General features: G+C 71.1%; 51 protein-coding genes (1 of these 51 only partly in view). 26 read left to right on the top strand and 25 right to left on the bottom strand.

From position 1 onward, the window contains the following. The 5 genes from FLX07_RS31255 to FLX07_RS31240 all read right to left on the bottom strand — a co-directional run. On the bottom strand, positions 1–64 hold the start of the coding sequence (locus tag FLX07_RS31255; RefSeq protein ID WP_142575289.1) for a DUF2306 domain-containing protein. Its footprint begins 584 nt before the window's first position; the window shows 64 of its 648 coding nt (coding positions 1–64); its start codon is at positions 62–64; its stop codon lies beyond the left edge, outside the window. Between the two features lie 206 nt (positions 65–270). Further along, complete coding sequence (locus FLX07_RS36740; RefSeq protein WP_167748461.1) at positions 271–408, bottom strand: hypothetical protein; 138 nt, start codon at positions 406–408, stop codon at positions 271–273. Positions 409–584: 176 nt separating this feature from the next. Beyond that, positions 585–1064 carry a GntR family transcriptional regulator gene (locus tag FLX07_RS31250; RefSeq protein ID WP_142575288.1) on the bottom strand — a complete coding sequence of 160 codons (480 nt, stop codon included), beginning with the start codon at positions 1062–1064 and terminating at the stop codon, positions 585–587. 94 nt (positions 1065–1158) lie between these two features. Next, positions 1159–1836: a JAB domain-containing protein gene (locus FLX07_RS31245; protein ID WP_142575287.1), complete on the bottom strand. Its 678-nt coding sequence runs from the start codon at positions 1834–1836 to the stop codon at positions 1159–1161. A gap of 52 nt (positions 1837–1888) precedes the next feature. Further along, positions 1889–2626, bottom strand: a complete 738-nt coding sequence (locus FLX07_RS31240; RefSeq protein WP_142575286.1) for a GntR family transcriptional regulator — start codon at positions 2624–2626, stop codon at positions 1889–1891. 221 nt (positions 2627–2847) lie between these two features. On the opposite strand from FLX07_RS31240, the gene FLX07_RS31235 reads away from it, so the two are divergent. The 4 genes from FLX07_RS31235 (at position 2848) to FLX07_RS31220 (ending at position 6565) form a co-directional block, all read left to right on the top strand. Then, entirely contained in the window at positions 2848–3060 is a 213-nt protein-coding gene (locus tag FLX07_RS31235) for a hypothetical protein (protein WP_223854196.1), read from the top strand. Between the two features lie 256 nt (positions 3061–3316). Further along, positions 3317–4231, top strand: a complete 915-nt coding sequence (gene dapA / locus FLX07_RS31230) for a 4-hydroxy-tetrahydrodipicolinate synthase (protein WP_142575285.1) — start codon at positions 3317–3319, stop codon at positions 4229–4231. Between the two features lie 101 nt (positions 4232–4332). Next, complete coding sequence (locus FLX07_RS31225) at positions 4333–6018, top strand: ribonuclease J (protein ID WP_142575284.1); 1686 nt, start codon at positions 4333–4335, stop codon at positions 6016–6018. 49 nt (positions 6019–6067) lie between these two features. Further along, on the top strand, positions 6068–6565 hold the full coding sequence (locus tag FLX07_RS31220; protein ID WP_189105089.1) for a DUF402 domain-containing protein: 498 nt from the start codon (positions 6068–6070) through the stop codon (positions 6563–6565). A 66-nt stretch (positions 6566–6631) separates the two neighbouring features. Here the strand turns inward: FLX07_RS31220 and FLX07_RS31215 are convergent, their stop codons facing one another. Genes FLX07_RS31215 through FLX07_RS31195 form a run of 5 tightly spaced genes read right to left on the bottom strand, consistent with a single transcriptional unit; the run spans position 6632 to position 14911 of the window. Beyond that, a complete protein-coding gene (locus FLX07_RS31215) occupies positions 6632–8194 on the bottom strand; it encodes a DHA2 family efflux MFS transporter permease subunit (RefSeq protein ID WP_142575283.1) in 1563 nt (520 codons plus the stop codon). Positions 8195–8225: 31 nt separating this feature from the next. After that, on the bottom strand, positions 8226–11555 hold the full coding sequence (locus FLX07_RS31210; RefSeq protein WP_142575282.1) for an ATP-binding protein: 3330 nt from the start codon (positions 11553–11555) through the stop codon (positions 8226–8228). Between the two features lie 52 nt (positions 11556–11607). After that, a complete protein-coding gene (locus FLX07_RS31205) occupies positions 11608–12729 on the bottom strand; it encodes a hypothetical protein (RefSeq protein WP_142575281.1) in 1122 nt (373 codons plus the stop codon). Next, entirely contained in the window at positions 12726–14000 is a 1275-nt protein-coding gene (locus FLX07_RS31200; protein WP_142575280.1) for a glucarate dehydratase family protein, read from the bottom strand. Before FLX07_RS31200 ends, FLX07_RS31205 begins: the two co-directional genes overlap by 4 nt. Positions 14001–14008: 8 nt before the next feature. Continuing rightward, complete coding sequence (locus FLX07_RS31195; protein ID WP_142575279.1) at positions 14009–14911, bottom strand: 5-dehydro-4-deoxyglucarate dehydratase; 903 nt, start codon at positions 14909–14911, stop codon at positions 14009–14011. Between the two features lie 309 nt (positions 14912–15220). On the opposite strand from FLX07_RS31195, the gene FLX07_RS31190 reads away from it, so the two are divergent. The 3 genes from FLX07_RS31190 (at position 15221) to FLX07_RS31180 (ending at position 18002) form a co-directional block, all read left to right on the top strand. Beyond that, a complete protein-coding gene (locus FLX07_RS31190) occupies positions 15221–16024 on the top strand; it encodes an NAD-dependent epimerase/dehydratase family protein (RefSeq protein ID WP_142575278.1) in 804 nt (267 codons plus the stop codon). A 13-nt stretch (positions 16025–16037) separates the two neighbouring features. After that, positions 16038–17441 carry an aldehyde dehydrogenase (NADP(+)) gene (locus tag FLX07_RS31185; RefSeq protein WP_229689952.1) on the top strand — a complete coding sequence of 468 codons (1404 nt, stop codon included), beginning with the start codon at positions 16038–16040 and terminating at the stop codon, positions 17439–17441. Positions 17442–17573: 132 nt separating this feature from the next. Further along, complete coding sequence (locus FLX07_RS31180; RefSeq protein WP_167748459.1) at positions 17574–18002, top strand: ester cyclase; 429 nt, start codon at positions 17574–17576, stop codon at positions 18000–18002. 49 nt (positions 18003–18051) lie between these two features. Here FLX07_RS31180 and FLX07_RS31175 read toward each other — a convergent pair whose 3' ends face one another. Together FLX07_RS31175 and FLX07_RS31170 are read right to left on the bottom strand one after the other, a co-directional pair. After that, positions 18052–19338 (bottom strand): pectate lyase family protein, encoded by a 1287-nt coding sequence (locus FLX07_RS31175; protein ID WP_142575275.1) that lies wholly within the window; start codon positions 19336–19338, stop codon positions 18052–18054. Between the two features lie 57 nt (positions 19339–19395). Further along, a complete protein-coding gene (locus FLX07_RS31170) occupies positions 19396–20313 on the bottom strand; it encodes a 5-dehydro-4-deoxyglucarate dehydratase (protein ID WP_142575274.1) in 918 nt (305 codons plus the stop codon). A 272-nt stretch (positions 20314–20585) separates the two neighbouring features. On the opposite strand from FLX07_RS31170, the gene FLX07_RS31165 reads away from it, so the two are divergent. The 8 genes from FLX07_RS31165 (at position 20586) to FLX07_RS31130 (ending at position 29197) form a co-directional block, all read left to right on the top strand. Then, on the top strand, positions 20586–21443 hold the full coding sequence (locus tag FLX07_RS31165; protein ID WP_142575340.1) for a carbohydrate ABC transporter permease: 858 nt from the start codon (positions 20586–20588) through the stop codon (positions 21441–21443). 19 nt (positions 21444–21462) lie between these two features. Beyond that, positions 21463–22341 carry a carbohydrate ABC transporter permease gene (locus tag FLX07_RS31160; protein WP_142575273.1) on the top strand — a complete coding sequence of 293 codons (879 nt, stop codon included), beginning with the start codon at positions 21463–21465 and terminating at the stop codon, positions 22339–22341. Positions 22342–22389: 48 nt separating this feature from the next. Continuing rightward, complete coding sequence (locus FLX07_RS31155; RefSeq protein ID WP_142575272.1) at positions 22390–23679, top strand: ABC transporter substrate-binding protein; 1290 nt, start codon at positions 22390–22392, stop codon at positions 23677–23679. 91 nt (positions 23680–23770) lie between these two features. Beyond that, entirely contained in the window at positions 23771–24934 is a 1164-nt protein-coding gene (locus FLX07_RS31150) for an enolase C-terminal domain-like protein (RefSeq protein WP_142575271.1), read from the top strand. 34 nt (positions 24935–24968) lie between these two features. Continuing rightward, positions 24969–25742, top strand: a complete 774-nt coding sequence (locus FLX07_RS31145; RefSeq protein ID WP_142575270.1) for an IclR family transcriptional regulator — start codon at positions 24969–24971, stop codon at positions 25740–25742. Positions 25743–25998: 256 nt separating this feature from the next. Then, a complete protein-coding gene (locus FLX07_RS31140; RefSeq protein WP_142575269.1) occupies positions 25999–27111 on the top strand; it encodes a HesA/MoeB/ThiF family protein in 1113 nt (370 codons plus the stop codon). A gap of 251 nt (positions 27112–27362) precedes the next feature. Next, on the top strand, positions 27363–27974 hold the full coding sequence (locus FLX07_RS31135; protein WP_142575268.1) for a DUF6879 family protein: 612 nt from the start codon (positions 27363–27365) through the stop codon (positions 27972–27974). Continuing rightward, complete coding sequence (locus FLX07_RS31130; protein WP_142575267.1) at positions 27971–29197, top strand: hypothetical protein; 1227 nt, start codon at positions 27971–27973, stop codon at positions 29195–29197. The genes FLX07_RS31135 and FLX07_RS31130 overlap by 4 nt, the downstream gene beginning before the upstream one ends. A gap of 107 nt (positions 29198–29304) precedes the next feature. Here the strand turns inward: FLX07_RS31130 and FLX07_RS31125 are convergent, their stop codons facing one another. Together FLX07_RS31125 and FLX07_RS31120 are read right to left on the bottom strand one after the other, a co-directional pair. Further along, positions 29305–29805 (bottom strand): cupin domain-containing protein, encoded by a 501-nt coding sequence (locus tag FLX07_RS31125; RefSeq protein WP_142575266.1) that lies wholly within the window; start codon positions 29803–29805, stop codon positions 29305–29307. A gap of 11 nt (positions 29806–29816) precedes the next feature. After that, entirely contained in the window at positions 29817–30692 is an 876-nt protein-coding gene (locus FLX07_RS31120; protein WP_142575265.1) for an NmrA/HSCARG family protein, read from the bottom strand. Positions 30693–30724: 32 nt separating this feature from the next. Here FLX07_RS31120 and FLX07_RS31115 point away from each other — a divergent pair, with 32 nt between their 5' ends. The 7 genes from FLX07_RS31115 (at position 30725) to FLX07_RS31085 (ending at position 38442) form a co-directional block, all read left to right on the top strand. After that, on the top strand, positions 30725–31747 hold the full coding sequence (locus FLX07_RS31115; protein ID WP_142575264.1) for a helix-turn-helix transcriptional regulator: 1023 nt from the start codon (positions 30725–30727) through the stop codon (positions 31745–31747). A gap of 10 nt (positions 31748–31757) precedes the next feature. Further along, positions 31758–34295 carry a DNA translocase FtsK gene (locus FLX07_RS31110; RefSeq protein ID WP_142575263.1) on the top strand — a complete coding sequence of 846 codons (2538 nt, stop codon included), beginning with the start codon at positions 31758–31760 and terminating at the stop codon, positions 34293–34295. A 218-nt stretch (positions 34296–34513) separates the two neighbouring features. After that, the gene (locus tag FLX07_RS31105) at positions 34514–35227 is read left to right on the top strand and encodes a helix-turn-helix domain-containing protein (RefSeq protein ID WP_167748458.1); all 714 of its coding nucleotides are present in this window, start codon (positions 34514–34516) and stop codon (positions 35225–35227) included. 30 nt (positions 35228–35257) lie between these two features. After that, positions 35258–36670 (top strand): 30S ribosomal protein S12 methylthiotransferase RimO, encoded by a 1413-nt coding sequence (rimO, locus tag FLX07_RS31100; RefSeq protein WP_142575261.1) that lies wholly within the window; start codon positions 35258–35260, stop codon positions 36668–36670. Beyond that, on the top strand, positions 36667–37341 hold the full coding sequence (pgsA, locus tag FLX07_RS31095) for a CDP-diacylglycerol--glycerol-3-phosphate 3-phosphatidyltransferase (protein WP_142575260.1): 675 nt from the start codon (positions 36667–36669) through the stop codon (positions 37339–37341). The genes rimO and pgsA overlap by 4 nt, the downstream gene beginning before the upstream one ends. Continuing rightward, positions 37338–37832, top strand: a complete 495-nt coding sequence (locus FLX07_RS31090; protein WP_142575259.1) for a CinA family protein — start codon at positions 37338–37340, stop codon at positions 37830–37832. Before pgsA ends, FLX07_RS31090 begins: the two co-directional genes overlap by 4 nt. Positions 37833–38085: 253 nt before the next feature. After that, on the top strand, positions 38086–38442 hold the full coding sequence (locus tag FLX07_RS31085) for a helix-turn-helix domain-containing protein (RefSeq protein WP_142575258.1): 357 nt from the start codon (positions 38086–38088) through the stop codon (positions 38440–38442). 361 nt (positions 38443–38803) lie between these two features. On the opposite strand, the gene FLX07_RS31080 is transcribed toward FLX07_RS31085, so the two are convergent. The 4 genes from FLX07_RS31080 to FLX07_RS31065 form a co-directional block, all read right to left on the bottom strand. Then, positions 38804–39091 (bottom strand): VOC family protein, encoded by a 288-nt coding sequence (locus FLX07_RS31080; RefSeq protein ID WP_189105091.1) that lies wholly within the window; start codon positions 39089–39091, stop codon positions 38804–38806. 65 nt (positions 39092–39156) lie between these two features. Beyond that, positions 39157–39942 (bottom strand): Fpg/Nei family DNA glycosylase, encoded by a 786-nt coding sequence (locus FLX07_RS31075; protein ID WP_142575257.1) that lies wholly within the window; start codon positions 39940–39942, stop codon positions 39157–39159. Positions 39943–39976: 34 nt separating this feature from the next. After that, positions 39977–40441, bottom strand: coding sequence for an RrF2 family transcriptional regulator (locus FLX07_RS31070; protein ID WP_142575256.1), 465 nt, complete (start codon positions 40439–40441; stop codon positions 39977–39979). 66 nt (positions 40442–40507) lie between these two features. After that, a complete protein-coding gene (locus FLX07_RS31065) occupies positions 40508–42586 on the bottom strand; it encodes an endonuclease/exonuclease/phosphatase family protein (protein WP_142575255.1) in 2079 nt (692 codons plus the stop codon). A gap of 232 nt (positions 42587–42818) precedes the next feature. On the opposite strand from FLX07_RS31065, the gene FLX07_RS31060 reads away from it, so the two are divergent. Continuing rightward, positions 42819–43997, top strand: coding sequence for an ROK family transcriptional regulator (locus FLX07_RS31060; RefSeq protein WP_142575254.1), 1179 nt, complete (start codon positions 42819–42821; stop codon positions 43995–43997). Positions 43998–44045: 48 nt separating this feature from the next. On the opposite strand, the gene FLX07_RS31055 is transcribed toward FLX07_RS31060, so the two are convergent. Both FLX07_RS31055 and FLX07_RS31050 read right to left on the bottom strand, forming a co-directional pair. Then, positions 44046–45083 (bottom strand): multicopper oxidase domain-containing protein, encoded by a 1038-nt coding sequence (locus tag FLX07_RS31055; protein WP_142575253.1) that lies wholly within the window; start codon positions 45081–45083, stop codon positions 44046–44048. Positions 45084–45243: 160 nt separating this feature from the next. Beyond that, positions 45244–46458, bottom strand: coding sequence for a multicopper oxidase domain-containing protein (locus FLX07_RS31050; RefSeq protein ID WP_208762477.1), 1215 nt, complete (start codon positions 46456–46458; stop codon positions 45244–45246). A 784-nt stretch (positions 46459–47242) separates the two neighbouring features. On the opposite strand from FLX07_RS31050, the gene FLX07_RS31045 reads away from it, so the two are divergent. Further along, positions 47243–48523 (top strand): OmpL47-type beta-barrel domain-containing protein, encoded by a 1281-nt coding sequence (locus tag FLX07_RS31045; RefSeq protein ID WP_142575251.1) that lies wholly within the window; start codon positions 47243–47245, stop codon positions 48521–48523. Between the two features lie 92 nt (positions 48524–48615). Here the strand turns inward: FLX07_RS31045 and FLX07_RS31040 are convergent, their stop codons facing one another. The 4 genes from FLX07_RS31040 to FLX07_RS31025 all read right to left on the bottom strand — a co-directional run bounded on the left by FLX07_RS31040 (position 48616) and on the right by FLX07_RS31025 (position 53482). After that, positions 48616–50145, bottom strand: coding sequence for a glycoside hydrolase family 3 protein (locus tag FLX07_RS31040; RefSeq protein ID WP_142575250.1), 1530 nt, complete (start codon positions 50143–50145; stop codon positions 48616–48618). A 134-nt stretch (positions 50146–50279) separates the two neighbouring features. Further along, positions 50280–51131, bottom strand: coding sequence for a carbohydrate ABC transporter permease (locus tag FLX07_RS31035; protein WP_142575249.1), 852 nt, complete (start codon positions 51129–51131; stop codon positions 50280–50282). Beyond that, the gene (locus FLX07_RS31030) at positions 51128–52147 is read right to left on the bottom strand and encodes a carbohydrate ABC transporter permease (RefSeq protein ID WP_142575248.1); all 1020 of its coding nucleotides are present in this window, start codon (positions 52145–52147) and stop codon (positions 51128–51130) included. The genes FLX07_RS31035 and FLX07_RS31030 overlap by 4 nt, the downstream gene beginning before the upstream one ends. Positions 52148–52150: 3 nt before the next feature. Then, positions 52151–53482: a sugar ABC transporter substrate-binding protein gene (locus FLX07_RS31025; protein WP_142575247.1), complete on the bottom strand. Its 1332-nt coding sequence runs from the start codon at positions 53480–53482 to the stop codon at positions 52151–52153. Between the two features lie 216 nt (positions 53483–53698). On the opposite strand from FLX07_RS31025, the gene FLX07_RS31020 reads away from it, so the two are divergent. Together FLX07_RS31020 and FLX07_RS31015 are read left to right on the top strand one after the other, a co-directional pair. Then, positions 53699–54874 carry an ROK family transcriptional regulator gene (locus FLX07_RS31020; protein WP_142575246.1) on the top strand — a complete coding sequence of 392 codons (1176 nt, stop codon included), beginning with the start codon at positions 53699–53701 and terminating at the stop codon, positions 54872–54874. Positions 54875–54890: 16 nt separating this feature from the next. Next, entirely contained in the window at positions 54891–55574 is a 684-nt protein-coding gene (locus tag FLX07_RS31015; protein ID WP_229689953.1) for a M15 family metallopeptidase, read from the top strand. A gap of 57 nt (positions 55575–55631) precedes the next feature. On the opposite strand, the gene FLX07_RS31010 is transcribed toward FLX07_RS31015, so the two are convergent. Further along, a partial coding sequence (locus FLX07_RS31010; protein WP_280116560.1) for a CBM35 domain-containing protein occupies positions 55632–56415 on the bottom strand: 784 nt, incomplete at its 5' end.

Raw genomic sequence — 56415 nt, 5'->3', positions numbered from 1 at the left:
AGACGAGCACCGAAGTCGCGATGACCGCGACGATGAAGATCACCCATGCCGTTCGCCTGCGCATAGCCCGGAGCCTCGCAGGCTCAGGTCGCTCCGGCATCCGCCCCAGGACGGCCGTGCGCATACGAAAATCGGCGTACGGACCCCGTCGCCTGAGCGTCCCGACGGCCCTCCGGCGGCGGCAGCCGAGAAGCGCGGCCTCGTCAGGCGACTCCCCTCATGCCCGAGGAAGCGCGGAGGAGGGATTGGGGAGTCGCCTGACGTCGGCGGCTACGCGTCGAGGCCCGCGCTCTTGGCGATCACGCAAGCGACCTTGTCGGACAACTCCTCCCACCAGGCCTTCTGCTGCCGGACCTCGTCCAGCACGACGGCGAAAGCGCTGCGGAACTCCTCCAACGTCTGGCGCATCTCCTCCTGTCCCTTCCGTAGCTCATCCTGGCCGGTTCGGAGGTCGTCCACGGTGGCACAAGTCACGCTCTAGCGCGTCAATGCGCTCCTCGGTTGCCGGCATGCCCGGCAGGATAGGGACGTCGGGCCAATCACGCACGGTGAAACCACGATCTCTGTGCGTCCAGATCCTGCGGTCAGCTCTTGGGCCAGTCCTCTGGCGGGGACACATAGGTTCCGCGATGCGGGACGGTGAACACCCATCCCTGCTTGCGAAGGAAATCCACGGCGTTGCGGGCGGTGGCCTTGGCCACACCGTACTGCTTCATCAGCGCCTTCGCCGGCGGGATGCGCCGATTGGGAACAAGGTCTCCGCTGCGGATCTGTTCCAGGATCTCGGCCGCTATGCGCTGGTAGACCGGCGTCCGTTCGGCTGACCGCGGAGTGCCCGGCCGTCCGACGAACGTTCCTTCGCCTTGAACGGTGTAGACGAGCCCCTGCTCGCGAAGCTCTCGGGTGACGCGTCGTGCCGTGAGGCGAGCAATGCCGTATTCGGCTTCCAGTTCCGTCTCGCTTGGAACGGCGTCACCCGGCTCCAGGTCGCCGTGATCGATCTGCTCACGGATGATCTCGGCGATCTGCTTGTAGATCGGCACCGGACCGTCGCGATCAATCATGGAGGAATGATAGACGAAACCGGACGTCTACCTACAAAGCAGACAACTACTGGAGAGATGTATAGGAGCAGTAGACCGCTATAGCTAATATGGTCTACGAATTGTCAAGCTGATCGTCACCCGCGATCCGGCGCCAGGCGGTGTCGGTGACGATCACGTGGTCGAGGAAGCGGAGGCCGACGGTGTCGGCGGCCTCGTGGAGGCGGGCCGTGACCTCGACGTCGGCGGGGCTGGGGTCGAGCGATCCGCTCGGGTGGTTGTGGGCGAGGCCGAAGGCGGCCCCGCCGGAGAGGAGGACGGTCGTGACGATGTCGCGGACGGGAGCGGGGGTGTGGTCGCTGCCGCCCTCGGTGACCACGGTCCGGCGCAGCACGGCGCCGCGGCCGTCGCACACGACCACGACCAGCCGCTCGCGCGGCTGTCCGTGCAGCAGGGGAGCGGCAGCCGAAGCGATGTCGGCCGAGCAGGTGATCCGGCTTCGCTCCGGCTCCGCCTGGGCCCGCCGTACGAGTTGGAACGCGGCCGCCACGCGGGCGGCCTTGGCGGGGCCCACACCAGGGACGGCGAGCAGCCGATGGGCCTCGGAGCGGGCCAGCTCGCCGAGGTCGCCGCAGTGGGCGATGAGCTGGGAGGCGAGTTCGACGGCACTCACGCCCCTGCCGCCCGATCCGAGCAGCAGGGCGAGCAGCTCCCTGTCGGCGAGCGCGGCGGCTCCCGAGGCCAGCAGCCGCTCACGCGGCTGGTCGGTCGGGGGCATGTCCTTGACGCGCATCGGCACCTCCGGATGGGGGATCCGGATTGGTTGTACCAGTGGGCACCGACAGTCAGAGGGGGCTGGGAATGCCGTAGACCAGGCGGAATCTGTCGCCGGGCACCACGGCGTCGCTGGTCTCCACCGGATGCTCCCCGGCCCAGTAGGTGCGCTCGATCTGGAGCACCTGGACGCCGGCGGGCAGTTCGAGCAGGTCGCTCTCGGTGGGCTGGGGGACGCGGATGAGCACGGTCTCGCTGATCTCGGTGAGGGGCCGCCCGCTCGCCGCGAGCCGGAAGGCCGCGCTCCTGCGTTCGTACGTGCCCTCCTCGGGCGCCTGGCTCTGGCCCGGCTCGACCGGCTCGTACGAGGTGAGCAACTGCGCCGGGCGGCCGTCGCCGCGGAAGACGTAGCGGGTCCTGATCACCGGGCTGCACTCCCCGACGCGCAGCCGGTGGGCGATGTCGGGAGGGGCGTCGGCGAGCTCGCTGCGCCAGTTCCAGCTGGGTTGTCGTCCGCCCGCCTGCATGTCGTTGGCGAAGGCGGCGTGCGGTTCGGGGAGGCGGCTGCGGTGGAGCGGGAGCAGGATCGGTTTCTCCCGCACCCGGTGCCCGGAGCCCACGCGGCCGATGATGAGGCCCTCCTGGGCGAGCACGCGCAGCGCGTGGCGGGCGGCCGTCTCACCGACGCTGTACTTCCGGGTGATCTGGTGCCGCGAGGGGATCGGTGCGCCCGGGGGAAGCGTGCCGTCGACGATCTGGCGGCGAATGTCCTCGACTACGCGCAGGTAGACCGGATCAGAGTTTGCCATCAATCCATCCCTGAGGGGGTGACGGGTCCTCCAAATCTTGGCGTATTCGCCGGGCGACCGAGAGTGACGGGAATGGCCTGTGACTCCAACTTTGCCTGGTGAAAGGGCTGCTAATGGGTGATTGTGCCGCTAAGCGGCCAGGTGCTGATATTCCCCTCCCTCTGCCCTATCACGGCATCCATGCCAGCCCTCCCAGAGACGGGCATAAGAGAATTAGCTGGATGAAGCCCACCAATCGCAGCGATCGGGTACGGGTGCGCCGCCACACGTGTGAGTGCAAGGCGACGATCTACGAGTTGTGCGCGGCGGGCGGGCTGCTGTTCATCCGGCGGACGACGCGGGGCAAGAAGCTGGAGATCCGCGAGACCGAGCGGCTCATCGCCCCGCGGATGGAGGAGCTGTGGGTGAGGCTCCTGTCGGGGGAGGTTCACTGATCCGCCGCCCCAGGGGCGCAGAAGCCGCCGTTCGCGACCTTCCGGAAAAATTTCGCCGTGGTGTGTAACGTCCGCGTAAGGCGCGGCGATTCCCGGTTAGAGGTCGCTGATGTGTGTACCCCCGAGCACATATCGGCGGCCTCTTCCGCTGTCGGCGGCGCCCGCGGGGCGGTACTGGAGGCGCGCGCGGGGCGCTACGGGACATAACGGGGTGGCGAGGTCCATCACTCCTGCGGATCCGGGTACCGTTCGGTCTATGGCATCGCCTACCGGAACCTCCGACGCCCCCTTCGGCCGCGCGCTGACCGCGATGGTCACGCCGTTCGCCTCTGATGGCGCCGTCGACTACGAGGGCGCCCAGCGGCTCGCCGCCTATCTGGTGGACGAGCAGCGCAACGACGGCCTGGTCGTCAACGGCACCACGGGGGAGTCCCCCACCACCTCCGACGAGGAGAAGGTCCGGATCCTCCGCGCGGTCGTCGAGGCCGTGGGCGACCGCGCCACCGTCGTGGCCGGCGCCGGCACGAACGACACGCGGCACAGCGTCGAGCTGGCCGAGGCCGCGGAGCGCGCGGGGGCGCACGGTCTCCTGGTGGTGACGCCGTACTACAACAAACCGCCGCAGGAGGGTCTGCTCCGGCACTTCACGGCCGTCGCGGACGCGACCGGCCTGCCGGTGATGCTGTACGACATCCCCGGCCGCGCCGGGGTGCCCATCACGATCGAGACCCTGTTCCGGCTGGCCGAGCACCCGCGCATCGCCGCCGTCAAGGACGCCAAGGGCGACCTGTTCGCGGGCTCGCAGGTCATGGCCTCGACCGACCTCGTCTTCTACTCCGGCGACGACCTGCTGAACCTGCCATGGCTCTCGGTCGGCGCGGCGGGGTACGTCAGCGTGGTGGGCCACGTGGTGGGCGCCGAGCTGGCCTCGATGGCCGACGCCTACCGGTCCGGCGACGTCGAGAACGCACTGGCCGTCCACCGTCAGCTCCTCCCGGTGGTCTCGGCGATCATGACACGCACCCAAGGGGCGATCATGGTCAAGGCGGCGCTGAAGCTGGTGGGGCAGGACGCCGGGTGCGTCCGGCCGCCGCTCGTGGACGCCACGGAGGAGCAGATCACGGCGCTTCGGGAGGACCTCATCACGGGGGGCCTCAAGCTTGTGGATTAGATCAGCAGATGGAGCCGAATGAGCGACTTGACCAGAAGAAATGAAAACAGGGAACCGCGCGTGAGCGCGTACGGCGCGGGGCGCGGGGCGGAGGACGCGCGATGAGTCATCCGCATCCCGAACTCGGGCCGCCTCCGCCGCTGCCGGAAAACGGCCTGCGCATCGTCGCGCTGGGCGGTCTCGGCGAGATCGGCCGCAACATGGCGGTCTTCGAGTACGACGGCCGTCTGCTCGTGGTGGACTGCGGAGTGCTGTTCCCCGAGCCCGACCAGCCGGGCGTCGATCTCATCCTGCCCGACTTCGACTACATACGGGGGCGGCTCGACGACATCGAGGCGCTCGTGCTCACGCACGCCCACGAGGACCACATCGGCGCGGTGCCGTACCTGCTGCGGGAGCGGCGCGACATCCCGCTCGTCGGCTCGCGGCTGACGCTCGGGCTCATCGAGAGCAAGCTGAACGAGCACCGCATACAGCCGGTCAAGGTCGAGGTGATCGAGGGCGAGCGGCGTTCGTTCGGGCCGTTCGAGTGCGAGTTCGTCTCGGTCAACCACTCGATCCCCGACGCGCTGGCCGTGGCGGTCCGCACCCCGGCGGGCCTCGTCCTGCACACCGGCGACTTCAAGATGGACCAGCTCCCGCTGGACGGGCGGCTGACCGATCTCGGGGCGTTCGCCCGGCTCGGGGGCGAGGGCGTCGACCTGCTGATGTCCGATTCCACCAACTCGGAGGTGCCGGGCTTCGTCACCAGCGAGCGGGAGATCGCGCCGGTCATCGACGGCGTCTTCCGCGGCGCGTCCAAGCGGATCATCGTGGCGAGCTTCGCCTCGCACATCCACCGCGTCCAGCAGATCATGGACGCGGCCGAGAAGCACGGCCGCAAGGTCGCGCTCATCGGCAGGTCGATGGTCCGCAACATGGGCGTGGCACGCGAACTCGGCTACCTGAAGGTGCCCGCGGGCCTGCTCGTGGACTCCCGGGAGATCGAGGAGTGGCCGCCGGAGGACGTGGTGCTGATCTGCACCGGCTCCCAGGGCGAGCCGATGGCGGCGCTGTCGCGCATGGCCAACCGCGACCACCCGATCAGGATCGCCGAGGGCGACACCGTCCTGCTCGCCTCGTCGCTCGTGCCGGGCAACGAGACGGCGGTCAGCAAGGTCATCAACGGCCTCAACCGCTGGGGCGCGCGCGTGATCCACAAGGGCAACGCGCGGGTGCACGTCTCCGGCCACGCGGCCGCGGGCGAGCTGCTGTATGTGCTCAACCTCACCAAGCCGTCCAACTTCATGCCGGTGCACGGGGAGTGGCGGCACCTGCGGGCGCACGCCCAGCTGGCCGAGCTGACCGGCGTCCCCCGGGAGAACATCGTGATCGCCGAGGACGGCGTGGTCGTCGACCTCGTCGACGGCCAGGCGAGGATCACCGGCGCGGTCCCGTGCGGGTACGTCTTCGTGGACGGCACCTCCGTGGGCGACATCACCGACGTGGCGCTCAAGGATCGGCGCATCCTGGGAGACGAGGGGTTCATCTCCATCGTCGTCGTCGTGGACTCCACCACCGGGAAGCTCACCGGCGGGCCGGAGATCACCGCGCGCGGCTCGGGCATCGACCCCGACGCGTTCGACGCGGTCGTCCCGCAGATCGAGGCCGCGCTGCAGGAGGTCGCCGCGTCCGGCGTGGCCGACGAGATGCAGATCCGCCGGACCATCCGGCGCACGGTGGGCCGCTGGGTCAGCGACACCTACCGCCGCCGCCCGATGATCATCCCGGTGGTCGTCGAGGTCTAGCCGGTTATCCCGTTGTACTCGGAGACGGGCGTGGCATAGTGTCCCGCCCGTGTCCGAGGTGAGGATCATCTACCGCAAGTACGGCGGTTCGCTGCACTGGCACCAGCACGCGCGGGTGCTGGGCGAGGACGAGCACGGTGTCTGGACCGGCTGTCCCGCGGGCACCGTCGGCCGCCGGGGGAGCGAGCCGCCGGTGGTCTGGCCGGATGCCTTCGTGATGCTGTTCCCCCGCCACTCGTGGTGGACGGCCACGTTCAACGCCCGGCCGAACAGGTGCGCGATCTACTGCGACGTCACCACGGTGCCCGTCCACGGCGACGGCCGGATCACGATGGCCGATCTCGACCTCGACGTGCTGCGGATGCGGGACGGCCGGCTGATCCTGGACGACGAGGACGAGTTCGCCGTCCACCAGGTGCGGTACGGGTACCCGGAGGAGATCGTCCGCCAGGCGGAGCGGTCGGCCGCCTGGCTGATGAAGGCCGTGGGCGGCCGGACCGGCCCCTTCGACGGCGCCCACGACCGCTGGCTGTCCCTTGTGACGTGATCGGATGCGCCCGGCGGGGGCACGCCTGACCAGGACGGGGACGCCCCGCCGTGTGCGGCCCGCGCCTCAGCGGGCCGTGACCGCGCCCTCGGCGGGCTCCTGCCCGCCGGTCTCCTCTTCCCCGGTCTCGGGGATCACCTTGGGCACGCCGCGCAGCGCGAACGGCACGGCGGCCGCGAGCACGAGCAGGATGCCCGCGCCGGTCAGCACGGTGACCTGGAGGCCCTCGACGAACGCCTGGCGCGCGGCCTGGGCGACGGCCCCCGCGGCGTCGCCCGGGAGCGCGGCGGCGGCCTTCAGCGCGCCGGCGAGCGTGTCGCGGGCCTCGGCCGCGGGTCCGTCGGGAAGGCCGGGCGGAAGCACCAGGCCGTTCCGGTAGACGCTGGTCAGCACGGTGCCGAGCACGGCGATGCCAAGCGCGCCGCCCATCTCGTGGGCCGTCTCCGAAATCGCGCTCGCCGCGCCGGCCCGCTCCTTGGGCACCGAGGCGAGCAGCGTGTCGCCGGTCACCGCGAACGTGAAGCCCATCCCGACGCCCTGGATGATCATGGCGACCAGCATGTAGAGGTAGGGCGTCTCCATGTCGATCCGGCTGAACAGGAAGAACCCGATCGCGGTCAGCGCCAGCCCGAGGCTGACGACCGGCCCGCGGCCCCACCGGTGCACGAGCACTCCGGACAGCGCGCCGCCGACGCCCCCGGCGAGGCCGCCCGGCATGCCGGCGAGCCCGGCCGTCAGCGGCGACCAGCCCATGACGAGCTGGAAGTACTGCGCGAAGACCACCGACATGGCGAGCATCGCGAAGACCGCGACCAGTTCGGCGCCGACCGTGGCCGCGAACGCGCGCCGCCGGAACAGTGAGATGTCGATCAGCGGTTCGGCCAGCCGGGTCTGCCTGCGGACGAACACGACCAGCGCGGCGACCGCGATCACCGCCGCGGCGATCACGGACGGCTGGGTGACGCCCCCGGTCGTGGCCTCCTTCATCGCGTAGATCAGGCCGAGCACGCCCACGGCCGACAGCGGGACGCTGACGAGGTCGAGGCTGCCGGGGCGGGGGTTGCGCGACTCGGGCAGCACGACGAACCCGGCGACCAGGACGGCCGCGACGACGGGCACGTTGATCAGGAAGACCGAGCCCCACCAGAAGCGGTCGAGCAGCAGGCCGCCGACGATGGGCCCGAGGGCGAACCCGACCGCGCCCACGCTGCTCCAGACGCCGACCGCGGTGGTCCGCTCCTTCGGGTCGGGAAACACGTTGCGGATCAGCGACAGCGTCGAGGGCATGATCGTCGCGCCGGCCACGCCGAGGAGCGCGCGGGCGGCGATCAGCAGCGGGGCGTTCGGCGCGTACGCCGTCAGCACCGAGGTGGCGCCGAAGGCGGCCAGGCCGACGAGCAGCAGCCGCCTGCGCCCGATCCGGTCGCCGAGGTTGCCCATGGTGACGAGCAGTGCGGCCAGCGCGAAGCCGTAGATGTCGGCGATCCACAGCAGCTGGATGGCCGAGGGCGCCAGGTCCTCGCCGAGCTTCGGCAGGGCGAGGTGCAGCACGGTGAGGTCGAGGGACAGCAGGAGCATGGCCATGCAGGCGATGACCAGCGTGCCCCACTTGCGGGAGGTGTCGTTCATGGCCGTCAGCGTGCGCCGGGGCGCTGACGACTCACCCACCGAGCGCTGACAGGTGCCCTTCGATGACGGTCAGCGCCGCGGTCTCCGTGCCCCCCGCGCTGCCCCCCGCGCTGCCCCCCGCGCTGCCCGCCGTGACCGGCATCCGCTGCCGGGTGAACGCCTCGGCCTCGGCGTACGCCCGGTCGAAGGCGTCGTCGCCGAGGGCGGCCCGGCAGCGCGCCTCGATCCGGGCGACGTCCGGGTCGCGGGCGGCGGGAGCCCCGCGCAGCGCGGCGCCGACGCCCAGCAGCCAGGCGGCCCGCTCGGGGGCCTCCTCCAGCACCGCGACGCCGGCGACGCCCTCTGCGACCGCGGCGGTCATGGTGAGGCTGCGAGTGCCGAGGCCGGTGGTGAGGGCGCGGCGGTGCCACGCCAGTGCCTCTGCGGTCTCGCCCGACATCTGCGCGGCCCAGCCGAGCGCGAGGTAGACGTGCGAGCGCGTCTCCTCGGCGTTGAACCACTCGGCCGTGCATTCCGCCAGGGCCGTCTCGTACCACCGCCGGGCCTCGGGCAGGTCACCGCCGAGCCGGGCGAGCTCGCCGAGCCCGAGGAGCGCCGTCGCGAGGGCCTCCGGGGCGCCGGTCCGCCGGGACAGCTCGGCGGCCCGCTCGAAGTCGGCCCTCGCGGAGTCCGTGTCTCCGGAACGCATCCGGGCCCAGGCGCGCCGGCAGAGGGTCTCGGCGAGGTCCGCCGTGGCGCCCAGCCGCTCGGCCAGGTCGAGCGCTTCGTTGGTCAGCGCCTCGACCCGTTCGAGATGTCCCCGCCGGTCGGCGACGTCGGACATCGCGGACAACACCATCACCCGAAGCCACACGTCCCCGGCGGCGCGGGCGTCCCGGAGCGCGCCGGTGAGCTCCTGCTCGGCCTCGTCGAGCCGGCCGTCGAACGTCTTGAGATAGGAGAGGCTGAACCGGCTGAGCATCCGCGTCCACGGGTCACGGTCGAGCACACGGAACAGGTCCTCCAGCCGGTGGAGTTCCTCCCTGGCGGGAGGACCGCTGATCATCGCGTGCAGCACGAGGAGGAACGGCTGGCGAGGCGGCATGGGCAGCGTGTAGGTCCGGCGGACGACCTCGGCCACGAGCGCGTCCACGACGGGGCCGCTCGTCCCGCCCCAGGCCACGAGGCAGGCGCACACCACGTGCTCCTCCTCCAGCCCGTCCGGCGGCGTGGCACCGAGCCTGCCGAGCAGTTCGGCGGCGAGCCGGGCGGCCTCGCCGCGCAGTCCGCGCAGCAGCCAGTAGCCGGTCGCGGCCGACAGCAGCCGCAGCGCGGGCGTCACGTCGCCGGCGCGTACGGCGCGGCGCAGCGCGGCCTGCAGGTCGTCGCGCTCGCCGTCCAGCCGGCGCAGCCACTCGATCTGGTCCGGCCCGCGCAGGTGCGGGTCCGCCGTGGTGGCGAGGTCCAGGACGTACGCGAGGTGGGCCTCGCGCATGGGCTCGCTCTCGCCGGCCTCGGCCAGCCGTTCGGCGCAGAACGCCCGGATCGTCTCCAGCATCCGATAGCGGTCGTCCACCACCTCGACGAGTGACTTGTCGACCAGGGAGGCGAGCACGCCGTCGGTGTCGGGCAGGCCGCACACCCGCTCGGCCGCCTCCAGCGTCGCACCGCCCGCGAAGACCGTCAGGCGCCGCGCGAGCGCGCGCTCCGGCTCGTCGAGCAGGTCCCAACTCCACTCGACGACCGCGCGCAGCGTCCGGTGGCGTGGCTGCGCCGTACGGCTGCCGCGTGACAGCAGCGCGAAGCGCGGGGCGTCGCCCTCCGGTCCCATGGCGACGGTGCCGTCGCCGGTTCCGAGCCGGGCGGCGATGCGGACCAGGGGCAGCGAGCGCAGCCGCGCCGCGGCCAGCTCGACGGCCAGCGGCAGCCCGTCCAGCGCCCGGCAGATCCGCAGCACGTGCTCGACGTCGCCGGGCGCGAGGACGAAGCCGGGCCGTACGGCGGCCGCCCGCTCGACGAACAGCCCTACGGCCGGATAGGCGAGCGCGTCCTCGACGGTGAGCTCGTCGGCGGATTCACCGGCAGGGGGCGGGGGGACCCGCAGCGGGGGAACCGGGCACAGGCGCTCGCCGGTGATGCCGAGCGCCTCCCTGCCGGTGGCCAGCACGCGCAGGGCGGGGCAGGCCGCGAGCAGCCGGTCGGCGAGCCGGGCCGCCTCCTCCACGACGTGCTCACAGTTGTCGAGCACGAGCAGCACCGGCCGCAGTGTCAGGGCCGCCACCAGGCGGGCGAGGGGATCGGCGGCGCCCTGCCGGGTCCCGGGAGTGGGGATGGCCAGGGCGCTCTCGCGCAGCCCGAGCGCGCCGAGCACGGCCTGCGGCACGTCGGCGCCGTCGGTGAGCGGGGCCAGCTCCACGAGGCAGACCTCGCCGGGCCACCGGGTGGCCGCTTCGAGTGCCAGCCGGGTCTTCCCGGTGCCGCCCGGGCCGGTGAGCGTCACCAGCCGCGCCTCGGCGAGCAGCGCGTCGATGCGCTCCAGCTCGGCGGCGCGGCCCACGAGTGAGGTGAGCGGCACCGGCCGCCCGCCGAGCCCGGCGGAGGCGGGGGCGGAGGCGGGGGTGAGGGCCGGATCGGAGCGCAGCACCGCGAGGTGGATCGCGGACAGCTCGGCCGACGGGTCGGCGCCCAGCTCGTCGGCGAGGATCCGCCGGGCGTCGTCGTAGGCGGCCAGCGCCTCCGCCGGGCGGCCCGCGGCGTACAGCGCGCGCATGAGCTGCCCGCGCGAGCGCTCCCGCAGCGGGTGCGCGGCGACCCGCTCCTGCAGCTCGGGGAGCAGGTCGCGGTGCCGTCCGAGGGCCAGGCCCGCCTCGGTGAGGTCCTCGGCCGCCGACAGGCGCAGCTCCTCCAGCCGGACCGCCTGGGCGGGTGCGAACGGCGCGTCGGGCACGTCCGCGAGCGCCGGGCCGCGCCACAGCCCGAGGGCCTGGCCGAGCAGGGCGGCGGCCCGGCCGGGGTCGCCCGCGTCGAGCGCCCGCCGCCCCTCGGCCGCCAGCCGTTCGAAGCGCGATGCGTCCACGTCGTCGGGGTCCACCGCCAGCCGGTAGCCCGCGGGTTCCCGCACGATCAGGTCGCCCAGGTCGCCCAGGTCGCCACGGCCGGCGAGGTGCCGGCGCAGCCGCGACACCTGCGCCTGCAGCGCGTTGTCCGCCCCGGATGGAGGCTCGGCGCCGTACAGGCCGTCGATCAGGCGGTCGGTGGTGACCACCCGGCCCGCGTTGAGGAGCAGCAGGCCGAGCAGCGCCCGCAGCCCCGGCCCGCCGACCGGCACCGGGCGGTCGCCGTCGGGCCGCGCCTCCGTGGGGCCGAGGATGCCGAACCGCATGCCGTTGATTGTTCCGCATCGTCCGGCTCTGTGTGGTGGGGAGCGGTGCGGTTCAGCGGCGGACGGCCTCCGCGATCGCCTTCAGCCGCGCCGCGGAGGCGAGGCCGCCGTGATACCAGTGGATCTCGGCGGCGCCGGCCGCCGTGTAGGCCTCGGCCAGGAACGACAGGGCCGCGCCGTCCGCCGGGCGCGGAGGCAGGGCCAGCACGTACGCGCCCACGCGGGGGCCGAGCCGGCTCAGGGCGCGCAGCCCGGCCTCGTCCACCTCGGCGGCGTTCCAGCAGTTGCCGACGAGCAGGTCGGCGTCCACCCCCGCGGGCACGGTCGCGAACGGGCCGGTCGCCCACGGGTCGGCGCTGGCGTGCAGGGCGATGCCCAGATCCGGCCGTACGGCCCTGGCCTCGGCCAGCAGCAGGTCGCGCAGTTCGCCCGCGAGCCCCGTGCGCAGGTCGCGCATCGCGCCGGCCAGGTCGCCGAGCGCGTCCTCGACCGAGCGCGGCGCGCCGTCCACGCCCGCCCGCACCCGCGCGCGGACCTCGGCGACGTCCAGTCCTGCCGCCTCGTAGCGGCGCACGCAGGCCGCGCAGAAGCACAGCGACAGCAGCGCGACCTGCGCGGGCGACCAGTCCGCGCCGTCGGTCTTCTCGTGGTGGCCGCCGTGGCGGAAGCCGAGCGCGCCGCACGCCTCGAGGATCAGCGCGTCGGGGTCGCCCGCCTCGACGACCTCGCGGACCAGCGTCCGGCAGTAGTCGCGCACGTCGGACGCCGCCGGGCACAGCGCGTACGGATAGATCTCACCGAAGGCGTTGGTGACGACCAGGTCGGGGTTGGCCGAGCCGAGCAGCGTGTTGTGGGTCAGCACGGTCCACGCCCGCACCGGCAGGCCGGCGGCGCGCAGGGCGTCCCTGGCCTCCCCGAACGGGTCGGCCGAGTCCACCCACGACGGGGCGCCGGGCACGAGCCGGTTGCCCTTCCACGCCTCCTCGCGTACGGGGACGTAGCAGGCCGCGTGCCGCGCCTCGACCAGCCGGTGCGCCGGATGGGCGGGGGTCGCGGCGCGGGTGGTGTGGTAGGACGCGGCGAGCGCCACCGCGTCGACGCCGAGCGCCTTGAGCCGCGCGGCGGCGCCGGGGTCGCCGACGATGTCCCAGGGGTAGGCGTAGATGACGTTCACCAGCGTGGCCTCCGTGCGGAGAAGGACGGGTCGACCGACCTCATGTACGTCGCGTCGTCGCGGGAGCGGACCCCGCACTTCTCATACTGCTCGTTCATGATTGCGAGGGCGTCGCGGTCGAGTTCCACCCCGAGACCGGGGCCGTCCGGCACCTGGACCGCGCCGTCCACGAACCGCAGCGCGCCCTTACCGCCCGAAGATGGGGCGACCACGTCCTGACCGTCCTGCCAGGGGGTGTGGGTGTCGCAGGCGTGCGTGACCGCGGGGGTGGCGGCGGCCAGGTGGGTCATCGCGGCGAGGCTGATGCCGAGGTGGGAGTTGGAGTGCATGGACAGCTCGATGCCGAAGGTCTCGCACAGCGTGGCGATGTGCGCGGAGCGCACCAGACCGCCCCAGTAGTGGTGGTCGGTCAGCAGCACGCCGATGGCTCCCTGGCGGACGGCCGGCGGGATGTGCTCGGGGGTGACGACGCACATGTTCGTGGCGAGGGGCATCGGCACCTCGGCGGCGACCCGCGCCATGTTCTCGATGCCCTCGGCCGGGTCCTCCAGGTATTCGAGCACGCCGTCGAGCTCGCGGCCCACCCGGATCGAGGTCTCCACGCTCCAGACGGCGTTGGGGTCGAGACGCAGCGGGTGCTCGGGGAACGCCTCACGCAGCGCGTGGACCGCCTCGACCTCCTGCTCCGGCGGGAACACCCCGCCCTTGAGCTTGATCGAGCGGAAGCCGTACCGGCCGATCAGCAGGCGGGCCTGCTCGACCACCCCGTCGGGGTCGAGCGCGGCGCCGAAGCCGTCCTCCGGCGCGCCCGGATGGCCCGCCCACTTGTAGAACAGATAGGCGCTGTACGGCACGGCGTCGCGCACCCGGCCGCCGAGCAGGTCGACGACGGGCCGCCCCACCGCCTTGCCGCGGATGTCCAGGCAGGCGACCTCGAAGGGGGAGAAGATCCGGTCGACGGTCTTGGCCCGCGAGGAGGTGCCGGTCAGGCCGTGCAGGTCGGTGACGACGTCGGCCCCGACGAGGCCGGCGACGGTGGCGTACATCGCGTTGTGGCCGTAGACGTCGTGGCCGATCAGCGCCCCGGCGGCGTCGCGCACCCGCACGAGGTGGTCGAGGTCGCCGTAGGTCTCCCCGAGGCCGGTCAGTCCCTCGTCGGTGACGATCTCCACGATTGTGCGCAGCGCCCAGGGCTCGTGCACGCCGGCGGCGTTGAGCAGCGGCGGGTCGCGGAAGGCGACCGGTGTGACGTTGATCTCGCGAATCCTCATCGAGCTCCTCATCCGACGATGTCCAGTCCGGCCGCGATCAGCTTCTCCAGGCGGGCGACGTGCTCGGGGGCCGCGTCGACCAGCGGCGGACGCACCCGGCCCACGTCGAGGCCGCGCAGGGCGACGCCCGCCTTGACGAGCGAGACGGCGTAGCCGGGCACGAGGTCGCGCAGCTCGACCAGGGGGCGGTAGAAACCGGTGAGCAGGCGCCGTACGAGGTCGTCGTCCCCGGTGTTCACGGCCTTGTGGAAGGCGAGCGCCACCTCCGGGACGAAGCAGAACACGGCGGAGGAGTACAGGCTCACGCCGATCCCCCGATAGGCGAGCACGGTCATCTCGGCCGTCGGCAGCCCGTTGAAGAAGGTGAAGTCGCGGTCGGTCGCCTCCCGCACGGCGAGCACGATCCGCTGCATCGCGTCGACGTCGCCGAGGCCGTCCTTGAACCCGACGACGCTGGGGATCTCGGTCAGCGCCGCCGCGGCGGCGGCCGTGAAGCGGGCGTTGGCCCGCTGGTAGACGATGATCGGCAGATCGGTGGCCGCGGCGACCTCGCGGACGTAGCGCACCAGCCCCTCGGCGGGCGCGCTGACCAGGTAGGGCGGCAGCAGCAGCAGGCCGTCCGCGCCCGCGTCGGCGGCCCTGCGCGCGCACTCGCGGGCGAACGGGAGCGAGCCGCCGGCGCCCGACAGGACGGGAACCCGCCCGCCCGCCGACTCGACGGCGATCCGCACCACCCGCGCGTACTCGTCGATGCCCAGCGCGTTGAACTCGCCCGTGCCGCAGGCGGCGAACACCCCGCCCGCGCCCTCGGTCACCCCTCGGGTCACGTGCTTGGCCAGCACGTCCTCGGCCAGCTCACCGTCCGGGCCGAACGGTGTGACCGGAAAGAAGAGAACGCCGTCGAGCTGCATCCGCCCACTCCCTAGATGTCCATATATATGGACAAAGTTCTTCAATATGTCCACGAAGCTAGCCGGATGATCGGATGAAAGTCAACTGGCCGGCCCTGACCGCGGCGCTGGTCAGCCCGCGCGTGAACTGCCGCAGGAAAGGCCTGGAGCACGATGATTGGCGGGTCATATATGTGAATTGTGCCCGTGCTTGTGAACGGTTGGGAATTGCTGCGAGACTTGCGCCGTTTGGCAGTGACACGGTCCGTAGATCGCGCGGACGCTCGCGGAGCGCCGCGCTCTCATGCGGGCCGATCCGACAGGAGGCAGATGCGAGTTCTCATGACCGGCGCGGCGGGCGGTGTCGGCACCCTGCTGCGACCCCGGCTGGCCAGGAAGGGGCGTGTGCTGCGCCTGCTCGACGTCGTCCCGCTGGAGGCGGGGCCGGGCGAGGAGGCGGTGACCGCCGACATCACCGACCCCGAGGCGATGGACGCGGCGATGGACGGCGTGGACGCGGTGCTGCACCTGGGCGGCCACAGCGTCGAACAGCCGTGGGCGGACATCCTGCAGGTCAACATCCACGGCACCTATGTGGTGCTGGAGGCCGCGCGGCGGGCGGGAGTGCGCCATGTCGTGCTGGCCAGCAGCAACCACGCGGTCGGGTTCTTCCCGCGCGGCGCCGGTGAGGCGCCCGACTATGTGTTCCCGCGCCCCGACACCTTCTACGGCGTGAGCAAGGTGACCAAGGAGGCGCTCGGCTCGCTCTACCACGACCGTTACGGCCTGCAGGTGACGTGCCTGCGCATCGGCTCGTGCTTCGAGCGGCCCAGGGACGTGCGCATGCTGTCGACCTGGCTGTCCCCGGACGACTGCGCCCGGCTGGCCGAGGCGTCGCTGGCGGCCGACGGCTTCCACGTGGTGTGGGGCGTGTCGGCCAACACGCGCCGCTGGTGGTCGCTGGAGGAGGGCCGGGCCATCGGCTTCGAGCCCGGGGACGACTCGGAGGTCTTCGCCGCCGAGCTGATCGCCGAGCACGGCGAGCCCGATCTCGGCGAGCTGCCGCATGCACTGGTCGGCGGGGCGTTCTGCGGCCCCCGCTACGATGTCGAGAATCTTACGGTGAGGGGATGAGGTGACCGACCAGGTGAACGATGCCGTCCGGACGGCGGTCGAGCGGGCCGCCGCGGCGGGCGAGGCGTGGCGGGCGACGCCCCCGGCCGAGCGCGCCACCGTGCTCGAAGGCGTTTCCGACGCCCTGCTCAAGCACGCCGAGGAGCTGTGGCCGGCCGCGGCGGAGGAGACCCGGCTGCCCGAGGCGCGGCTGCGCGGCGAGATCGCCCGTACGGCCGCGCAGTTCCGGCTGTTCGCCGGCGTCCTGCGGGACGGAGGCTGGGTCGAGGCGGTGATCGATCACCCCGACCCCGGCGCCACTCCGCCGTGTCCCGACCTGCGCCGGATGAACCACCCGCTCGGTGTCGTGGCCGTCTTCGCGGCCAGCAACTTCCCCTTCGCGTTCTCGGTGGCGGGCGGCGACACGGTGTCGGCGCTCGCGGCCGGCTGCCCGGTCGTGGTCAAGGCCCACGAGGGGCACCCCCGCACCTCCGACCTGACCGCCTCCGTCGTACGGCAGGCACTGCCCGACCCCGACCTGCTCGGGCTCGTGCACGGGTTCGAGACCGGGGCCCCGCTGGTGCAGCACCCGCTCGTCACGGCGGTCGGCTTCACCGGCTCGCTCGGGGGCGGGACGGCCATCCAGAAGCTGATCGACGAGCGGCCCGACCCCATCCCGTTCTACGGCGAGCTGGGCAGCGTCAATCCGGTCGTCGTGCTGCCCTCGGCCGACCCCGCCGAGGTGGCCTCCGGCTTCGCGGCCTCGCTGACGCTGGGCGTGGGGCAGTTCTGCACCAACCCCGGCCTGGTGTTCGTCCCGGCGGAGGGAGGGTTCGAGCAGGCCGTCGCCGAGGCGGTCGCCGCCACCTCCGGCGGGCCCATGCTGACCGCCAAGATCCGCGAGGGCTACCTGCGGGCGTCCGGCCGGCTGGCCGGGCGGCTCACCGTGCTGGCGAGCGGGGGCGCGGTGGACGGCATCATCCCGCAGGTCTTCGCCGCCGACCTGGAAGCGTTCGCGGAGGGGCTGCCCGAGCTGGGGGAGGAGTGCTTCGGCCCGTCGGCGATCGTCGTCCGCTACCGCGACCCCGCCGACCTGCCCGCCGTGCTGCGCCGGCTGCCCGGATCGCTGACCGCGACCGTCCACGCGGCCGGCCCGGAGGAGGCCCGCGACCTCGTGCCGGTGCTCAACCGGCTGGCCGGGCGGCTCATCTGGAACGGCTGGCCCACCGGTGTCGCCGTCAGCTGGGCGATGCACCACGGCGGCCCCTGGCCCGCCTCCACGGCCCCGGCGCACACCTCCGTCGGCGCGGCCTCGATCGGGCGCTGGACGACCCCCGTGGCGTACCAGGACTGGCCGGCGGACCTGCTGCCGCCGGAGCTGCGCGACGACAACCCCCTCGGCGTGCCGCAACGTGTGGACGGCCGCCTGCGCGCCTGAGGCCGCCCCCGCGTATCCGCGTCGCTCTCCCCTCGGGGGGAGCGGCGCCTCCATGCTCGGACCCGGATGAAGAGGGCGAAAGCCGCGTCTCGATAGCCTGGACTTCTGGCGGCGGGAATCGGGGGTCTCGCGGTGGACGAGGTGGTGGACCGATATGTCAGCGCGTTCAACGCCCACGATCTGGGCGCGATCATGGACTGCTACTGCTCCAAGCCCGTCACGGTGGGGCCGGGCGGCCCGGTGGAGGGACGCTCGGAGATAGCGTCCTATTACACCCGGACCTGGCAGGCGTTCCCGGACATGCACTTCACGGTGCTGCGGAAGGTCGTGGACGGCGCGGCCACGGCGGTCACCGCGGTGGCGACCGGCAGGCACACCGGGCCGTTCGCGCTCACCACGGGTGACGTGCTCCAGAGCACCGGGCGGTACATCAGCGTGCGGTGCTGCTGGTTCTTCGCCCTGCAGGAGGGCGTGATCGTCAACCAGCAGATCTTCTACGACCAACTGGAGCTGTATCTCCAGCTCGGGCTTCCGCTGTCCCGCCTCGGTCCGCCGGACTGAGGGTGCGCGCGGCCCCCGCGCACGCACAGGGGCCGCGCGCCGCCGGCCGTCAGTGGATCTCGCCGGCTCCCGCGTGCCGGGAGACCTCTCTGCGTACGGTCTCGGCGGGGTCGATCCCCGTGTGCAGGGCCGGCGTCCAGCCCGCGTCCGTGCCGAGGTCGGGATCGTGGTTCGCGTTGTAGGCGGCGATCAGGTCGATGGGCCGCTCCTTGCCGCCGACCCGCAGCAGGTTGCCCTTGGCCGTCAGCGTCGTGCCGCCCCAGTCGTAGAGCACGTCGCCCGGGTCCACGCTCCGGCTCAGCCGGAAGTAGTTGTTCTCGGCGTAGATCTGGGACTCCACGCCCACGCCCAGCGCGTACTCGAAGGGCTCGGCGTCGGGCACCTGGTAGTAGTTGTTGTAGACGTGCACCTTGCCGAACCGCACGCGGGGCAGCCGCTGAAGGTTGCCGGAGAACTCGTTGTGGTGCACGGTGACGCTGAGCTTGCCCCGGTCGGTGGCGGGGTTGTTGGTCGAGCCGATCAGCATCGTCTTGTCGTGGTCGGAGAACGAGTTCCACGACACGGTCACGTAGTCGGACGCGCTGGTGATGTCCGCCTGCCCGTCGTGCACCTGGTAGGGCCGGCCGAAGTAGACCGGCTGGTTCGCGTCGGGGTTGTCCCCGTCGGTGAACGTGTTGTGGTCGATCCAGACGTGGGTCGAGCCGGTGACCGAGATGTTGTCGTAGAGGGAGTTCCAGTTGCCGTCGGCGCCGTCGGTGGGGTCCCACTGGGGGAAGCAGTCGGCGGTGTCCTCGAATCGGATGTTGCGGATGATGACGTTGTCCGCCTTGTCCACGTGCAGGTTGATGTGCCGGATGGTCGCTCCCGGCAGGCCAACGATCGTGGTGTCGGACGGCACCTTGAGCTTGATGTATTTCGTCTGCGCCGCGGCGGAGGCCGCCCGCGCGTCCTCCACCGGCCCGGACGGCTCTGTGTCGCGGCCCCACACCGCCGGGTCGTACGCCGCGAGGTAGCCGGCCAGGGTGTAGCCGCCGGTGGCGAAGTCCCCGCAGGTCCTGTCGACGTCGACGACGCCCTTGACGTAGATGATGCGGGGGCCGGGGGAGGCGAGGGCCGCGGCCAGGCCCGCGCGGTCGGTGACCACGTGGACGTTCGGCGCGGGGGCCGCCGCGCCGCCGGTGGTGCCGGCGCCGGCCGAGGCCCAGCCGTCGCCCGCGGGCAGCGTCTGCCGCCCGAGATCGGCCGGCTTCCCGGCCGCCGCGGGGGCCGCCGTCAGCACGGGGGCGGCGGCCGTGATCGCGAGGGCGGCCGACAGGAGTAGGGATCTTCCGGGCATGACTGTCTCCGTTCCGCGGTCGCTCCCCCGGGACGAGTCCGTACGTGTCACCGGCGCTCAGGCCGGATCGGGCGACCGCTCCAGTTCTTCGAGAAGGGCGAGACCGCGGTCGATCAGCGCGGCGAGCCTGCCGAGGTGCTCGGGGCTGGGATCGGACAACGGCCGGCGGACGGGTCCCACGTCCAGACCACGCAGGCGCACACCCGCCTTGATGAGCGAGACGGCATACCCCGGGCCCTGGCCGCGGAGGTCGACCAGGGGACGGTAGAAGCCTTCGATCAGACGGTTCGCGACGTCGTCGCGGCCGTCCCGCAGCGCCCGGTAGCAGGCGAGCGCGAGGCCGGGGAGGAAACAGAAGACGGCGGAGGAGTAGCGGACCACCCCGAGGTCTCGGTAACCGCGCTGGGACAGCTCCGCCGTCGGCAGGCCGTTGAAGTAGAGCATTCCGGGCGGGGCGGCCTCCATGATCCGGCGCATGAGGCCGAGGTCGCCGTGGCCGTCCTTGAGCCCGATGACGCCCGGGTGCTCCGCGAGCGCCGCGACCGTCTCCGGCTCGAAGACGGCGTTGTCCCGCTGGTAGAGGATGACCGGCAGCCGGGTGCCGTCCGCGATCGCCTCGTAGTGGCGGCGCAGGCCGTCCTGCCCGGCCTGCACGAGGTACGGCGGCAGCGCGAGCAGGGCCGAGGCCCCGCCGTCCTGCGCCGCTTTGGCGAACTCCAGGGCCATCGCGGTGCCGTAGCCGGTCCCGGCGACCACCGGGACGCGCCCGGCCGCCTCCTCGACCGCCGCGGCCACGCAGGCGGTGTAGTCGCGCAGGCTGAGCGAGGGGAACTCGCCGGTGCCGCAGCAGGCGAACACCGCGCCGCACCCCGCCTCGACGCCCTGCCGCACGTGCCGGCGGAACACCTCGAGGTCGAGCCGCTCCTCCTCGTCGCACGGGGTGACCGGGAAGAACAGCAGGCCGTCGAATGTCACCGGCTTCCTCCGTCATTCTCCTGAACTATCAGTCATTCGACATCCATCTGAACCTGATTCATATGCATGAACACCGGGACCGTACGGCGCGCACCGGCGCGCGGTCAAGACGCGGGCCCCCAAAGGGTGAATATCTCGAATAGGACACGAGTTCTTGACAGGACCAAGGCGCGACATCACCGTTGATCCGTCCACGTTTGTGAACTACGTTCAGGAATATGTCTTGAGCCTGGTTCGGGAAAAGCCGCAGAGGAGATGCGCCGGTGACGACGATGCGCCGCAGGGCCGTGCCGTACCTGCTGATCTCACCGACGGTCGCGCTCATCGCCGTGTTTCTCGTCTACCCGATCGCCAGCGTCGCGTACTACAGCCTGCAGCACCGCAACCTCACCCGGCCGTGGGCGGACGGCTTCGCCGGTCTCGGCAACTTCCGGCAGATGCTGTTCGAGGACGAGGTCTTCTGGCACAGCCTGGGCTTCACCGCGAAATGGGTGGTCGCCGAGATCGGCCTCCAGCTGATCCTCGGGCTGGCCCTGGCCCTGATCGTCAATGAAAGCTTCATCGGCAGGGGGCTCGCCCGCTCGCTCGTCTTCTCACCCTGGGCCGTCTCCGGGGTGCTGACGACGGGCATCTGGATCCTGCTCTACACGCCGAGTACCGGGGTGCTGCGCTTCCTCGGGCAGCCCGAGGCGGCGGTCCTCGGCAACCCCGACACGGTCTTCCCGGCCGTGGTGGTGACCGAGCTGTGGCGCGGCGTGCCGTTCTTCGCGATCCTCCTGCTCGCCGGCCTGCAGGGCATCCCGGGCGAGCTCTACGAGGCGGCGGCGGTGGACGGCGCCGGGCGGATCAGGCGCTTCCTCCACGTCACGCTGCCGCACCTGCGGGACGCGATCGTGCTGGCCACGCTGCTGCGCGGAGTCTGGGAGTTCAACAACGTCGACCTGCTCTTCACGCTCACCGGCGGCGGCCCGGCGCAGGTCACGACCACGCTGCCGCTGTACGTCGCGCAGCGGGCGGTCGACTCCAAGGACTTCGGGTACGGCTCGGCGCTCACGATGGCGGGCTTCGTGATCCTGCTGTTCTGCTCCCTCCTCTACCTCCGGCTCAGCCGGTTCGGCGAGGAACGATGAAGAGGCGAGGGGTTTCACGATGAGCGCCGACGTCATGATCCGCCCGGGCACGCGAGCGGTGCCCGCGGGGACCCGCCGACGGAGGAGACGCGATCCCGGCCGCGTGCTGCGGCTCTACGTCCCCCTCGGGATGTATCTGGTCTTCACCCTCGTGCCGTTCTACTGGATGCTCGTGTTCGCCCTGCGGCCGGCCGGATCGACCGACCCGGTGCCCTGGCCGATCACGTTCGAGCACTTCGAGACCGTCTGGAACGACATCGGCTACGCGGTGTTCTTCAAGAACAGCGTGATCGTCGGGGTCTGGTCGCTGCTGGTCACCACGGTCATCGCGGTCATGGGCGGGTACGCGCTGTCGCGCTACCGGTTCCGCGGCCGGGGCCTGTTCATGGTCGTGCTGCTGTGCACCCAGTTCATTCCCGGCGCGATGATGCTGATCCCGCTGTTCTCCATCTTCAAGTCACTCGGCCTGATCAACAGCCTGGCCAGCCTCATCGTCGCCGACACCGTCTTCAACCTGCCCCTGTCGATCATCCTGATGAGCGGGTTCGTCTCGGCCGTGCCGTTCACGGTCGAGGAGGCCGCGATGGTCGACGGCTGCAGCCGGTTGCGCGGCTTCCTCGCGATCGTGCTGCCGCAGCTGCGACCCGGCCTGATCGCCGTGGGGTCGTTCGCCTTCATCCACACGTGGAACAACTTCCTGTTCGCGCTGATGTTCGTCAGCAAGCAGGACAGCTTCACGATCCCCGTCGGGCTCAGCTACACGATCGGGGAGTACAGCGCCGACTTCGGGGCCCTGGCGGCAGGAGGCGTCGTCGCCGCCCTGCCGGTGGTCTGCGTGTTCGCAGTGGTCCAGCGCTATCTCGTGCACGGCATCAGCGCCGGCGCGGTCAAGGGATAGCACCCCCAGAGAACTGTCGAGAGCAGCCTGTCGTACGCAGGAGGAACCATGAAGATGAAAGTGGCCTGGGCGGCGCTCGCCGTCCTCGCCGTCACCGCCACCGGGTGCGGGTCGGACTCGGGTTCCGGCGAGGGCTCCGGCAAGACGACCATCACGTTCTGGGACAACAACGGGGGCGCTCGCACCCCGATCTACCAGGAGCTGATCAAGCGGTTCGAGGCGGCCAACCCCTCGATCCACGTCGAGTACGTCGGCATCCCCATCGCCTCCGTCCAGCAGAAGTACGACACCGCCATCGCGGGCGGGGACACCCCCGACGTCGGCGGCGTCACCACGTCGTACCTGGCCAACCTGACCGGCCAGCAGGCGCTGGAGCCGGCGGACGAATGGCTGACCACGAGTGCGGTGAACGGCAAGCTGGCCGCGCCGATGCTCGACTCGGTCCGCAAGACCGTGCCCGACGGCAAGCTCTACCTGGTGCCGGGCACCTCCAACATGGACGTGGTGTGGTACCTGAAGGACAAGCTCCAGCAGGCGCCGGGCACCTGGGACGAGTTCTTCGCCGACGCCGACAAGCTGACCAAGAAGCCCGACGCGTACGGCTACACCATCCGCGGCGGCGCCGGCTCGATCTTCCAGATCCTGGCCGAGATGTACTCCTACTCGGGCGTGAGCGAGTTCTTCGACGCGTCGGGCAAGAGCACGGTCAACGACCCGAAGAACGTCGAGTTCCTCACCAAGATGGCCGGGCTGTACAAGAAGGACACCCCCGAGGCCGACGTCACCAACGACTTCCCGAAGATGGTCGCCGCGTTCGGCACCGGGAAGATCGCGATGATGCACCACAACCTGGGCTCCTACAACGACCACGTCAAGGCGCACGGCAAGGACAAGATCGGCGCCTTCGCACTGCCGACCGGCCCCGGCGGCAGGCGGACCGTCGTCGCCAACCCCGTGGACGGCTTCGCGGTGTTCAAGGGCAGCGAGCACAAGGACGCCGCCTGGAAGTTCGTGGAGTTCCTGGTCTCCCACGAGGGCAACAGCTACTGGAACCAGCAGACGGGCCAGATCCCGGCCAACACCGAGGCGCAGGGCGACTCCTGGCTGCAGGGCCTTGAGCACCTGAAGACGGCCGTCGACACGCTGAACGACCCGAACACCCAGGTCGTGTCGCCGCCCTACTACCTGCCGCAGTTCTCCTCCATCACCAAGGCCGACACCGAGCCCCTCTTCCAGAAGGTGCTGCTCGGCCAGATGCAGCCCCAGGAGTTCCTCGACACCCTGGCGCAGAAGCTGACCGACGCCCAGGCCGAGTGGAAGAAGGCGACCGGCGGCTGACGAAGCCGCCCGGCCTGCCCCCGGGACCGGGCCGGTGCGTCCCTGACCCCGCACCGGCCCTCCTCCGGAATCGTCGAGAGAGGGAAGAGTCATGGCGGTCGTCGAACGCGTCATCGTCACGGTCTTCACCACGGTCACCAGGTCCGTGGTGGACGGGCACGGCCACCGGCATCCCGGCCCGCCGCGGGAGGTGCGGGAGGCGCTGCTGACCGTCACCGACAGCGACGGCGCGACCGGACACTGCCTGGCGGCGCCGGACACCGTCAGGGAGACGGTGATCACCGGCCACATCGGGCCGGCGCTGATCGGTCAGGACAGCCTCGACCGGGAGCGGCTGTGGCACCGCGTCGCCCGCCGTCAGCGGGGCGCCCAGGGCAACCTGTCCGACCGCGCGCTCAGCGCGGCCGACCAGGCCCTGTGGGATCTCGCCGGGCGCAGGCTCGGCCTGCCGGTCTGGAAACTCCTCGGCGGCGCCCGATCCGAGGTGCCCGCCTACGCGAGCACGATGTGCGGCGACGACATCCCCGGCGGCCTGGCCACCCCCGAGGACTACGCCGCCTTCGCCAAGGAACTCGTCTCCCGGGGCTATCGCGGGATCAAGTTGCACACCTGGATGCCGCCAATGCCGTACGGCGTGGACCGCGACATCGAGGCGTGCGCCGCGGTCCGGGAGGCGGTCGGCCCGGACGTCGCGCTCATGCTCGACAGCAACCACTGGTACTCCCGCTCCGAGGCCCTGACCCTCGGCAGGGCCCTCGACGAGCTGAACTTCGCGTGGTACGAGGAGCCCATGGAGGAGGCCTCGGTGCAGTCGTACCGATGGCTCGCCGACCAGCTCAGGACGCCGATCCTCGGGCCGGAGACCTCCTGGGGCAAGCACATGGCGCGGGCCGAGTGGGTGGCCGCGGGGGCCTGTGACATCCTCAGGGTCGGCGTGGTCGGCTCCGGCGGCATCATCCCGGCGGTCAAGGCGGTCCACCTGGCCGAGTCGTTCGGCATGGACTGCGAGATCCACGGGAACGGCTCCGGCGCCCTCGCCGTGATCGGTGCCACGCTGTGCGGGCAGTGGTACGAACGGGGCCTGCTGCACCCGCACTCGGACTACGACACGCCCGCCCCGCACCTGCGCTCGATCGTCGACCCGCTCGCCGGCGGAAAGGTGCGGATGCCGGACACTCCCGGACTAGGGGATGATCTGGATACGGACTACATCGCCTCCCGGACGGTCGCCTCCTGGGGAACCGGCTCACAATAGGAGGCGGACAGGCGGGTCAGGGAGGTTACAACACATGGCGGAACCCGTGCCGCACGTGAAGTCGGCACTCCGGACGGTCGAGCTGCTCGACTTCTTCGCGCAGTATCCCGGACTGCACAGCCTCACCGACCTACAGGGCAAGCTGGGCTACCCCAAGAGCAGCCTGCACGCTCTGCTGCGCACGCTGGTCGACCTCGGCTGGATCGAGACCGACGTCACCGGCACGCTCTACCGGATCGGCATGCGGGCTCTGCTGGTCGGGGCGACGTACATCGACGGCGACCCGGTGGTCCAGCTCGCGCACGACGCACTGGACTGGCTGGCCGAGGTCACGGGCGAGACGGTGCACCTCGCCCGTCTCGACCACTTCGACATCGTGTACCTCGCCACGCGCGCCTCGCGGCACTACCTGCGGCCGTTCTCGCGGGTGGGCCGGCGACTGCCCGCGAGCACCACGTCGCTCGGCAAGGCGATCCTGGCGAGCAGGGACGAGGGCGAGGTGCGCGCGATGCTGCCCGCCGAGCTGCCCTCGCTGACGGCCCACACGATCGTGGACGCCGAGGAGCTGCTCGTCGACCTGCACCGGGTGCGCAAGCAGGGCTACGCGGTGGACCGCGAGGAGAACACCGAGGGGCTGCGGTGCTTCGGCGTCGCGCTGCACATCAGCGACCCACCGCGCGACGCCATCAGCTGCTCGGTGCCGATCCCGCGCCTCACACCCGAGCGGGAGAAGGAGATCGCCTCCTGCCTCCTGGAGGCGCGCGAGCGCATCGAACGCTCCGCCATGCGGCAGCGCCGCGCCTACTGACGCGCCCGCCGCCCTGCCGCACCCGCCGCGTCCAGAAGAAATCTAGAAATCATCCGGGCGCGGCGATTCTATGGGCCGACCGGCTCGGCGGCCTGTCCCGCACATGCATAACGGTCGGCCTCTTTTCGGTCTTCGGCTATTTCCTGCGGTGCGACATCGCGCGTTCGGCGCATTTGTGAACAGACATTGACCGAGCGCAATTCGAATTGATAAGTTCCCGGTGTCGTGATCGTCTCCTCCGGTCGTGGAGGTCGGCTTGCGGTTGCCGAGAGTGAAGGCCGAGCATCGGCCCTACCGATTAGGGCACGACAGGATTCGCATCGGCGGCTCCATCTACGGGATCGCCGGGGAGATATCGGACCCGAACGGTCATGCATGGGCCGCGCTGTCCGCGATGGACGGAACCCGCACGCCCTCTGACGTCGCCGATCACCTGTGCGTATTGTTTCCCGGCCTGCGGAGAGCGCACGCGACCGGCGTCGTGGACCTGCTGCTGCGATCCGGCTACTTCGAGGACGCGGCGGCCCCGCCGCCGAGTGATCTCAGCGCGGCGGAGAGGGAGCGATATTCTCGGAACCTCGCGTTCTTCCGTTGGGTGGACCTCGTGCCCCGGGCACACGGGTGGGAGGCGCAGGTCGCGCTGAAGCGCGCACGCGTGCTGGTCCTGGGACTCGGCGGCACCGGTAGCCACGCCGCCTGGGCGCTGGCCGCCGCGGGCGTCGGGACGATCCACTGCGTCGACCGTGATGTGGTGGAGCTGTCGAACCTCACCCGTCAGGCGCTGTTCACCGAGGCGGACCTCGGCAAACCGAAGGCCGACGTGGTGGTGGACCGCCTCGGCCGGGTCAACTCGAGTGTCCACGTGACCGGAGAGACCCGGGCGGTCGAGAGCGTGGCGGATCTGTCCGCACTGCTGACCGGGTTCGACGCGCTCGCCCTGTGCGCGGACGAGCCTCGCGGCCGGGACGGCATCCGGATCTGGGCCAACCGGGCGTGCCTGACGGCCGGGGTGCCCTGGGCGGTCGGGGGGTATCGCGGTCCTCTCGTCAGCGTCGGGGTCTTCACCGCCGACGGGCCGTGCTACGAGTGCCTCACCGCGACGATCGAGGCGACGACCACGCCCGGAGTCCACGTCGACCTCGGGGGGCCGGGAGTGCTGGCACCCTCCGCCGGTATTTCCGGTCATCTCACCGCGCAGGCGGTCATCTCAATGCTGGCGGGCATTCCGGCGACACTGCGCAGCCACGTTACCGGAATAAATCTGGTCGCTCCCGAACAGCATGTCTACATGCTCCACGGAGCTTCTCCGGAATGCGCTGGCTGCGCCACACGACAGCGCGGGAACCGCGACGGCGGTATTGACGCCTAATATGACCCGGCCTACCGTGAAAAGCAACCGCGACAGGAGGAGGTAGGAAATGGAGCGACAGGAGCCGGCGGTGCAGGAGCCTGCCGAGATCGATGACGTGGTTGGAAAGATATCAATCCGGCTGCTTGACAGAATCGAGACCACGCAAACCTACAGCGGGAACTCGAACAGCTGACCGGCGATGGTCCGGACGGTCGATCTTCCGATCGCCATCCGGGCCATCGATTTGTGAGAATGAATACTGGTGAGGCATGAAAATACCCCGACTGGAGGCCGTACCGGGCACGATGCTGCCCATGGAGGAGTATGCGGCGGATTTCCTGGAAATCTTTCACGACGTCGACGGTGTGATCTGGAAACTGGAGCGCGCCCAGTCCTTCGACGAAGGGACGGATCCGAGCTGGAACGCGATGCGAGAGGGAGACTGGCGGCGGTCCCTGGAGCTGCTGGACGAGGCCCGTGCAGCGATCGCCGCGGATCTTCCCGCCAAGGGAGAACTGCGGCGCGTGCGGGTCGTCGAGACGCCCCTCACCGCGTACCTGCAGTGGGAACTTCACCTCCTCGCCCTGCGCATGCGCCTGGGAGAGCGCGGCAGAGTCCTGGACGCCCGCGAGGTGGCCGCCATCGAGATGGACGGCCCCCTTCCGGAGCTCGTCGTGTTTCCCGGCAGGCGGATGTACCACGTTCAGTACGAGCAGGGCGGCGCGTGTCGCGGCGCGCGGAGGATAGACGACGACGAAGCCGTCCGTACGTGGGGTTCCATCGTGTCCTCCCTGTACGACCGCGGTGAAGACCTGCTGGCGTACGTGGACAAGCGGGTGATGCCGCTGGCCCCGCCCCGGATCGGCGTATCAGCGCGATGACGCGTGTCCGGCTGCGCCCCCTGGGATTTCGCGAGGACGGGGACGGGTGGGTCGTCGGGCGGGTGGAGACCGGCGTGTGCATCGCGGTGCCCCATGCCGGGAAGCGTGCGATCGAACTGCTCGACAGCGGGCGGACGATCCCCGAGACCCGCGAGGAGCTCAGAACCGAGCTGAGGGCGGAGCTCGACGTGTCCGCGTTCGTGGACGACCTGGCGGCCGTGGGGATGGTGGAGTCGATCGGCGATCGAGTTTTCGCCGACACCGGAACCCCTGCGCCGTCGCTTCCCCGGATAACCGGGCGGATGGTGCGATGGACGCTGAGCCCGGTGCTGCACGCCGCACTCGGCCTGCTCGTGTTCAGCGGATTCGTCGCCGCGGTGCTCCGGCCTGAGGTCGTTCCCCGGTGGCGCTCCTTGCTCTGGAGCGACCACGGCACACTGATCGTACTGAGTGAAGTCGCCCTGGTGGCGGTGCTGGTCTCACTCCACGAGCTCGCCCACCTCCTCACCGCGCGGGCCGCGGGAGTCCCGGGACGCATCCGGGTGGACACACGGCTTCAGTTCCTGGCCGCGCAGACCGATGTCTCCGGCATCTGGCTCGCCGAGCGGCGGATCCGCCTGACCGTCTACCTGGCGGGGATAGCGGTGGACGCGAGCGTCCTGGCCGGCTGCCTGCTGGGGACGGCACTGTTCGGCGGCAACGTGCTGCTGTCCGTCATCGCTCTCACCGAGATGACAGGGCTGGCGTTGCAGTTCTTCGTCTTCATGCGCACCGACCTGTATTTCCTGGTCCAGGATCTGGCGGGGTGCCGCAACCTCTACGCCGACGCGACCGCCTTCGTCCTGCATCTGCTTCGCCGGGTCGCTCGGGCGTCCACCTCGGACCCGCTCGCCGGGCTGGAGCGCCGGCAACGCCGGTTCGTCAGGCTCTACAGCGCCCTCCTCGTCGCCGGAACGGGGCTCTGCCTCGGCGTCTTTCTCCTGATCTCCGTCCCCTTCACCGTCGCGCTGCTCGCCCGGTCCATCGACGGGCTCTCCCGGCACGACGACATGCTCGGTGTCGTCGACGCCCTGGTGACGCTGGGAGTCGTCGCCGGCTACCAGGGGGTGTGGGCGAGGGCCTGGCTCCGCAGGCACGGACCACGGGTGAGGCGGCTCGTCGCGAGACTGACGCGCCCGGCTCGCTCCGCCGGCTTGCGGGGTGTCTGCCCGCCTCGCGACTGACCTCGGCATCACGGCTTGGCATCATTCCGCGAAGAAGGAATCCCCGGCGGGTTCCCGAGACGGCGCGGTCCAGCCGGGTGCGCCACCGCCCGCCGGGGGAGTCGCGGTCAGGCGCGGTTCGTGAGCGGGGTCAGCTGCTGGATGTCGTGCCGGGCGCGCAGCGCCGTGATCTCTGCCTGGTCCGGCGGCCCCGCGGCCAGCATCCTGGTGAGCTCCCGCAGGTAGGTCTCGTGACCCGCCGGGGTCACGACGAACAGCATCCGGGCCGGTTCCGGGCCGGGGTTGAAGAACGCGTGGGGGCAGCCGGCCGGCACGTGCATGAAGCTCCCGGGCCCGCCCCGCAGCACCTCGGCGCCGCTGTCCGACCGCCAGGACCGCCAGTCGGAGCCCGCCGCGGCGGCCGGATGGAAGGCGAGGAGGTCGAGCTCGCCGTCGATGACGTAGAACATCTCCTCCGCCTCGTGATGCAGATGCGCCCCGACGTCGAAACCGGGGGCGACCACGGCCTCGAAGACCGACCACCCCGCCGTCTGCTCCGCGCCGACCTTCAGCGTCATCGCCTGAATCGTGTCGCCGCCTCCCGGCGGCAGCAGCAGTCCGTCGGTCATGTCCTTGACCCTCACGCTTTCCAGCCGGTGGCGCGCAGCCACGTTTCCAAGGTCATCAGGCCCGGGTGCTCGGGGCGCAGGGCCCGCAGATCGACCTGTGCGGGCGGTTGCTCCTCGAAGAACTCGAACATCCGGGCCACCCACTCGTCGAACGCGCGCACCTGCTCGATGGGCGTCCGTTCGAAGCGGGCCGGCAGGCCGCACACCCGGCCGAACGTGGCGGCGATCTCAGGCGGGGTGAGCTCGTCGCCGCCCAGGTCGACCGTACGGCCGAGGAAGCGTCCGGGGCGCTCGAAGGCGAGGGCGGCGAACACCCCGATGTCCTCGACGCCGATCAGCTGCATCGGGGTGCCGGGCTGCGCGGGGAGCCGCACGACCAGCGTGCCGTCCTCCAGGACCGGCCGGTTGTAGGTGGTGAAGTTCTCCATGAAGGAGACCGGGCGCAGGATCGTCGCCGGCAGCCCGAGCGCGTGGATCTCGCGCTCGATCCGTGCCTTGCTCTCGATGTGGGGGATTCCGGAAGGGTGGTCCGTGCCGGGGACCGAGCTGTACACCAGGTGGCCCGTGCCGATCTCGGCCGCCAGCCGGGCCACCGTCAGGCCCCGCCGCTCCTCGGCGGCGGCGCCCTCGACGGTGATCTTCGGGCCCTGCATCATGGTCAGCGCCAGGAAGACCCCGTCCACGCCCCCCATCGCGCGGCGCAGCGACCCCTCGTCGTCGAGGTCGCCCACGGCGAGTTCCGCCCCCGACTCCTCCAGGGCCCTCGCGGCGGAACCGCCCGGGTCGCGCACCAGGGCGCGTACGCTCCGGCCCCGGGCGAGCAGTCGGCGCGCGGTCGCGCCGCCCTGCTGGCCCGTTGCGCCGACCACTAGTACGGGATCGCTCATGGCGCCTACCTCCGTGGCAGACTCGCGGTGTGATGGATCATGGACGTCACGATAACGAGACGGCGTCCGGCGGTCCTGGCACTCGTGCTGCCAGTAACGCGCCCGGCCGCCGCGCCAGGGCGTCGGGCCGCAGGGCCGAGCTCGGCGCGTTCCTCCGCGCCCGGCGGGCCCGCCTGCATCCGGCCGACGTCGGCCTGCCGGAAGGCGATCCGGCCCTGCGCCGCACCCCCGGCCTGCGCCGCGAGGAGATCGCCGAGCTCTCGGGTGTCGGCGTCACCTGGTACACCTACCTGGAACAGGGACGGGACATCTCGGCGTCGGCGCAGGTGATCGACGCGCTGGCCCGTGCGCTGCTGCTCGATCCCGACGAACACCGCCACCTGCGCGACCTGGCCGGACTGGCCCCACCGGACACGCCGGAGACGCCGTCCGGCGAGGCGGAGCGGCCGCGGGACCGGCTGCGGCGCCTGGTGGACGCCGCCGCCCCGAACGCCGCCTCCGTGTACGACGCGCGCTTCGACTATCTGGCCTGGAACACCCCTTACACCCTGCTCCGCCACGATCCGCTGACGCTCCCGCCGGGCAGGCGGAACCTGCTGTGGATGATGTTCACCGACGCCGGCAACCGTGCCCGGATGGTCCGTTGGGAACCCGCCGCCCGCGCCCTGATCAGCCAGTTCCGCGCCGCGATGGGACACCGGCAGGGGGACCCCGCCTTCACGGCGCTGGTGGCGGAGCTGAGCGAGGCCAGCCCGGAGTTCCGGGAGTGGTGGGCGGACTACCCGGTCCGCCGGTTCAGGCCCGCGACGGTCGCGATCGACCACCCGGAGATCGGGCGGCTGGATCTGGAGATGTTCCAGCTGCGCCCGGCGGAGCACCCCGATCTCCTGCTGGTGCTGCAGGTGCCGGCGGACGAGGACGGTCGCAGGCGGGTGACCGCGCTCCTCGACGGGCGGAGCGCCCCAGACGGCGATCCCGGCGGCGCCCCGGACGGCAGCGCCTCGCAGGGCGGCCTTCCGGCGCGCCGCCCCGGTAATCGCTCGCATCCGGGGTAACTTCGGCATCATGGCCACCCGTACGTCCGGACAGGGGTCCGGCAAGCGCCCCGCCTCGCGCTCCGGATCCCGTACGGCTTCCGCGAAGCGATCCCCTGCGGGCTCCCGAGGCAGGGCGGCGCCCCGGCCCGCGCCCAAGCGGCCGGTCGCCACCGGACAGGACCCGATCAGCTGGTTCTTCCTCGTGATCGGCAAGCTCGTCATCGGCATGTGGATGCTGGTGGCGAACGGCGTGGGCATGGCGGCGCGGGCGCTCGGGCAGGGAGCCCGCGACCTCGACCCCGCGCACCGCCGCGACGGGCAGGGGCTGTCGGTGCTCGCGGGCGCCATCGTGCTCGCCGCCCTGACCTGGCGGGAAACCAAGACGGGATTCGCCGAGTTCGTCGACGCCGTGGTGCGCGGGACGGTGGGATCGCTCGCCTGGGCGGTGCCCGTGCTGCTCGCGCTGCTCGCCTGGCGGCTGCTGCGCCACCCCGACCAGAACGCCGAGACCGGCAGGATGGGCATCGGCTGGACCGCGCTGCTGGCCGGGATCCTCGGGATCGTGCACGTCGCCCACGGCACGCCGTACCCCTCCGGGGGGCCCAACGACGGCATGGACAACGTGTCGGCGGCGGGCGGCATGATCGGCTTCATCGTCTCGGCTCCGCCGTCGAGCATCCTGCCGGCGTTCATCACGATCCCGCTGCTGGTGATGCTGTCCGGCTTCGGCCTGCTGGTGATCACCGCGACTCCGGTCCACCGCGTCCCCGAGCGCCTCGCCGAGATCCAGCACATGCTCTTCCACCGGCCGGAGGAGACCGGGGAGCCCCGCAAGACCCCCGCACCGGCCAGGAGGCGCACGCGCAAGCAGCAGGGCGGCAGGCGCGACGCCGAGGGCGGCGACGGCGTCAAGCCGTACGACACGCCCGTGCTGTCGGACAAGGAGCACTCGCCGGAGATCGTCCCCGGCCTCATGGACGACGCCGCGGAGTCGGCCGAGCCGACCGAGCCGGAGATACCCAAGCCGGTGCCTCAGCCTCCGCTGCCGACCCCCGCGCCGCGCAAGGTGGAGCAGCTCGTCCTGTCCAGCCAGGAGGGGCCGTACACGCTGCCGGACCTCACGACGCTGCGCCCGGGCAGCGCGCCCAAGCAGGAGACCAAGGCCAACCGGACGGTCGTGAACGCGCTGACCAGCGTGCTGGAGCAGTTCGCCATCGACGCGCAGGTGGTCGGCTTCACCCGGGGCCCGACGGTGACCAGGTACGAGATCGAGCTGGGCCCGGCCGTCAAGGTGGAGAAGGTCACCGCGCTCACCAAGAACATCGCCTACGCCGTCAAGTCCGCGGACGTCCGGATCCTGTCTCCCATCCCCGGCAAGTCGGCGATCGGCGTGGAGATCCCCAACGTCGACAAGGACCTCGTGTCGCTCGGCGACGTGCTGCGCTCGCGGGTGGCCCAGGCCGACCACCACCCGATGATCGTCGGGCTCGGCAAGGACGTCGAGGGCCGCACCATCGTGGCCAACCTGGCCAAGATGCCGCACATCCTCATCGCGGGCGCCACCGGCGCGGGCAAGTCGACCTGCATCAACGGGCTGATCTCTTCGATCCTTCTGCGGGCCACGCCCGACGAGGTCCGCATGGTGCTGGTCGACCCCAAGCGGGTCGAGCTCACCTCGTACGAGGGCATCCCGCACCTCATCACGCCCATCATCACCAACCCGAAGAAGGCCGCCGAGGCCCTCGAATGGGTGGTGGGCGAGATGGACCGGCGGTACGACGACCTGGCGGCCAGCGGCTTCCGGCACGTGGACGACTTCAACAAGGCCGTGCGCGCGGGCAAGCTGGTGCCGCCGCCGGGCAGCGAGCGCGTCTACCAGCCGTACCCGTACCTGCTGGTGATCGTGGACGAGCTGGCCGACCTGATGATGGTCGCGCCGCGTGACGTGGAGGACTCGATCGTCCGCATCACACAGCTCGCCCGGGCCGCCGGCATCCACCTGGTCATCGCCACCCAGCGGCCGTCCGTGGACGTCGTCACCGGTCTGATCAAGGCGAACGTGCCCTCGCGGCTGGCGTTCGCCACATCCTCGCTGGCCGACTCGCGGGTCATCCTCGACCAGCCGGGAGCCGAGAAGCTCGTCGGGCAGGGCGACGCGCTGTTCCTGCCCATGGGCGCGAGCAAGCCGATGCGGCTGCAGAACGCGTTCGTCTCCGAGAAGGAGATCGCGGACATCGTCGCCCACTGCAAGGCCCAGATGCAGGCCGAGTATCGGGAGGACGTCGCCGCGCCCGCCGCCGCCAAGCGGGAGGTCGACGAGGAGATCGGCGACGACCTCGACCTGCTGATCCAGGCCACCGAGCTGATCGTGTCGACCCAGTTCGGCTCCACGTCCATGCTCCAGCGCAAGCTGCGCGTGGGCTTCGCCAAGGCCGGCCGGCTGATGGACCTGCTGGAGAGCCGCAACGTGGTCGGCCCTAGCGAGGGGTCCAAGGCCCGCGAGGTGCTCGCCAAGCCCGACGACCTGCCCGGCCTGCTCGCCGAGATGCGCGGGGAGACCGGCTGAGAGCCCGTCGCTCACGACGCGTGCCGGTCGGCGGCCGCGTCCCTCTCGTCTTGCCCTGAAACCGTTGCGGAAGTGACAGGAGAGTTGCTCCGCGTCCACCCCTGGGTACCCTCCGTAGTCAGTTACTGATTGAATGTGACTAACTACGCATCGTGGGGCGAGCTGGAAGACGGTGCGGTTGGAGACAGGGGGGCGGAACGATGAGCGTTGGTGCTGTTTTGGCCGAAGCCCGTGAGCGCGCCGGACTGACCGTGCGTCAGCTCAGCGAGCGCACGCGGGTGCGTGAGACCGTCATCGAACGCTTCGAGCGCGACGACTTCTCGGTGGGGGACTTCTACGCGCGGGGGCACATCCGGACCATCGCCTCCGACCTCGGTCTGGACCCGGACGAGATCCTGCGGCAGTACGAGCAGGAGAACGCCGACATCGCGTCACCGGTCAAGGCGTCGGCGGTGTTCAGGGGCGACGTGGGGGAGCGGGCCCGCAGGGTCCCCAACTGGACGATGGCCGTCGCGGTGGCCCTGGCCATCGTCGCGGTCGTCGTCATCGCGCGGATGCTCGGGGGCTCCGGCGGGAAGACGGGCCCGACGGCCGCCCAGCTCCCGGTGACGGCGCCGCACGCGCGTCACGACAAGGGCCACGAGAAGAAGACCGTCGAGGAGGCCCTCGCGCCCGGCGTCGTGGTGGTGAAGGTCACCGCGCGCAAGCAGTCCTACCTCAGCGTCAAGGACGCCAAGGGCAAGGAGATCTTTCAGGGAACGCTGCCCGAGGGCAAGACCACGACCTATTCGGCCAAGGACCGGATGAAGGTGACCATCGGCGACGCGGGGGCGGTGCGGCTGGAGGTCAACGGAAGGGACCTCGGCACGCCCGGCAAGGACGGCCAGATGATCCGCCGGACCTTCGACGCGGGTGGCCCGAGTCCCCGTTAATCGCCGACTGCCGATACCGTAGTTCGCATCATGTCTTCTCGCCGAACCGTATCGCTGATCACGCTGGGCTGCGCCCGCAACGAGGTCGACTCCGAGGAGCTGGCCGCGCGGCTGGAGGCCGCCGGCTGGCACACCGATGACGACGATCCCGACGTCGTCGTCGTCAACACGTGTGGCTTCATCGATTCGGCGAAGAAGGACTCCATCGACACCCTGCTCGCCGCGGCCGACTCGGGCGCGAAGGTGGTGGCGGCGGGCTGCATGGCCGAACGGTACGGCGCGCAGCTCGCCGGCGCCCTGCCCGAGGCGACCGTGATCTCCTTCGACGACTACGCCGCGATCGGGGAGCGTCTCGACGACGTCCTCGCGGGCAGGCCGCTGGTCCCGCACTCGCCGCGGGACCGCCGCACGCTCCTGCCGATCACGCCGGTGGAGCGCGCGGCCGCCCGGGCCCACATTCCCGGTCACGCCCAGGAGGACCCGCTGCCGGAGGGCGTCGCCCCCGCCAGCGGCCCGCGCACGCTGCGCAAGCGGCTCGGCTCGGGGCCGGTGGCCTCGATGAAGCTCGCGTCCGGCTGCGACCGGCGCTGCACGTTCTGCGCGATCCCGGCCTTCCGCGGCTCGTACGTCTCGCGCCGCCCGGAGGACCTGCTCGCCGAGGCCGCCTGGCTGGCCGGACAGGGCGTCAGGGAGCTCGTGCTGGTCAGCGAGAACTCCACGTCGTACGGCAAGGACCTGGGCGACCTGCGCGCGCTGGAGAAGCTGCTGCCCCCGCTCGCCGCGACCGAGGGCATCGAGCGGGTGCGGGTCAGCTACCTGCAGCCCGCCGAGCTGCGGCCCGGGCTGCTCGACGTGATCGCCTCCACTGAGGGGGTCGTGCCCTACTTCGACCTGTCCTTCCAGCACGCCAGCGGGACCGTGCTGCGGCGGATGCGGCGCTTCGGCGACCCCAAGCGGTTCCTCGACCTGCTCGCGCAGATCCGCGACCGCGCGCCCGAGGCGGGCGTCAGGTCCAACTTCATCGTCGGATTCCCGGGGGAGACCCAGGAGGAGTTCGACGAGCTGGTGGGCTTCCTGGAGGAGGCCAGGCTGGACGTCATCGGCGTCTTCGGCTACTCCGACGAGGAGGGCACCGACGCGTACGGCTTCGAGGGCAAGCTCGGTCAGGACGTGATCGACGAGCGGGTCGCGACGCTGACCGAGCTCGCCGAGGAGCTGACCGCTCAGCGGGCCGAGGAGCGCATCGGCACCGAGCTGGAGGTCCTGATCGAGGAGGACCTCGGGGACGGCGGATACGAGGGCCGGGCGGCCCACCAGGGCCCCGAGGTGGACGGTGCGGTCACGGTCCAGGGGATCGGGCTGGTTCCCGGCCAGATCGTCCAAGCGGTCGCCGTCGACTCCGAGGGGGTCGACCTCATCGCCCGGATCAAGGCAGGCACATGACGGAGCGCGGTGAGCCGCCGGTGGACGTGGCGGGCCCGGGAGAGGTGACACCGGAGCCCGCGGCGCCGCCGGTCGCCGCCGTGCCCGCCGCGGACGGCACCGGAGACGGCGCTATCCGTCACGTCAGCACCTGGAACATCGCGAACGTCCTGACCATCGCCCGGCTGGCGATCGTCCCCGTCTTCATCGTCTTCCTGTTCGTCGAGGGGGAGGGCTGGCGCCTGGCGGCCCTCGGCGTCTTCCTGCTCGCGTCCCTCACCGACCAGCTCGACGGCTGGCTCGCCAGGAAGTACGCGCTGGTCACCGACTTCGGCAAGATCGCCGATCCGATCGCGGACAAGGCGCTGATCGGCGCCGCGCTGCTCAGCCTTTCCTACCTCGGTGAGGTCCCGTGGTGGGTCACCGTGGTGATCATCGCCCGTGAGGCGGGGGTGACGCTGCTGCGCTTCCTCGTGATCCGGCACGGGGTCATCCCGGCCAGTTACGGCGGCAAGGTCAAGACCGTGCTGCAGATCGTGGCCATCGCGCTCTACATCGTGCCGGGGGTGCCGGACCTGATCAGGTGGGTGGCCATGGGCCTCGCCCTGGTGGTCACGGTGGGGACCGGCGCCGACTACGTGGTCCGGGCGGTGCGGCTGCGGCAGGTGGCGAGGAGCGCGCGAAGCCGATGATGGGCGTGGCGAGCGAGGTGCTGTCGCTGCTGGTTCGCCAGGGCGCGACGGTCGCCGTGGCGGAGTCGCTCACGGGCGGCCTGATCGGGGCGGCGATGACCGGTCCGATGGGGGCCTCGGCCGCCTTCCGGGGCGGAGTGATCGCCTACGCCACGGATCTCAAGGCGAGCGTCCTCGGCGTGCCGTCCGACCTCCTCGACAGGGAGGGAGCGGTGCACCCCGGCGTGGCCGCGGCCATGGCCACGGGAGTGCGCAAGCTCTCCGACTCCGACTACGGCCTGGCGGTGACCGGGGTCGCCGGCCCCGATCCCCAGGACGGCAAGCCGGTCGGCACGGTCCACATCGCGCTGGCGGGACCGGGAGAGCGGCTCTGGCACCGCGACCTGCGGTTGACCGGAGACAGGGACGGTATTAGAACTGCCACCTGCCAGGAGGCGCTGAGCTTGCTGGAAGGTGTGCTGAAGGCAAAATTGGGGGAACATCCGGGGTGATTACCGCGTTACGTCCCCAGCGAACATGCTCGCCTCGGTCTGCCGCGGTGTTGCCCTCTACAGGTACGGTGGAGCTGTGAGTGAGGTCCGTGAGCCAAAGGCGAGGAGCAAGACAGGCGCACGCCCGGCGAAGGGGCCGAGCGAACCCATGATGACGGCGAGGCGTATGTACGAAGGGCAGATGAAGAAGGGGCGACATGAGCCCACCGTGAGAGGCGTCGTGAAGGCGCCACCCTTGGGGAGGGAGCGACAGATGATCCTGCTGCGTCAGCTGCTCGGTGACGTGCTGCGGCGGCTGAGGGTGCGGCAGAATCGCACCCTTCGCGAGGTCTCCACTCTGGCGCGTGTCTCACTCGGCTATCTGTCCGAGGTCGAGCGCGGTCAGAAGGAAGCCTCCTCCGAACTGCTCGCCTCGATCTGCGGGGCGCTCGGGGTCCCGCTGTCCCAGGTGTTGCGTGAGGTGTCCGACCAGTTCGCGCTGGCCGAACTGCAGGCCGCCCCCGTGCTGGCAGAGGTGCCTGAGCACGAGCGCCTGCCCATCCCGGAGACCGTCCCCGCAGGGCCGGAATTCGACGGTTTCCCCGAGGTCAAGGACATGGTCGCCGCCTAGGTGGCGCCTGGACGTCCCGCTTCGCCCGCGGTCGGCGTCTGCGCGACTTCGCCTGACCGTTCCCTCGACCTCATAACACCGGCTCGTCAGGACACGCCCGGCGAGAAGAAGTCAGGCGTGGCTCCGCGCCCGCAGTCCGGGTGGACCCGGACCCGGGTGCCTGTCCCGATCCCACGGGTGGGCGCCTGGCCCCCGCAGGCCCGTTTCCGTGTCTATATGACCCGAGTCTCTTCCGCGCCGCCGTCCCGTGGCGTCCTCACGCCCCTCGGTCGCGTGGCTCCCCTCGTCTTTGTGCGGCCGTCTCCTCGCGGCCCGTCCCCGGCTTCCCCGCCGGGGCCGCCCCTGCCGCCGACCGCGGCGGTCACGATGCCTGGATCTCGACCACCCTGCCGTCCGGGTCGGTCAGGAGGTGCCGGCCGGGTTCCATCCGCGGCTCGGCGGTGGCGCCGTCCAGGTGGAGACCGAGCCGCACGGCTCCGGTTCTGCGCTCGGCGGTCGCCGGGTACAACTCGAACACGGTGCCGTCGGCCAGGACGGCGGCGTAGTGCCGCGGGCCCTCGCCGTGCCGCTCCCGGGTGAATTCGACGCCGAGCGCGCCGTAGAAGGCACGGCACTCCTCCAGCCGATCGGTGTACAGGACGAGCAGCATGACGCGGGCGGCGGTGGGCGGCACGGCATTCCCTTCGTGTCGACGTATCGCCCTATTGTCGGCTCTCAGCTCTGCTGGCAGGCGGGGCACCAGTAGATCAGCCGCTCGGCCGGCTGCGCTCCCATCTCCCCGCCGCTGATCGGGCTGCCGCAGCGGCGGCACGGGCGGCGTGCCCTGCCGTAGACGAGCAGGGACCGCCCGGGGCGCGGATCGCCCGTCGTCACCGGGAGCGGCGCGTCCTTGCTCGCGTCGATCAGACGATGGGCGACCGCGACCAGCGCCTCCAGCTCGTCCTGCGGGATCGAGCCCACCGGACGCCAGGGGGACATCCGCGCGGCGTACAGCGTCTCGGCCCGCCAGATCGTGCCGAGGCCCGCCAGGTCGCGCTGGTCGAGCAGGGCTTCGCCGATCGTCCGTGCCGGAGCGCGCAGCAGGTTTCGTACGGCGAGGGCGGCGTCCCAGTCCGGCCCGAGCAGGTCCGGGCCGAGGTGTCCCACGACCCGTGCCTCACGGTCGGTCGGCACGAGATCGACCATCCCCAGCCGCGTGCCGACCGCCTGCCACTGGATGTTGGCGAGGATCAGCCGGACCACGTCGCCGCGCGGCGCCGGACGGCCCGCCGGGTCCACCCGCCAGCTTCCCTCCATGCGCAGGTGGGTGTGGACGGTGAGCCCGCCCTCCACCCGGGTCAGGAGGTGCTTGCCGCGTGAGACCGTCGTCAGCACGGTCCGGCCGCGCAGATCGGCGGTGGCGTACCGGGGCACCCGGAAGTCGCTGCGGATCAGCCTGCGGCCGTCGAGGGCCTGCCTGAGCCGCTTGGCGGTCCGGTAGACGGCGTCACCCTCCGGCACGGCTCTCCTCCCGGGAGGATCGGGTTCAGGCGGCTCACACCGGCGTGTGCGAGTTCCACGCCGCCGGGTCGGCGGCGAGATCGGTCACCCGGGGCGGCAGCTCGCCCTTGGCGATCTGCTCCAGGGTGACCTCTTCGAGAATGGCCCGCTCACTCGCCCGCAGCGCGATCCACACCTGCTGCAGGGCCTGGGCGGCGCCCTGGTAGCCGACGTGCTCGGGCCGCTCGCCGCGCACGTTGGCCAGCGGCCCGTCCACCGCGCGGATCACGTCGGCGAGTGAGATCTGACTGGCCGGGCGTGCCAGGACATAGCCCCCCTCTGGGCCGCGCTGTCCGCGCACCAGTCCGGCGCGGCGCATCTGCAGCAGGATGTTCTCCAGATATTTGGGGGGCATCTCCTGCTCCTTGGCCAGCTCGCCCACCGTGGTGGGTCCCTCACCCGCCGCGGCGAGTTCGGCGGCGGCACGGAGGGCGTAGTCGACACGGGCAGAAAGTCGCATGTAGTCGATTATCCCGCCTGGTTGGCATCGGTAGGACGCCCGCCCGCCGACACGGTCCGTCCGGGCCTAATCGAGCCGGAGCCGTACGACGAGCGGGAGGTGGTCGGAGAACCGCACCCGGGGCGCGACGGCCGCCACCGCGGTGAGCCCGGCGGAGATCAGCACGTGGTCGATGCGCCGCACGGGGGCGTCGGCGGGCGAGGTCGGCGGGTCGCCGAGCGCCCGCAGGGGGTCGGACAGGCCCGCGGCCTCCAGCACGCGCATCTGGGGATCGGACGGCGTCGTGTTGAGGTCTCCCGCCACGATCACCGGTCGCGTACCGGCCTCGCCGGCGCCGGATGACGGGGTGTTCGCGGCGAGCCGCCGGGCGATCGCCGCCACCTCGGGCGCCTGCCCGCGCGGCTCCTGCAGGTGCGTGTTCACGATTCCCACCTCGTGGCCGCCGACGTCCAGCACGATCGACTGGGCCTGCGCGCCCGTCGGGTATCCGTGCCGCCCGAGCCGGGTCGAGCCGATCTCGGCGACGGGCAGGTTCGTGAGCAGCGCGTCGCCCCAGAGCCGGTCCGCGGCGGGGGCGAAGTAGTAGCGCATGCCCAGGCCGCGGGCGATCCTCGCCAGGTCGTCGTGTCCGCCGTTGAGCAGCCAGCCCCGGTCCACCTCGCTGAGCAGCACCACGTCGGGACGCCGCGTCGCGGCCCAGGCGGCGATGCGGTCGAGGTCGAGCCGCCCGCCGAGCCCGAAGCCCATCCGGATGTTGTACGCCACGAGCGTGAACTCGTTCCCGGTGATCGATTTCGTCGCGGGCGGCGACTGCCAGGTGAGGATGCCGGTCAGGAGGGCGGGCGGCAGGGCCAGGGACAGCGCGATCAACACCCATCGGCGTGGCGCCCGCCGGGCAGCCTGTGCGTCGATCCCGGCGGTCCGGTGCCGCCGGCCCGCGGGCACGGCCACGACGGCGACCAGGACGGCGACCAGGACGGCCACGGCCACCGGGACCAGCGCGTTGGGGAAGCCCAGATCCGTGTCGAAGGCCGCGTAGTAGAGGAACGCCCCGGCCAGGAACACGAGCATCCCGCCCAGCGCCGCGACGCCCCCGCGCCGGCCTGTGTCCCCGCGCCCGCCCGTGCGCGTAACAGCCGCGTGCCCGTCTGCGCTCTCCGCGACGCCCGGGTGCCCGCCTGCGCTCTCCGCGGCGGCGCCCGCCTGTCGTCCGGCGGCGCCGGCGCAGGCCCCGAGGGCGACCGTCGTCACGAGGGCGGGCAGGCCCTGCACGCCGATCTCGGCCGCCGCCACCCCGGCGACGAGGAAGAGCCCGGCCGCCAAATCCCACGACGCCCACCGGCTCCGCCGCGTCCTCACGCCCCACGATGTCGTCCAGGCACAGACGACGGCGGCGCACAGCGCGGCGACCTGGAGCGCGACCGCCAGGGCGGTGAAGGGCGCGCCGTGCTGCCCGCTGTGCTGCCCGGTGTCCCGCGCGAGTGTGGCCGGGCCGCCGCAGTACATGCCCGCGAGCATGAGCATCGGGCCGAAGGCGAACCACACGGCCGCCGGGGCGGGGACGGGCGACGCGGGCGACAGCCGTACGGGCCGCAGGAAGGCGGCGCAGAGGAAGGCGGCGCAGAGCGCGACGACGGCGAGCCAGGGGAGCGGCCCTCCCCGCCAGACGAGGTCCACCCGGTCGAGGGCCAGGTGGAGGATCGACGCGCCGGCCAGGCCGCCGACGAGCCCGGCCGGCACCCACGTGCCCGCCACCGTCCGCGCGCAGCCGTAGAGGAAGACCAGGCCCGCCGTGACCCCGGTGGAGGCGAGCAGAAGCTGGGGCGTGCCCCCGTCCGCGGCCTGCAGGCCGAGCCGGGCCGCGACGAGTGCCACCGCGCCCGCCGTCCTGACGATCCGGGGCGAGGTGAGCCGCGCCACGGGGACGGCGGCGAACGGCAGGACGAACCACAGCGCGGCGTACATCCCCATGCTCGCGGGGTCGGTCTCGCCCGCTCTGCCGTACAGGGTGATGAGGGACGGCAGGAACACCCGCACCACGTCGAACAGGAGCGCGACACCCGTCACGAGCATGACCAGTGGCCACGGGGGAGCGGGAAGGCCGCGGGCCGGTGTGGTGTGCGGTTGCCCGGCCGTCTCGGTCATGGCACTCCCTTCGGGGCTCATATGAGCCATCCTCATGAAGGGTGGGAGCGTTACCAACACGTTCGACCTGGGGCGTTCTCCGCCTTTGCCGGGTCGCTAAGCTTGCTGGAAACCTTGTTGTTCATTCATGGGCGCACGTGGTCGAAGCGCCGCCGGGGGCCGGGCGAACCGGAGGGGCATGGGTGGGCGCACCGACGGCGAGCCGGAGACTCAGACGATGGGAAGCAGGAGCATGGAGCGACGTCCTGGCGTGCCCCGGCTGCTCCGGGAGATCAACGACCGGTCCGCCCTGGAGCTGCTGCTCGCCTCGGGTCCCCTGACGCGCGGCCAGATCGGGGAGCTCACCGGCCTGTCCAAGGTCACCGCGTCCCAGACGCTGGCCCGTCTGGAGGAGCGCGGCCTGGTGGAAGTCGTGGGGGAGCAGGCGGGCAATCGGGGGCCCAACGCCGCCCTGTACGGCGTGATCGCCTCCTGCGCGTACGTCGCGGGGCTCGAGGTGGGACCCGATCGGGTGTCTGCGGCGATCGCCGACATCAACGGCGACGTGGTGGCCGAGGTGACGGCCTCCCCCGAGGGGCGGGACGACCCGGTGTCGCTGGTGCACGCGGCCGTGATGAAGGCGTGCAGGAGCGCGAAGGTGGCGCTGTCGCGGCTGCGTGGCGTGGTCATCGGCACGCCCGGCGTCGTCGACCCCCGCACCGGCGACGTGCGGTTCTCCTTCGACCTGCCGCAGTGGCACGAGGGCATCCACGAGGCGCTGGCACGCGACCTGCGCCGGGACGTCACGATCGAGAACGACGTCAATCTCGCCGCGATCGCCGAACGGGCGAAGGGGTCCGCCCAGGAGGTGGACGACTTCGTGCTCGTGTGGGTGGGCCGGGGCATCGGCCTGGCCGTCGTGCTGGGCGGACGGCTGCACCGGGGCCGGTCGGGCAGCGCGGGGGAGATCGGCTACCTCCCGGTGCCCGGCGTGCCGCTCGCGGACGACGTCAGGGCGGTGCCCGGGCGCCTGCCGTCGCTCGGGGGAGGCCTGCAGTCGCTGGTCAGCTCCGAGGCCGTCACCGAACTGGCCCGCGGGCACGGCTTCGCCGGGAACACCGCCGCCGACTGCGTGACCGCGGCCGTCGCCGCCGGGACCGCGGGCGAGCCCCTGCTCGACGAGGTCGCCTCGCGGCTCGCCCTCGGCGTCGCGTCGGTGTGCGTGGTGCTCGACCCCGGTCTCGTGGTGCTGGACGGAGAGGTCTGCCGGGCCGGCGGGGCGGCGCTGACCACCCGCGTGGAAGAGGCGGTCGCGCGCATCTGCCCGGTCCCGCCGCAGGTCGTCACGGGCCAGGTGGAGGGCAACCCGGTGTTGCGCGGCGCCGTCCTCGCCGCGCTCGACCAGGCCAGGGAAGAGATCTTCACGGCATAGGGAGTGCTCCCAGCCGAAGCCCCGGTTCGGACGGATGGGGCGTCGCCGTTACGAGCCGCCCATGGAGTGGCCCGGCATGTCGTCCATGGAGTGGCCGGACATGTCGTCCATGGAGTGGCCCGGCACGTTCCCGTCCGCGTCGGTCACCGTGAACATCCCGGCCATTCCCATGTCGGAGTGGCTCTGTACGTGGCAGTGGTACATCCACATTCCGGGGCCGACGCGTTCGCCGGCGATGACCTGGAAGCCGAACGACTCGGCGGGTCCTGTGGTCTTGGTGTCGATGATCCGGCTCGGGTCCTGCGGGCCTTTCAGCAGGCCGGTGCGGTTGTCGGCCCAGCGGTGTCCGTGGATGTGGAAGGTGTGGAAGAAGTTTCCGTGGGTGATGACGACGAACTCCACCCGTTCGCCGAGTTCGGCGGTGAAGTCGGGCGCCGGGGTGAGGTTGTTGGTCGTCATGTCGTTGAAGACGACGGTGAAGGTCTTGTCGGGGAGTGTGTCGCCTGTGCGGCGTACCACGACCGGCCCGTAGAGTCCGCGCAGGATGCCGCCCGTGCCGTGGTCGGTTCCCACCACGTGGTCGTGGTAGTGCCAGTAGCCCGCGCTGCCGGGTTCGATGGTGCCGTCCGGGCGGTCGGTCGGGGCGTGGGTGCGCCAGGTGTAGACGTACCGGTCTCCCGGCTCCACCACGCTGCTGTTCATCCGCGTGCCGTCGCTGGTCGTCTCGTAGTCGACTCCGTGCACATGCAGGCTGGCGGTGACGTCGGCGTTGTTGACGAGCTCGATCTCGAGGGTCTCGCCCTCGATCATCTCGATGAGGGGGCCGGGGATCGTGGGCTTGCCGGGCTCCAGGCCGTAGCCCAGCTGACCGTTCGGCAGGTTGTCCACGTAGAGGGTGATGCGGCGGACGTCGCCCGGCTCGCCCGCGGTCCTGCCGGCGGCCTTGGCTGTGGTCTTCTCGGGTGATTGCGCGGTTGCCTGGCTCGCCACGGCGAACGGCGCGATCGCCGCGGCTGTCGCCGCGGTGGTGGCGAAGAGGCGCCGGGAGAGCAGGCGTCGCGTCACATCAGTGCTTTTCTCGGTCATGATTCCCAATCGAGGACGGCGCTCGCCTGGGCGAGGCGAGCGGGGGGTGGTCCGTGATGCCGACGGCGAGCCAGCGGATGCGACCTGGGGGTCGGGGTCGAGGCGCGGCCGTGCCGATCCGGAGGAATTCGCGAAGGAAAGAGGGAATTTCGAAGCCGGGTCAGCCGCAGCTGGTCGCGGTGTAGCCGGCCTCGTAGGACGTGGTGACCTTCTTGCCGTTGATGAACGAGGTGCCCGTGACGGTGGCCTTGCCCGCGTCGATCTGCTTGGCCCGCGCGTTGAAGGACTGGTAGGCCTGCTTGCCCGGGGCCACGTCGGCCACGGTCTTGGTGCCGTACGGGGTGGTCAGCGTCACGGTCGCCGGCACGTCGCCGTCGTTGACGGCGGTGACCGCGACGTACACCGACGAGCCCACGCAGCGGGACGAAGCGGTGACGGTCAGCGGCACGCTCTCGCTCGCGCCGGTCACCGTGAACGTCCCGGCCAGCCCCTTGTCGGAATAGTCCTGTACGTGGCAGAGGTACATCCACTTCCCGGGGCCGACGCGTTCGCCGGCGATGACCTGGAAGCCGAACGACTCGGCGGGTCCTGTGGTCTTGGTGTCGATGATCCGGCTCGGGTCCTCCGGGTCCTCGATCATGCCGGTGCGGTTGTCGGCCCAGCGGTGTCCGTGGATGTGGAAGGTGTGGAAGACGTTTCCGTGGGCGATGACGATGAACTCCACCCGTTCGCCGAGTTCGGCGGTGAAGTCGGGCGCGGGGGTGAGGTTGTTGGTCGTCATGTCGTTGAAGACGATGGTGAAGGTCTTGTCGGGGAGTGTGTCGCCCGTGCGGCGTACCACGACCGGCCCGTAGAGCCCGCGCAGGATGCCGCCCGTGCCGTGGTCGGTTCCCACGACGTGGTCGTGGTAGTGCCAGTAGCCCGCGCTGCCCGGGGCGACGGTGCCGTCCGTCCGGTCGATCTGGGCGTGGGTGCGCCAGGTGTAGACGTACCGGCCTCCCGGCTCCACCACGCTGCTGTTCATCCGCGTGCCGTCACTGTCCCATTCGTAATCCACTCCGTGCACATGCAGGCTGGCGGTCACGTCGGCGTTGTTGACCAGCTCGATCTCGAGGGTCTCGCCCTCGATCATCTCGATGAGGGGGCCGGGGATCGTGGGCTTGCCGGGCTCCAGGCCGTAGCCCAGCTGACCGTTCGGCAGGTTGTCCACGTAGAGGGTGATGCGGCGGACGTCGCCCGGCTCGCCCGCGGTCCTGCCCGCTGTCTTGTCCGCAGGCGCCGCGGTGGCCTGACTCGACACGGCGAACGGCGCGATCGCGGCGGCTGTCGCCGCGGTTGTGGCGAAGGCGCGACGGGACAGCTTGTGTCGCGTCACATCAGTGCTTTTCTCGGTCATGGTTCCCAATCAAGGACGGCGCTCGCCTGGGCGCGGCGAGCGGGGGGGTGGTCCGTGATGCCGGCGGATACGACGTGAGGGTCGGGACCCGAGGCCGGTCCGCGGAGCGTCGGCCGTGTCGATCCGGAGGTGGAATTCGGGCAGGTGTGAGGGCACTTTCCTCGATGCGTACGGGGTCTTTTGCTGATTTCTTCAGTAAGTATGGTAACGAACGAGTCAACTTAGTAATGGTTGTGGACTAAATGCAGCCAGAATGTTACGTTTTCCAGCCGAAGCGCCTGAAGAGCGGCCACCAGCCTCTGAAGGGATGGAGGACGTCACGGCACCGATGTCGTCGCCGGCGAGCCCAGTGACCACTGCGGCCGATCAGGTAGTTCTTCCGAAGGTTGCTGTTGCCCCCCCACAACCGAAGGAGCGGACGATGGGCCGAAGAGACCTCTTCGCATACCCCGGCCACCCGCCTGGCGCCGCGCCGTGATCATAAGGGGAACGTCGCCCTGACTCTGGGCGTGGCGACGCCGCCCGTTATGGCCGCCAGACCTACCACCGCTCCGAGGCCGACACCCCTTGGCGAGTTTCGCGACGCCCGCGTGCGCGAGCACTCCCGCCCGGCACGCCCTCGGAGTGACGTCGGCCAAAGCACGATGTCCGCCGGCCGGCGCATCAGATCATGAGAGGTACACGGTATATGCGCATCAGATCTTTGTCGGGCTTCCTCGGTGATTTGCGGAGGGCGCTCAGAACCCCTGCCACGCTCGGACGCATGGTCCTGGTGATCGCGGCAGTGGCACTGCCGACGGTGTGGCTGTCGGGAGTCGGAGCCGCGGCGCAGGACCAGGGTCAGCAGGCCGTCCAGGCGGCGGAGCAGACGCTCGTCTGGACCGCCGACAACAGTTACACCCAGTACAAGTCCGCGCCGACCACGGCGAAGGCCGGCCTTACGACGATCGTCTTCGAGACCAACGCGTCGACCGGCAACACCTCCGGGCTGACGCACACGCTGACGTTCGACGTCTCCAGCCCCGGCTACAACCACGACGTCAACGTCAACTTCGTCGCCAGCCCCTTCGACGCGAGCGGGGGCAGGCACGAGGTTCAGGTGAACCTCACCCCCGGAACGTACCGCTTCTACTGCGCGATCCCCGGTCACTCGGGAATGGTCGGCGAGCTCGTGGTCACCAGCGCCGACACGACGCCGCCGACGGTGGCGGCGGATGTGTCGGGCGAGAAGAACGCCGATGGCGACTACGTGGAGTCCGCCGCGGTGACCGTCTCCGCGACCGACACCGAGTCCGGTGTGGACACGGTGGAGTACGCCCTGGACGCTGGCGCGTTCCAGGCCTACACGGCTCCGGTGCCGGTGAACCAGGTCGGCGAGCACACCGTGAGCTATCGGGCGACCGACAAGGCCGGCAACACCTCTGAGGTGCAGTCGGTGACGTTCACAGTGGTGGCCCCGCAGCCGAAGGACACCACGCCGCCGACGGTGGCGGCGGATGTGTCGGGTGAGAAGAACGCCGATGGCGACTACGTGGAGTCCGCCACGGTGACCATCTCCGCGACCGACACCGAGTCCGGTGTGGACACGGTGGAGTACGCGGTCGACGGTCAGGCGTTCGCGTCGTACACGAAGGCGCTCGTGATCGACCAGCAGGGGGCGCACACCGTGAGCTACCGGGCGACCGACAAGGCCGGCAACACCTCCGACGTCGCCACCACCGACTTCACGGTCGTCATGGCGCCGCCGCCCGCCGAGACGCCGCTGACCGTCACCGCCTCGTCCCGCTGCGTGGGCTCGTCGGTGTATGTCGCGGTCACGGCCGTCAACGACGGCGACGTGCCGGCGACCGTGACGCTGACCACCCCGTACGGCTCCAAGACCGTGGCCGACGTGGCCCCGGGCAAGCAGGCCTACCAGTCCTTCAACGCGCGGGCCAAGCAGATCGGCGCGGGCGAGGCCACCGTCACGGGCACCTCGCTCATCGACGGCGAGAAGGTCACCACGTCCTACGAGGCCGACTACACCGCGACCAGCTGCGGCTGACCGGGGCCGCGTGGCGATCACGGTGTGTGTACCGGTGACGCCACCGTAGTGAACAGGGGCCGACCGGCCGATGGGCCGGTCGGCCCCGTCTTCTACAGCCCCGCCACCGAGGGGCCATCGCTCAGCAGCTCCACCGCGGCCTGGGCGTTGGGGCGGGCCGCGCCGTACGTCGCGATGTAGGCCCCCGCCTCCGGCCGCCAGATCGGCAGGCCCATCTCCACCACGACGGCGTCCGGGCGGGCGGCGAGCAGCTCCGAGATCAGCCGGCGACTGCCCGGGTGGCGGTGGGCGTCCTTGACCACCACGATCAGCGAACGCTCCCGGGCCCGGCCGAGCAGCGCCCCGGCGTCGGCCTCCACCGGCCTGACCCGGACGATCTCGGCCTCCGGCAGCCACGGCGCGACCCCCCAGGGCACCTCGCCCACCGCGATCGTCGGCGGTGTGTCGATCTCGACCACGAACGGGTCGGCCAGCGGCCCCGCCGAGCCCGTCAGCGACACGGCGCGCCGGGCGGCGCGGAGGCCGACGACGTCGCCCTCCGCGACCTCCCCGGCCGGCCCGTTCCCCGACGACAGGTGCGCGCCGGCGAACCAGTCGCGCAGCCGCTCCACCCGCCCGGCGGCCTCTTCCAGCCGCTCGGCCGGGAGTCTGCCCTCGGCGACGGCGTCCACGATGTGGTCCACCATGCCCCGTACGTCCTCCGCCGTGGGCAGCGGCCCGAGGCACAGCAGGTCGGCGCCCGCGGCCAGGGCCAGCACCGCGCCCTCCGCCAGCCCCACGTTCTCGCTGATCGCGTGCATGTCGAGGGCGTCGGTGAGCACGACGCCGTCGTAGCCCAGCTCGCGGCGCAGCAGCCAGGTGAGCGCCCGGGCGCTGAGCGTGGCGGGCAGGTCGCCGGTCAGCTCGGGAACGGCCACGTGCGCCGTCATGATCGACTTCGCTCCGGCCTCGATCGCCGCGAGGAAGGGGATCAGCTCACGCTCTCTCAGCAGGTCGAGCGAGGCGTCCACGATCGGGATCTCCAGGTGGGAGTCCTGATGGGTGGCGCCGTGGCCGGGGAAGTGCTTGACGCAGGCGGCGATCCCCGCCGACTGCAGGCCGCGTACGGCCGCGACCGTGTGCCGTGCCACGAGGTCCGGCGACGGGCCGAACGACCGGGTGCCGATGATCGGATTGTCGTCCGCGGTGTTGACGTCGGCCACCGGGCCCATGTCGAGGTTCACCCCGCACCGCGCCAGGTCCGCCGCCATCGCGTGGTAGACCCGCTCGGTCAGGGCCACGTCGTCCACCGCGCCGAGCGCGGCGTTGCCCGGATAGGCGCTCCCGGTGTGGTAGGCCAGCCGGGTGACGTCCCCGCCCTCCTCGTCCAGGGAGACGACGGGGCGGCCCGCCTCGTTCAGGCGGGCGCTGAGCGCGGCGACCTGTTCGCCGCCCGCGACGTTGAACCCGAACAGGCAGACGCCGCCCAGACCGCCCTCCAGGCCGCGCAGGACCCAGTCCGGCGCGGTGGTGCCCCGGAACGAGATCAGCAGTGCGCCCGCCGCGAGCCGGTGCAGGCCCGGGTCGCCGGTACGCGTGAACAGGTCGGCGCCCCCCGCCAGGGGGTCGCGTTTGGCGGACATGGTGTCTGCGCTCCTTAGGTGGCAGTGGGAGTGAGGGCGCGCGGGCAGGGCCCGTACGGCCACCTGGCGCGGTGGCCGTACGAGGGCCGTACGAGGGTGGCCGTACGAGGGGGAGGTGCTGGGTGGCGGTGGGGTTATCCCTTGACCGCGCCCGCGACGAGGCCGGAGACCATCCGCCGCTGGACCAGCAGGAAGAAGACGAGGACCGGGATGGTCATCAGGGTGGAGGCGGCCATGATGCCGCCCCAGTCGGTCGACCGCTGGCCGACGAAGAACTTCAGGGCGACCGGCATCGTGTACTTGCCCTGGTCGTTGATCAGGGTGAGGGCGAAGACGAACTCGTTCCAGGTGGTGATGAAGGCGAAGATGCTCGTCGTCACCAGACCCGGCGCGACCAGCGGGAACAGCACCCGCCAGAAGGTGGTGAACCGGCCGGCGCCGTCGATCCAGGCCGCCTCCTCCAGCTCCTTGGGCACGGCCGCGACGAACGTGCGCAGCATCCAGACGGAGAACGGCAGCGTCAGGCCGACGTTGACGACGATCAGGCCGAGCAGCTGGTCGTACAGGCCGATCCGCTTCACCATGGTGAACAGCGGGATCAGCAGCGCCTCCGCCGGCACCATCTGCACGATCAGCAGCAGGATCAGGAACGAGGTGCGGAAGCGGAAGCGGAACCGGGCCACCGCGGTCGCCGCGAGCAGCGCGAAGACCGCGCCGAGCACGACGGCGCTGAGTGCCACGAGCGTGCTGTTGAGCAGGTACTGCCAGATGGGGAGCTCGCCCACGCCCTTGGTGAAGACCCGCTGCACGTGGTCCAGCGACGGCGGGCTGGGGAAGGGGATGAAGCTCGTGGTGAAGATCTGGTCGTTCGGCTTGAAGGCCGTGGCGACCATCCAGTAGACGGGGAAGACCGCGAAGAGGAACACCGCGACGCCGGCCGCGTTCAGCGCGATCCGTCCGAGTCTCCTGCGCGCCAGCGGGTTCATCGGATGTCGTCCTCCGTCTTCACGATCTGCCGGACGTAGACGAGGGTGATCAGCAGCAGGATCACGGTCAGCACGACCGCGATGGCGGCGCCGAGCCCCAGCTTCGGGGAGCTGCCGCCGAACGCCTCGGCGTAGCTCCACAGCGAGAGGTTGAACGCGTCCCGGTTCGTGGTGCCGCCCGCCAGCAGGTAGAGCTGGGTGAAGACCTTGAAGTCCCAGATGATCGACAGTACGACCAGCACCGAGAACACCGGCTTGAGCAGCGGGAAGGTGATCCTCCTGAACGTGGTGACCGCGCCCGAGCCGTCCATCTTCGCCGCCTCGTACAGCTCCGACGGGATGCTCTTCAGGCCGGCGAGCACGGACACCGCGATGAACGGGAACGACGCCCACACCACGGCGACGATCAGCACGAAGTAGAGCGTGGAGGTGTCGTTGAACCAGGGCTGGCCGCTCCAGTCCGAATGGCCGAACAGCAGCCGCGACAGCCCGTCGGGCAGCAGGTTCAGCATCCAGTTGGCGACGCCGGCGTCGGAGTCGAACAGCCACTTCCACACGATGGCCTGCGCGGTGGGCGGGGTCGCCCAGGCGGCCATGATGCCGACGACCACGAAGGTCGACATCTTCGGGCCGAGCTTGTTGAGCAGCAGGCCGACCAGGGTCCCGAGGAGGAGCGTCAGCGCGACGGTGACGAGGGCGAAGACCACCGTGTTGCGCAGCGACGACCAGAACAGGGGCGAGGACAGGACGCTCTCGTAGTTGTCCACGCCGATGAAGTCGGCCGGCGCGGGGTTGACGGCCTTGATCTGGCGGAGTCCGACCTTGTGAAAGGACATCTCGACCATCTGGTACATCGGGTAGAGCAGCAGCACCGCGATGACCAGGAAGCCCGGCAGGAGCAGGACGTAGGGGACGGCCTTCGGGGGGAGCCCCGATCCGCGCGCCCGCTTGCGACCGCGCCGCGACGGGGCGGAGGTGTCGGCTCCGCCCCGGGCGAGGGTTGACGTGTCAGTCATGATCTACTGGTTGAGAATCGTCTCAAGCTCGGTGTTCGCGTCCGTCAGAGCCTGGTCGACGCTCTTCTTGCCCTCGATCACCTCGCGCGCCGCGTTCTGCAGCACGGCCTTGGTGTCGTTGGCCTCGGCCCAGTTGGGGCTGGCCGGGAAGCCCTTGGCGACCTTGAAGGTCTCCGTGAACGGCTTCTGGGCGGGGTCGCCGCCCATCTCCGCGAGCGCGTCGGGGTAGAGCGGGAGCAGGCCGCCCTCCTTGGCGTACCGGACGCCGAACTCCTTGCCCGCGGCGAGCTTGACGTACTCGAGGGCGAGCTCGGGGTTCTTGCTGTCCTTCCAGACGGCGATGTCGTTGCCGCCCTGGAAGGCCGGGGCCGGGCCGGAGCCGTCCTTGGCGGGCAGCGAGAAGAAGCCCATCTTCGACTCGTCGACCTTGCCCTTGCTCTGCTCCTTGATGGCGGCGATGTCCCAGCCGCCGGTGACGTACATGCCGACCTTGCCGGCGGCGAAGCGCTGGGCGATGTCGACGGAGTTCTGCGTCAGGCGGCCCTTGCCGGACACGCCGTCCTTGGCGACCAGGTCCGTGTAGAACTGGAAGCCCTCCTTGAAGGCCGGCTGGGTGAGCCGGCCCACCCACTTGCCGCCTTCGAACGTGGCGAAGTCACCACCGGCGGACCAGACGAACGGCGACAGCGACATGTTCGCGTCGGAGCCGCCGTTGAAGGCGAAGCCGTCGACGTCCTTGCCCTGCTTGTCCACGATCGTCTTGGCCGCCGCGACCAGGTCGTCCCAGGTCTTGGGGACCTCGATGCCGAGCTTGTCGAACCAGTCCTTGCGGTAGAGCACGGCGCGGGTGCCGCCTCCCCACGGCAAGGCGTAGATCTTGCCGTCGATGGTCTCGTAGCTCCACAGGTTCTGCGGGATCTGCTGGAGCTCGGGGTCGCCCTTCGCGGCGTCGGTGATGTCGGCGAGCGCGTCCTGCGCCACCCAGGCGGCGACCTGGTCGTTGCCGAACTCGGTGACGTCCGGGCCCTCGCCGCCGGCGAGCGCGGTGGTCCACTTCTTCTGGGCGTCGGGCCAGGGAACCCACTGGACCTTCGCTTCGGCGCCTGTCTGCTCCTTGAACTTGGCGTTCAGGTCGTCCATGTATTTGGTGAAGACGTCGGTGGGGGCACCGAGTCGCCACACGGTAAGAGTCTGACCGGCGAACTTCGGACCGTTCGCGGCGGCGGAGGCCGTCGGGGCGGTCGTGCTTCCGGAGTCGTCGCTTCCGCAAGCGGCGAGTCCCAGGGCCAGGGCAGCGGTCGCGGTAGTCGCGACGGCGATCTTCACGATCTTCACGATGGGTCTCTCCCTTCCCGGCTTCGCGTCGGGGGTGCGCCTCGTGGGGGGTGTCGGCGGGCCGCTCACCTGCTGGAAGGCGCTCTCCTTTCGGTCGGCGCTCATGGCGTCCCGAGGCTGATCGGTTGCCTCCGGGCTGGCTGGCGCTAAACTAACAAGAAACTTTCTTATAAAAAAGACCGCGTTAGCGGATCGTGACGAGAGGGGAACCTGCCGGTGGCTCAACGACCGGGTACGCCTCGGCTGCTTCGGCAGATCAACGATCGCGCGGCATTGGAACTCCTCATCTCCAGAGGCCCGCTGACCAGAGCCGAGTTGGGAGAGCTTACCGGGCTGTCCAAGGTCACATCCGGCCAACTCCTGGCCCGTCTGGAGACGCGCGGGCTGGTGACGGCCGCGGGGGAGCGCTCCGGCGGCCGCGGCCCCAACGCCGCGCTGTACGGGGTCAACCCCTCCAGCGCGTACGTCGCCGGGCTGGAGGTGCTGCCGGACAGCGTCACGGCCGCCGTCGCCGACATCGCCGGCACGGTCGTCGCCCAGGTGACCGTGGACCCGAGCGAGGCCCGCGATCCCGTGGGCATCGTCCACGAGGCCGTCCAGCGGGCCTGCGAGACGGCCGGGATCGAACTCGCCCGGCTGCGCTGCTTCGTCATCGGCACGCGCGGAGTGGTCGATCCGCTCACCGGCGACGTGCGCTACTCCGTCGACCTGCCCACCTGGCACGTCGGCATCCTGGCCGGGCTGCGCACCCTGCTCGGCGAATGCGTGATCATCGAGAACGACGTCAACCTGGCGGCCCTCGCCGAGCAGACGTACGGCGCCGCCCGGGGCGCCGACGACTTCGTGATCCTGTGGACCGGCGTCGGCCAGGGCCTCGGCGTCATGCTCGGCGGCCGGCTGCACCGGGGCATCACCGGCGGCGCGGGCGAGATCGGCTGGCTGCCCGTCCCCGGGGAACCGTTGCCGAGCGCGGTCACCGCGCCGCAGACCGGTTCCTTCCAGCGCCTTGTCGGAGGAGAGGCACTGCGCAACCTTGCCCGCTCGCACGGCCTCGCCACCCCGGACATGCGGGACGCCGAGGTGGCGGACCTGGTTCGTACGGCCATCGACGCCGGCAACGAGGATTTCGTCGAGGACCTGGCCGGGCGGCTCGCGGTCGGCGTCGCGGCGGTCTCCGTGGTCCTCGACCCGGGGCTCGTCGTGCTCAGCGGTGACGTGGGCAGGGCCGGCGGCGCTCACCTCGCGGAGCGCGTCGAGGAGGCGGTGGCCAGGGTGTGCCCGAGTAGTCCCACGGTGGTGGCGACCAGCGTGGAGGGCAATCCAGTTCTCATGGGTGCGATCGTCGCGGCACTGGACCAAGCGCGCGAAGAGGTCTTTTCGGACACTGTTTGACGGTAAATTGATCCACGTGCCCGAATCTCTCCATGATCGCTTCGCCGTACCCGGCCTCGCCGAAGGTCCGGTGCTCATCTCCGACCCCCGTGTGACCGCGATCGGCGTGCGCGAGTGCGGGGAGAAGCTGAGCGACGTACGGGGGCGGCTGCGGGTGGACGGGCGGCTCGCCGACCCCGCCGGGGCCTACGCCCACCTGCGCGAGGGCCTGCTCGCCCGTCTGGAGGAGGCGCAGGAGCGCCTGCCCGCCGGATTCAACCTGGTGGTGGTCGAGGGTTACCGCCCGCCGGCGCTGCAGACGAAGTACTTCGAGGACTACAAGGACGAGTTGCGCACCACGTTCCCCCTGCTGTCGGACGCGGAGTTGCACGTCGCCGCGAGCCGGTACGTCTCGCCGATCGAGGTGGCCCCGCACACGGCGGGCGCGGCCGTCGACCTCACGCTGTGCGACGGCGACGGGGTGGAGCTCGACATGGGGACGGCCGTCAACGCGACCCCCGAGCAGAGCGGCGGCGCGTGCTACACCGCCGCCCCCGTGGGAGCCGAGGCGCGGCGCAACCGCGACGTGCTGCGGGCTGCCCTGGAGGCGTCCGGGCTGGTCAACTACCCGACCGAGTGGTGGCACTGGTCCTACGGCGACCGCTACTGGGCCATGACCCGCCACGCCCCCGCCGCCGTTTACGGCCCCGTCGAGCTGTAGGGACGGCCCGGCCGCCCGCGCCGGGGTGCCGGCGCGGGCGGTGTGATGCGGCGTGGCTCAGGTGAGCTGGATGTGGTCCAGCTCGGCGTAGCCGGTGCCACCGGAGAAGCCGGGGGAGCCCTTGGCCAGGCGGATGACGTTGTAGCCCGCCCGCAGGTTCACGGTGGTGCTGACCGTGGCGCCGAACTGGCCCCACCCGGAAGTGGCCGGGTAGCTGACGGTGCTCCACGACCCGCCGTTCACGGCCAGGCCCTGGGTGGCGGTGGCGCCGGTGCCGTTGGCGTAGCCGATGGTCATCGTGTAGGTCCGGGCGGTGGGCACGTTCACCACGAAGTCGACGTAGCTGTCGGTGCTGTGATCACCGTTGCTGTTGTCGATGCGGCCCACGTAGCCGCCCTCGGACGCGCTGGAGCCGGTCAGCCGCTGGGCGCGGAAGACCGACGCGTTCTCCGCCTCGTAGCGCTGCTGGTAGGACGGCACCCCGCCGGCCGGCTGGACGATCACGTGGTAGGCGTCCGAGGCGGCCATGTTCGGCACCGTCACCAGTAGCTGATCGCCGGTCACCCGGTAGACGATGTCGGAGACGGCGGTGGCCGCCGGAACCGAGGTGAAGCGGTTCGGCGTGTGCGTGGACTCCAGCGTGACCCGGACCGAGGAGCCCAGTGCGCCGATGCCGGTGACGCGGACGGTGTTGGTGCCCGACTCGTTGCCGACGACCACGTTGACGATCTTGCGGGTGGCGTCGTAGGAGGCGAAGCCGTCCAGCCCGGTCTGGGTGGACGGCGTGGTGGTGACCATGCGGCCGGCCATGTCGCCGTACCACTTGTAGAGCCACCAGGTG

The sequence above is a fragment of the Microbispora bryophytorum genome (assembly GCF_006874465.1).
Classification (GTDB): Bacteria; Actinomycetota; Actinomycetes; order Streptosporangiales; family Streptosporangiaceae; genus Microbispora; species Microbispora bryophytorum.
This window is presented reverse-complemented; position numbering and strand designations above follow the sequence as displayed.

What these genes read in the sequence shown, in the direction of transcription:
- FLX07_RS36740 (WP_167748461.1), bottom strand. Translation starts at nt 408, where the DNA reads ATGCGCCAGACGTTGGAGGAGTTCCGCAGCGCTTTCGCCGTCGTGCTG.
- FLX07_RS31250 (WP_142575288.1), bottom strand. Translation starts at nt 1,064, where the DNA reads ATGATTGATCGCGACGGTCCGGTGCCGATCTACAAGCAGATCGCCGAG.
- FLX07_RS31245 (WP_142575287.1), bottom strand. Translation starts at nt 1,836, where the DNA reads ATGCGCGTCAAGGACATGCCCCCGACCGACCAGCCGCGTGAGCGGCTG.
- FLX07_RS31240 (WP_142575286.1), bottom strand. Translation starts at nt 2,626, where the DNA reads ATGGCAAACTCTGATCCGGTCTACCTGCGCGTAGTCGAGGACATTCGC.
- FLX07_RS31235 (WP_223854196.1), top strand. Translation starts at nt 2,848, where the DNA reads ATGAAGCCCACCAATCGCAGCGATCGGGTACGGGTGCGCCGCCACACG.
- dapA (WP_142575285.1), top strand. Translation starts at nt 3,317, where the DNA reads ATGGCATCGCCTACCGGAACCTCCGACGCCCCCTTCGGCCGCGCGCTG.
- FLX07_RS31225 (WP_142575284.1), top strand. Translation starts at nt 4,333, where the DNA reads ATGAGTCATCCGCATCCCGAACTCGGGCCGCCTCCGCCGCTGCCGGAA.
- FLX07_RS31215 (WP_142575283.1), bottom strand. Translation starts at nt 8,194, where the DNA reads ATGAACGACACCTCCCGCAAGTGGGGCACGCTGGTCATCGCCTGCATG.
- FLX07_RS31210 (WP_142575282.1), bottom strand. Translation starts at nt 11,555, where the DNA reads ATGCGGTTCGGCATCCTCGGCCCCACGGAGGCGCGGCCCGACGGCGAC.
- FLX07_RS31200 (WP_142575280.1), bottom strand. Translation starts at nt 14,000, where the DNA reads ATGAGGATTCGCGAGATCAACGTCACACCGGTCGCCTTCCGCGACCCG.
- FLX07_RS31195 (WP_142575279.1), bottom strand. Translation starts at nt 14,911, where the DNA reads ATGCAGCTCGACGGCGTTCTCTTCTTTCCGGTCACACCGTTCGGCCCG.
- FLX07_RS31190 (WP_142575278.1), top strand. Translation starts at nt 15,221, where the DNA reads ATGCGAGTTCTCATGACCGGCGCGGCGGGCGGTGTCGGCACCCTGCTG.
- FLX07_RS31175 (WP_142575275.1), bottom strand. Translation starts at nt 19,338, where the DNA reads ATGCCCGGAAGATCCCTACTCCTGTCGGCCGCCCTCGCGATCACGGCC.
- FLX07_RS31165 (WP_142575340.1), top strand. Translation starts at nt 20,586, where the DNA reads ATGCGCCGCAGGGCCGTGCCGTACCTGCTGATCTCACCGACGGTCGCG.
- FLX07_RS31160 (WP_142575273.1), top strand. Translation starts at nt 21,463, where the DNA reads ATGAGCGCCGACGTCATGATCCGCCCGGGCACGCGAGCGGTGCCCGCG.
- FLX07_RS31155 (WP_142575272.1), top strand. Translation starts at nt 22,390, where the DNA reads ATGAAGATGAAAGTGGCCTGGGCGGCGCTCGCCGTCCTCGCCGTCACC.
- FLX07_RS31150 (WP_142575271.1), top strand. Translation starts at nt 23,771, where the DNA reads ATGGCGGTCGTCGAACGCGTCATCGTCACGGTCTTCACCACGGTCACC.
- FLX07_RS31145 (WP_142575270.1), top strand. Translation starts at nt 24,969, where the DNA reads ATGGCGGAACCCGTGCCGCACGTGAAGTCGGCACTCCGGACGGTCGAG.
- FLX07_RS31135 (WP_142575268.1), top strand. Translation starts at nt 27,363, where the DNA reads ATGAAAATACCCCGACTGGAGGCCGTACCGGGCACGATGCTGCCCATG.
- FLX07_RS31130 (WP_142575267.1), top strand. Translation starts at nt 27,971, where the DNA reads ATGACGCGTGTCCGGCTGCGCCCCCTGGGATTTCGCGAGGACGGGGAC.
- FLX07_RS31125 (WP_142575266.1), bottom strand. Translation starts at nt 29,805, where the DNA reads ATGACCGACGGACTGCTGCTGCCGCCGGGAGGCGGCGACACGATTCAG.
- FLX07_RS31120 (WP_142575265.1), bottom strand. Translation starts at nt 30,692, where the DNA reads ATGAGCGATCCCGTACTAGTGGTCGGCGCAACGGGCCAGCAGGGCGGC.
- FLX07_RS31115 (WP_142575264.1), top strand. Translation starts at nt 30,725, where the DNA reads ATGGATCATGGACGTCACGATAACGAGACGGCGTCCGGCGGTCCTGGC.
- FLX07_RS31110 (WP_142575263.1), top strand. Translation starts at nt 31,758, where the DNA reads ATGGCCACCCGTACGTCCGGACAGGGGTCCGGCAAGCGCCCCGCCTCG.
- rimO (WP_142575261.1), top strand. Translation starts at nt 35,258, where the DNA reads ATGTCTTCTCGCCGAACCGTATCGCTGATCACGCTGGGCTGCGCCCGC.
- pgsA (WP_142575260.1), top strand. Translation starts at nt 36,667, where the DNA reads ATGACGGAGCGCGGTGAGCCGCCGGTGGACGTGGCGGGCCCGGGAGAG.
- FLX07_RS31090 (WP_142575259.1), top strand. Translation starts at nt 37,338, where the DNA reads ATGATGGGCGTGGCGAGCGAGGTGCTGTCGCTGCTGGTTCGCCAGGGC.
- FLX07_RS31085 (WP_142575258.1), top strand. Translation starts at nt 38,086, where the DNA reads ATGATCCTGCTGCGTCAGCTGCTCGGTGACGTGCTGCGGCGGCTGAGG.
- FLX07_RS31080 (WP_189105091.1), bottom strand. Translation starts at nt 39,091, where the DNA reads ATGCTGCTCGTCCTGTACACCGATCGGCTGGAGGAGTGCCGTGCCTTC.
- FLX07_RS31070 (WP_142575256.1), bottom strand. Translation starts at nt 40,441, where the DNA reads ATGCGACTTTCTGCCCGTGTCGACTACGCCCTCCGTGCCGCCGCCGAA.
- FLX07_RS31065 (WP_142575255.1), bottom strand. Translation starts at nt 42,586, where the DNA reads ATGACCGAGACGGCCGGGCAACCGCACACCACACCGGCCCGCGGCCTT.
- FLX07_RS31060 (WP_142575254.1), top strand. Translation starts at nt 42,819, where the DNA reads ATGGAGCGACGTCCTGGCGTGCCCCGGCTGCTCCGGGAGATCAACGAC.
- FLX07_RS31055 (WP_142575253.1), bottom strand. Translation starts at nt 45,083, where the DNA reads ATGACCGAGAAAAGCACTGATGTGACGCGACGCCTGCTCTCCCGGCGC.
- FLX07_RS31045 (WP_142575251.1), top strand. Translation starts at nt 47,243, where the DNA reads ATGGTCCTGGTGATCGCGGCAGTGGCACTGCCGACGGTGTGGCTGTCG.
- FLX07_RS31040 (WP_142575250.1), bottom strand. Translation starts at nt 50,145, where the DNA reads ATGTCCGCCAAACGCGACCCCCTGGCGGGGGGCGCCGACCTGTTCACG.
- FLX07_RS31035 (WP_142575249.1), bottom strand. Translation starts at nt 51,131, where the DNA reads ATGAACCCGCTGGCGCGCAGGAGACTCGGACGGATCGCGCTGAACGCG.
- FLX07_RS31030 (WP_142575248.1), bottom strand. Translation starts at nt 52,147, where the DNA reads ATGACTGACACGTCAACCCTCGCCCGGGGCGGAGCCGACACCTCCGCC.